The following is a 56,954-nucleotide window of genomic DNA, read 5'->3' on the forward strand; positions in this document are numbered from 1 at the left end:
CCTGGTTTCGGCCAGGGCAAATTCATCCTTGCGTTCCTTCAGCCTGGCGGCGACCTTCAGCAGGAAGTCTCCACGCTCCGGTGCGGGCACGCCGGCCCATTCCCCGCGGTCCCAGGCGGCCTTGGCGGCGGCGATGGCTTTTTCCGTGTCTTCCCGCGTTGCTTCGGAGACCGCGCCTACGAATTCTCCGTCCGCAGGATTGTGGATCTCACGGGTGCCTCCGTCGGATGCGGGCACCCACGCTCCGTCAATGAACAGTGTGGCGGTTGTCATGCTCGTCCCTCCTCGCTGAGAAAATCAGCTTCCCAGTTATCTTTTGGAACCTGGTCCTCCGCGATGGAGGTATTGCCCGGCACCTCACGGTTGAGGTGCAGGAATTCCAGGTGGGTTTCGTAGTGGTCCAGGACATCGGTGATGACCTGTTCCTTGGTGTAGCCCATGAGGTCGTAGCCGTGGCTGCCCTCAAGGGAAAAGACCTCCATACGGAAGTACTTGCTGTCCGCCGACGCGTTGCTGGCGTAGGACGGGGTGTCGTACTGCACGGGGTAGATCTGGTATTTGAAACCGCGCTCCTCCGCCATGCCCACCTGCAGGTCCAGGTGGTGGATGCCGTGCGGGGCCACCTCGCCCTCGCAGAGCACGACGTCGGCGCCGCGTTCCTGAAGTTCGTCATGGACTTCCTGCAGCGCCGGCCGCGCCACGGTCTGCAGGAACCGCTCCGCGGCACGGGGTCCGGGATAGGTCATGACGCGGGAGAGCCGCTGGCGCCAGCTGCGGCCGCTGCGGGTGTCCAGGCTGCGGCCGGCGATGATGCCCGGCAGCGAAGCGCGGTAACTGTCCGTCAGCGAGTTTTCCACGCGCAGGGCCTTGTAGACGCCGAGCATGATGAACAGCAGCAGGATGGACAGCGGCAGGCCCATGATGATGGTGGCGTTTTGCAGGGTGGTCACTCCGCCCACCATGAGCATCGCCAGGGTCAGCAGGCCGGTGACCACTGACCAGAAGACGCGCAGCCACTTGGGCCCGTCGGAGTCGGCGTCCTTGAGGTGCGAGGTGAAATTGGCCATGACCAGGGCGCCGGAGTCGGCGGAGGTCACGTAGAACAGCAGGCCGGTGAAGGTGGCGACGGCGGCCGTCACCGGAGCCCACGGGTACTGCTCGAGCAGCCCGTAGAAGGCACGTTCCGGCTGGTTCATGGCAACCTCGCCGAAGGCCGCATTGCCGCCGATGACCAGGTCCAGGGCTGAGTTCCCGAAGATGGAAATCCACAGCAGGATGAAGGCGAACGGAACGATCATGGTGCCGAGCACAAACTGGCGGATGGTGCGGCCCCGGGAAATGCGGGCGAGGAACAGGCCCACGAACGGTGCCCATGCAATCCACCAGGCCCAGAAGAACAAGGTCCAGGAACTCAGCCATTCATCCGGCCGGTCATAGGCCATGGTGTCCATGGTCATTGCCGGAAAACGGCTGAGGACGTCGCCGGTGTTCTGCACGATTCCGTCCAGCAGGAAATTGGTCTTGCCCGCAATCAGCACAAAGAGCATCAGTCCGACGGCGAGAATGACGTTGAGCTCCGAGAGCCGGCGGATGCCCTTTTCCACGCCGGAGACCACGGAGATGGTGGCCATGACGACGGACAGGGCAATCAGGGCTATCTGCACGGTGAGGTTTTCCGGCAGGCCGAACATGAAGCTCAGTCCGTAGTTTAACTGGACCACACCGATGCCGAGCGAGGTGGCAATGCCGAAGATGGTGCCGAGCAGGGCGGCAATGTCCACGCCGTGGCCGATGGGTCCCTCGATCTTCTTGCCGAAGATCGGGTAGAGGGCGGAGCGGATGCTCAGCGGCAGGTTGTGCCGGTAGGCGAAGTACCCCAGTGCCAGGCCCATCAGGGCATACAGCGCCCACCCGGTAATGCCGTAGTGGAACAGGGTCAGGACCAGGGCCTGCCGCGCGGCTTCCGCTGTGGCGCCGTCGCCGGTTGGGGGCGCAAGGTACTGGGTGACCGGCTCCGACACCGAAAAGAACATCAGGTCGATGCCGATGCCGGCTGCGAAGAGCATCGCGGCCCAGGTGAAGACGCCGAACTGCGGTTTGGAATGGTCCGGGCCGAGTTTCGTTTTGCCTACCCGGGACAGGGCGGTAACCAGGACAAAGACCACGACCAGGCTGACTACCAGGAAGTAGTACCAGCCCATGTTGGCCGACACCCAGCCCACCATCGAGCCAATGACGGACTCGGCGTTCTCGGTGGCCAGCATGGCCCAGAGGGCGATGGCAAGGATGCCTGCGGCAGACCCGACAAAGACCGTTCTGTTAACCCTGGTCCGTGGTTCGGCGACTTCCGCCGCGTCCGGTTCCGCAAGTTTGGCCACTTTGATCAATCCTTCGGGTTGCTGGAGGTGTTCCCGCTCCGGCCGCCGGCAGTTTCAAAGCAGCGCCGGCAACGCACAGTTCCAGTCTGACAAGGCACGAAGGAACTGCGGGGGGCTCCTGAAGGAGCGGGAACCGAGGCAATATGAACTTATCAAACACGATTTAATGGCTCCGATTTCAGTGACTCCCATCACGAACCTGCATCTCAGCGTACCTGTGCACCGCGGATTTTCCCTGCTACCGTTTTCGGAAAGAGGCTGCCTGCGGCCCTGACCACAACTCGCTTCCACTGATCCTGCTGACGGCCACTCGGCGTCGACGGCCGCTGGAGGACCCGGAACTGGTGGCCGGTTGTTCTACAGAGGAGTGGAAATGATGTCCGAAGAGAAGTCCGCGCTTACGCAAACCGAGCGAACCTTCGGCCGCCGCCAGATCCAGGCGGGCCACGCGCTCATGATGTTGATTTCGCGGGCCATACCCCACCCGATCGGTGAAGTGTGGGCGGCTGTCACTGATCCCGACCGGCTGGAACAGTACGTGGGCCGGCCCGAAGGCGACCTGAGGCGGGGCGGCACGTACGAGCTGCCCGACGGCACCCGCGGAGACATCCTCCGCTGCGATCCGCCCCGGATGCTGACCCTCTCGGTGCAGCGCCCCGGAGGGCACTCGGCGGAGCTGGAGCTGCATCTGACCGCCGAGGATTCCCGTACGCGCATCGATCTGAAGTACGCGTCCGTCCGCAAGGGGTTTGTGCTGATCGATGCCGCTTCCGGCGAGTGGGCGGCGGGTCCGGGATGGGAATTCTTCCTCGACAGCCTCTCTGACTTCCTGAACGGGGAGAATCCTGAAGAGCCGCTGGGCATCATCGGCTGGCGGACGTTCGAGGGAGAGCAGCTGGGCCTGTACCAGGCACGGAATGCCGAATGGGAAAAGGTAAAAGCCGACTGGGACCACGAGCACGAGGCCACTCCCGGCCCCTCCTGATGTTCTTCCCGGGGCCCTTCTTTTTAAGAGCCTTCACAGGCGCTGAAAGCCTGTGGATAACTTTACATCCTAAGTTGAGCGGATTAGACTCAAGTTTGTTGCGTCCGGACGGGTGATACCTGCGTGGAGCCGCGCTCCGGAAGCCGGGAAGCCACGTTGTTGAGGTTGGAAGGAGCCCGTAGTGGACACCAAATTCACGAACAAGAGCCAAGAGGCGCTGCAGGCGGCTGCAATGAACGCCACCACCGCGGGCAATCCCCAGATCGAGCCCGCCCACCTCCTGAAGGCACTGATGGACCAGCGCCAGGGGGTGGCCGTGGCACTGCTCAAGGCCGCCGGCGCCAATCCGGACACCGTCAGTGCTGCCGCCAGCAATGCGATCCATGCCCTGCCGTCGTCATCGGGCTCCTCTGTGGCGCAGCCGCAGTTTTCCCGCCCCATGCTTCAGGTGATCACTGCAGCCCAGCAGGAAGCCGAGCAGCTGGGAGATGCGTATGTCTCCACGGAGCACCTGCTGCTGGGACTGTCCCTGGACAGCGGTGCTGCGGGCAAGGCCCTGCGGGACAACGGTGCGGGCCACGACGCCCTGCGGACAGCCCTTCCATCCGTTAGAGGAGACCGAAAAGTGACTAACGCAGACCCCGAAAACACTTTCCAGGCATTGGAAAAGTTCAGCACCGACCTCACGGAGATGGCGCGCAGCGGCAAGCTGGACCCCGTCATCGGCAGGGACTCGGAAATCCGCCGGGTGATCCAGGTGCTGAGCCGGCGTACCAAGAACAACCCGGTCCTGATCGGCGAGCCGGGGGTGGGCAAGACCGCCGTCGTTGAGGGGCTGGCCCAGCGCATCGTCGCCGGAGACGTTCCGGAAAGCCTCAACGGCAAGACCCTGCTTTCCCTGGACCTGGGGTCCATGGTTGCCGGAGCGAAGTACCGCGGCGAGTTCGAAGAGCGGTTCAAGGCAGTCCTGGAGGAAATCAAGAACGCCGAGGGTCAGATTGTCACCTTCATCGATGAGCTGCACACCGTTGTCGGTGCCGGCGCAGCCGAGGGGTCAATGGACGCCGGAAACATGCTCAAGCCCATGCTTGCCCGCGGCGAGCTGCGGCTCATCGGTGCCACCACGCTGGATGAATACCGCGAGAACGTGGAAAAAGACGCCGCGCTGGAACGCCGCTTCCAGCAGGTCTACGTGGGCGAACCCAGCGTTCCGGACACCATCGGCATCCTGCGCGGGCTGAAGGAACGGTACGAGGCGCACCACAAGGTGGCAATCGCCGACTCGGCCCTGGTTGCCGCCGCCACGCTGTCCAACCGCTACATCACCGGCCGCCAGCTGCCGGACAAGGCCATTGACCTGGTGGATGAGGCGGCCTCCCGGCTGCGCATGGAAATCGACTCCGCGCCGGAAGAGATCGACGAGCTCCGCCGCGCCGTGGACCGGCTGACCATGGAAGAGCTGGCCCTGGCCAATGAAACCGACTCGGCCTCGGTGGAGCGGCTGGAAGTGCTGCGCGAAGACATGGCCAATAAAAAGGAACAGCTGGCGGCACTGAACGCCCGCTGGGAAGCGGAGAAGGCCGGGCTCAACCGGGTCGGCGACCTGAAGGCGCAGATTGACGAGCTGCGCTCCGAAGCGGAGAAATTCCAGCGCGACGGCGACCTGACCGAGGCCTCCCGGATCCTGTACGGAGAGATCCCGGCCCTGCAGAAGGAACTGGACGCCGCCCAGCAGGCGGAGGAAAGCAAGTTCGGCGAGGAAACCCGTGAACTCATGGTCTCCGAGGAGGTCACCGCTGACGACATAGCCGAGGTGGTGTCCGCGTGGACCGGAGTTCCGGCCGGACGGATGCTGCAGGGGGAGTCGCAGAAGCTGCTCACCATGGAAGAGAACATCGGCTCCCGCCTGATCGGTCAGACCAAAGCCGTCAATGCCGTCTCGGACGCGGTGCGCCGCTCCCGCGCCGGTGTCAGCGACCCGGACCGCCCCACCGGCTCCTTCCTCTTCCTGGGCCCCACCGGCGTCGGCAAGACCGAGCTGGCCAAGGCCCTGGCGGAGTTCCTCTTCGACGACGAGCGCGCGATGGTGCGCATCGACATGAGCGAATACTCGGAGAAGCACTCCGTGTCACGGCTCGTCGGTGCCCCTCCCGGCTACGTCGGCTATGAGGAAGGCGGCCAGCTGACCGAGGCGGTCCGCCGCCGGCCCTACTCCGTCATCCTGCTGGACGAGGTGGAGAAGGCGCACCCGGAGATTTTCGACATCCTGCTCCAGGTGCTCGACGACGGCCGCCTCACCGACGGCCAGGGACGCACGGTGGACTTCCGCAATGTCATCCTCATCCTGACCTCCAACCTGGGGTCACAGTTCCTCGTGGACCCGGGACTGGCCGAGGACCAGAAGCGGGAAGCGGTCATGGGCATGGTCAACGCGAACTTCAAGCCGGAGTTCCTGAACCGGCTCGACGACGTCATCCTGTTTGACCCGCTGAGCCTGGACGATCTGTCAAAGATCGTGGACATCCAGGTGCGGGCTCTGGCCGACCGCCTGCACGAGCGCCGGCTGGTGCTGGATGTCACCGATGCCGCACGCGAGTGGCTGGCCCTCACCGGCTACGACCCGGCCTACGGCGCCCGGCCGCTGCGCCGTCTCGTCCAGCGCGAGATCGGCGACAAGCTCGCCCGGGGAATCCTGGCAGGCAAGATCACCGACGGCGACACCGTGCTGGTGGACCGCCCGGAGGGCAACATGGCCGTGGACGGCGAGGAGCTGGTGGCCGAGCCGGTGGGGCTGTCGGTGGAAGCGGCCTAACGCGCTTCCTGCCGGGGCCCGGCCAGGGGCTGCGCCGACCTACTGCTCAAGCAGGGATTCGGTCAGCTCCTGGTCGGAGCCCGCGACCACAAAGCAGTCAATCCGCCGGTCCCCGTCCCGCCAGGATTCGGGGGTGGGGATTACCTTGTTTTCCTGCAGGTCCAGGTCGCCGCGCTCAGCCAATGCGTCCGAATACCGGACCTCGGAGCAGATCTCGGTGGCACGGGATGACAGCGCCTCGGTGCCGGGGAAGTCATCGGCGTCCGGGTAGGTGTCAGTGGCCACCAGCTGCGCGTTATGCGGCGTCTCGCAGGTCACCACGGTGGTGGGCTCGTTGATTCCGGTGAAGTCCTGCAGGCAGGCACCGGTTTCCAGCTCGATCGGCGCCACATCTTCATCCAGCACGCCCGGTTCCTTCTCGGAATTGCCCAGAATGACAGTGAAGAACAGCACCACCAGCACGGCCAGGACCCCGATGATTCCGATGATCATCAGCAGGCGCTTGTTCCGTCCGTTGCCGGCCGGCTCCGACGAAGGGGCAGGATCGGTCCGCCGCGAACGGCGCGACTCGGCGGGATCCGCTGCGGCGGCAGCTGCGGCGGCAGCTCCTGCTGCGGCGCCACCTGCGGCCGCACCGGCATGGTCGTCCGCCGTCGGCTTGGAGCCGTCCTCCGTGTCCGCGGTCGGGGCGGCATCGCCCTCCGCCTGCGTGCCGGTGTCCGTGCCTGCCGCCTGCGTGCCGGTTTCCGTGCCTGCCGACGGCTTGTCGTCACGAGCATCGGACGAGTCGCCGGGCGAGTCACCTGTCATGGGCGCAGCCGCTGCAATCCCGTCGGTACGGTTTACTGCCGCCGGATGGTTGGCTGCCGGATCGGTCAGCACAGCGGCGTCCGCTGCCTGGGCTTCCACTTCCTTGACTTCAGCCGTGGCGTCCCTGAGCGATGCGGCCTCGGCAGCAGCGGAACTGATGTCCGCCTCTCCGAGCGCCGGGGTTTCCAGCGTGACGTCATTCGGATTGGTCACCTCCGGTTCGGCAGCGGGCTCTTCGGCAGCGGGCTCTGCGTCGGCGGGTTCACCGGGCTCTGCCTCGAATGCTCCCTCCCAGACCTTGCCGTCATGCTCTCCGTTCCCGGAAAGCCAGGCGGGAGCCTCCGTGTGGGCCTCCAAGTCCGGCAGGCCGGCTGCCGGGGCTTCGGTGCCTGTCGGGGCTTCGGCGTCGGCAGGGGCAGCCGCGTCGGCCTCAGCCGGTACGGTGCCTGCAGCATCCGCTTCCGCGGGAACCGGGGCCTGCCCTTCGACGGTGTCCGGGGTCGCCTCGGACGCTCCCGAGGGGGCAGGAGTGCCCGCCCCCTTCGTGCTTTTTTTATCGCTCATGGTGAACGTCAGTCCTCACTGTAGGCGGCCCTCCGGGGGCCCCAAAACTGTCTCTACCCCTGACTTTACCCAGTCTCTGCGGGGTGGCGCAGGAAAGGGGGGTTTGGGGCGCGCGGTCAAAATGCGCCTCCCAGCGCCACAAAGGGCGAGGCGGGGCACAAGGCGGCCCGAAAACATGTAACCTGTACTTACGACAAATTGACCAAATATTCCGGGGCCTCGCTCACTTGCTCAGAGCGACCACCTCCGGATCGACGCAAAAAGGGGGTCACGCCATGGGGCGCGGCCGTCAAAAGGCAAAAGCAACCAAGCAGGCCCGGGAAATGAAGTACTTCACCCCGGCCACGGACTACTCGGCACTGCAGCGCGAGCTTGCGGGACCAACGAGCCGTCCATCGAGTCGATATCCCGAGGAACCGGCCGAGCCGGATTACTCGGCGTACGAAGATAAGTACGCGGATCAATTTGGCGACGATGACGACGATGAAGGTACTTCCCGCCGCACCGGCTAGAGCGGCACTTCAAAGCGTCGGCCAATTGCTATCCTTCAGCGGATCACCCCAGGGTGTATCCGCTGAAGGCCGTTAACGCCCATTCGCTGCCGGTTCACCCGGCCGTCGAACGGGAAAGGGTGCGCATCCCTGCGGATACGCACCCTCTTATCTCGCCGGCTCTGCGGTTCCCGCCAGCCCGCGGTTCCCGCTAGCCCGCGTAGTTTCCCACCAGGCGGACCGCGCCGCCGTCGACTCCCTTGGCGCCCTGGACATAGTCGGGTCCCGCCTGTGCTTCACCGGCGGCTCCCACCGTGCCCATCACCCAGGCCGGAACTCCGCGTTCGGCAAGCCGGTTCACAGCTGCATCGGCACCCGCGGCATCGACGATGGCCACCATGCCCACTCCCAGGTTCAGCGTGCGCTCCAAATCGGGCTGCGGCACGTTCCCCAGCTCGCCTACCAGCTTGAAGATGGGCGGGAGCTCCCACGTGGAGCGGTCCACGGTCGCTTCGAGGCCCTTGGGCAGTACACGCGCCAGGTTGGCCGCAAGGCCGCCTCCGGTGACGTGGCTGAAACCGTGGACGCCGGCGGCTTCCAGCCGTGCCAGGTCCAGGCAGTCGGCAGCGTAAACCCGGGTGGGTTCCAGCAGCTCCTCACCAAGCGTGCGCCCAAATTCGCTGACCTGGCGCTCCAGCTGCCAGCCGGCATGGTTGATCACGCGGCGGACCAGCGAGTATCCGTTGGAGTGCAGCCCCGAGGACGCCATACCGATCACCACGTCGCCGCTGCGGACCCGTTCCGGTCCCAGCAGGTTCCCGGCCTCGACGACGCCGGTAGCCGCGCCCGCGACGTCGTACTCATGCTCTCCCAGCAGGCCCGGGTGCTCGGCGGTCTCGCCGCCCACCAGTGCTGTTCCGGCAACCTCGCAGGCCGCGGCAATGCCGCGGACAATGTCGGCAATGCGTTCCGGAACCACCTTGCCGCAGGCGATGTAGTCCGTCATGAACAGCGGCTCGGCTCCGACCACCACGATGTCGTCCACCACCATGCCCACCAGGTCGAAGCCGATGGTGTCGTGGATGTCCATGGCCTGGGCAATGGCCACCTTGGTGCCCACGCCGTCGGTGGAGGTGGCAAGCAGCGGCTTCTTGTAGGTCAGCAGCCGGGAAACGTCGTAGAGTCCGGCAAATCCGCCCACTCCGCCCAGCACGGAGGAATTGTGCGTGGCCTTCACCGCGGCCTTCATCAGTTCCACGGCCCTGTCGCCGGCTTCAACGTCCACGCCCGCTGAGGCATAGGTAATGGCGGTCTTGGACGAGCTCATACGGCTTCCTTCTTGTCAGCTTTGGTCAGGAGATTCTCAAACTCGGCATCCGGGCCGGGATCGCAGCCGTTGGCCCCGTCCTCGTCGGCCGGATTGCCGGGCGCTGCGGGCTCGAGCAGGTTCTTGCCCAGCCGGTCCGCCGAGGGCAGCTCAATCGGATAGACACCGGTGAAGCAGGCGGTGCACAGCCGCTCGCGCGGCTGCTGGGTGGCGCCGATCATGCCCTCCTCGGAGATGTAGGCCAGGGTGTCGGCTCCCACGGAGGCGCAGATCTCCTCGACGGCGGCACCGTTGGCAATCAGCTCGGCACGGGAAGCAAAGTCAATGCCGTAGAAGCACGGCCACTGGACCGGCGGGGAGGAAATCTTGACGTGCACTTCCTTGGCGCCCACCTCGCGCAGCATCCGCACAATCGCCCGCTGCGTGTTTCCGCGGACAATGGAGTCGTCCACAACCACCACGCGCTTGCCGCGGATGACGGATTCGAGGGCATTGAGCTTGAGCTTTATGCCCAGCTGGCGCAGGGTCTGGCTGGGCTGGATGAAGGTGCGCCCCACGTACGAGTTCTTGACGAAGCCGTGGGCGAAGGGAATGCCCGACTCCTCGGCGTAGCCGACGGCCGCCGGGGTGCCGGACTCGGGCACCGGAATGACAATGTCCGCCTCGACCGGGTACTCGCGGGCCAGCTGGCGTCCCATCTCCACCCGGCTCTCGTAGACGGACCGGCCGTTGATGACGGCGTCGGGCCGGGCGAGGTAGACGTATTCGAAGACGCAGCCTGCCGGGGTGGCTTCGCCGAAGCTGGTGCTGCGGATGCCTGATTCATCGATGGCGATGAATTCGCCGGGCTTGATTTCGCGGATGAAGCTGGCGCCCACGGTGGCGAGTGCGGAGCCTTCGGAGGCCACCACCCAGCCGCTGGCCAGCCGGCCCAGCACCAGCGGACGGACGCCGTAGGTGTCGCGGGCCGCGTAGAGGGTGCCTTCATCCATGAAGACAAAGGAAAAGGCCCCGCGCAGCTTGGGCAGCAGCTCGAGGGCTGTGTCTTCCAGCGAACGCCCGTCGGAGCCGTTGAGCAGGGCAGTGACCAGCGCAGTGTCCGAGGTATTGCCCTGGGCGATTTCACCGAACCGGGGCCGGCCCTCGCGTTCAATGATCATGTCGTACAGCTCGGCGGAGTTGGTCAGGTTGCCGTTGTGCGCCAGGGCCACGGTTCCGCTCGCCGTTGCGCCCAGCGTGGGCTGCGCGTTGGCCCACTGCGAGGACCCGGTGGTGGAATACCGGCAGTGCCCCACCGCAATGTGGCCGGTCAGGGTATTGAGGGTGGTTTCGTCAAAGACCTGGGACACCAGGCCCATGTCCTTGTAGACACTGATTCTGTTGCCGTCACTCGTAGCAATGCCGGCGGACTCCTGTCCGCGGTGCTGCAGCGCGTACAACCCGTAATACGTGAGTTTTGCTACTTCTTCGCCGGGGGCCCAGACACCAAAAACTCCGCAGGCATCCTGCGGACCTTTCTCGCCGGGCATGAGATCGTGGGAAAGCTTTCCGTCACCGCGTGCCATGAGATTAGTGTCTCACGGCGGAGTCAAAGCCGGAGTTTGATGCGGAACCATTACGGAGCCGCCGGGAGTTACTCCTCGTCGCGCTCCACGACGGCGCGGCGTGCCTTGCGCACGCTGATCCAGTCCAGAAGCAGGGCGGCGACGGCGCCGAGGCAGACTCCGGGAATGGCAAACATGATGGTGAAGAAGCCCAGGGTTGCCGCCCGGGTGTAGGTGGGGTCGGCCGGCCCGGAGTAGGCGACTACCAGCGCGGCAATGAACCCGGCGATCACGCCCAGAGCCAGGAACGGGATAAAGCGGGGAGCGCGGCGGACGGTAATCTCGCGGCGTTCAGGGCTGTGCTGCTCGGAATTCATATCCAAATTCTACCGGCAGTAGAGATTATTGCCCTGCACGGAACAGCGGAAGCCACTCTGAGAGGTCCGCGCGCAGCCCGGATGCGGCCACCTGCCCGGCTCCGACGGCGTCGGCCCACGATTGCCTTCCGGCTATGAGCGCCAACCATGTGGCAGCATCGGTCTCGATCACGTTTGGCGGCGTTCCCCGGGTGTGGCGGGGGCCGGCCACGCACTGGGTGACGCCGAACGGCGGGACCCGGACCTCCACACTGTTGCCCGGCGCGCGCTCGGCCAGCTCCTCCAGGGAATAGCGGACCGCGGTTGCCGTGGTCTTGCGGTCGGCCGGGGATCCGGTCTCAGCCGCTGCCAGGGCAGCCCGCAGCGCCGCCTCACCCTCGGGCGCCGGGACGCGTCGTCGTGCCATGGGTAATCCGTCCGCTGCCGCTGGTCAGGAATCCAGCAGGGCCGTGACGGGTGCCCCGAGCCGGATGCTGCCGACGGGCTCGCCTCCGCCGAGTACCGGACGGACAATCTTGTCCAGTACCGCGCCGATCTTGCCGGCATCCACCGCCCCGCTGGCCGCCAGCAGGGTCAGTCCCACGAGGGAAGCGCCCCGGGTGTCGCCGTCCAGCATCTTCAGGGCGACTGACACGCCGGTGTCGGTGCCCAGCACGAGGACGCCTTCGGCGCCGTTTTTGGAAATGATGCCCAGGTCTTCCATCACCACGGTGTTTTCGCGGCCGTGGCCGTGGACGGCCCAGGGGTAGTCGAGCATCGCGGTGGCCACGGTGGCGGCCCGGGCGTCGCCGTGCTTGCTCGAGGGTGCCTTGGACAGGCGCCCGATGCCGCGGGCCAGGCCGGTGAGGGAAACGGCGGCCAGCGGCGCGCCGCAGCCGTCGGTGGCCCAGTGCCGGATGGTTTCGCCGGTGAATTCCTCGAAGACCTCGGCGATGCGCAGCTGCAGCGGATGCTGCGGGTCCAGATACGTGGCGTGGTCCCAGTTGTTTTCGGTGCAGGCCCAGAGGAACGCGGCGTGCTTGCCGGAGCAGTTGAAGGCGAGCTTGTTTTTGCCCTTGCCGCTGCGGATCAGCTCATGCCGGGCGGCTTCATCCTGCGGCCAGTCCTCGGGGCACTGCAGGTGCTCTTCGGTGACTCCGGCGGCAGCCAGCATGGTCTTGACGACGTCGGTGTGTTCCTTGGACCCGGTGTGGCTGGCTGCGGCCAGCGCCACCTGCGGGCCGCGCAGCGGGACGCCGGACTTCATGGCGGCCACCGCCTGGAACGGCTTGAGCGTGGAGCGCGGAAAGATGGGAGTCGTTATGTCGCCCAGGGCGGTGACGACGCTTCCGTCCGCCGCCATGACGACGGCGGAACCGATGTGGCGGGACTCGATGAAACCGTTGCGTTCCACAACGGCAAGTTCAACGGCATCGGACGCAGTAAAAGTGGCAGGCATGTTCTTATTCCACCATGAACTGCACCGACTGCCAGCCGGAGGCGCCGTCGGGCACCGTGTCGGCGCGGGCGTCGGTCTGCACACCGTCCCGCGGATCCGTGGCCCGTGCCCGCACCGTGTGGTTGCCCGCAGCCAGCGCCGGAGTACGGAAGGAGAACTGCCGCCAGGTGTCCACCGAGGCCTCCGCGGCCAGGACCGCCGGCTGCCACTCGCCGTCGTCGATCTGCACTTCCACTCCGGTGATGCCGCGCTGCTGTGACCAGGCTGTGCCGCCGACGTCCACGGGGCCGGCCGGTATCCGGGCGAACGATGCCGGGACCTCCACCCGCGCCATCGTCTTGACCGGCGCCTGCTCGGCCCACCCGCGGTCGGTCCAGTAGGCGGTCTGGGCGTCGAAGCGGGTCACCTCCATGTCGATGAGCCATTTGGTCGCGGATACAAAGCCGTAGAGGCCGGGCACCACCATCCGCACCGGATAGCCGTGCACCGGAGGCAGCGGCTCACCGTTCATGCCCACGGCCAGCAGGGCGTCGCGGTCATCCTGCAGCACCTCCAGGGGAGTGGAGGCGCTGAAGCCGTCGATGCTGGTGGAGAGAACCATGTCGGCCCCTGCGGTGGGGCGGGCCCGGGCCAGCAGCTCCCGCACCGGCAGTCCCAGCCACTTGGCAGTACCGGCCAGGTCTCCGCCGAGCGGATTGGAAACGCAGGTCAGGGTGAGGTGGCGTTCCACCAGGTCCGAGTCCAGCAGCTCGGCAAAGCTGATCCGGATCTCTTCCTCCACCATCCCGTGGATCCGCAGTTCCCAGGTTTCGGCGTCCACCTCCGGCACGCTCAGCGCGGTGTCGATCCGGTAGAAGTCTGCATTCGGCGTCAGCCACGGCGTTACGCCGGGCACCGGCGACTGCAGGCCGGCGGGAAGGGCGGGAGCGGGCTCGGCGGCGGCGGGCAGTTTCAGGGCCGCACGGAAGGTGGCCGTGGTGCTGCGGGCCGCGGCGACGGCCCGGCCGCCGGTTGCTGCCGCAGCCGCCAGCACCGCCGTGAGCCCGGCAGCAACGAAGAACCCGCGCCGGTTCGGAATGGGTCCGGGGTGCAGACCGGGGTGCAGGCCGGGGCCCGCGGGGGACGGGGCGCCGATGACGGCCCCGGCACCGCCGTCGTTCTGACCGTCCCCCGCCGAGACCGGCTGGACGGCGGGCGCCGCTGCGGGGATGCCTGCCGACCGGTGCTTACTATCCGCCTGCTGCCCGTGCACCGCAACAGAAGGAGCGGATTTCGCGGCAGGAATGCGCCGAAGAAGCCCGCGCAGCACGCCAATGCCGGCTGCGGTGCCCAGCAGGGTCGGCACCGCGTCGAGGGGAGCAGCCCCGGCGCGGGTCAGGACGCACGCGACGATCACCGCGCCCATGACGACGACGGCGACAACTCCGAGCGCCCAGCGGTACCGGGCCAGCACCCCTGCGAGGGCGGCCAGCACGGCGATGGTCACGGCCATGCCGGCAAAGAGGGCAGCTTTGTCATTGGTGCCAAAGGTTTCCACCGCGAAGTTCTTCAGCCACAGGGGAGTGAAGTCAATAAACGTGGAGCCCAGGGCAATGAGCGGGCGGGCCCGCGCAGTAAAGAACGCGCCGGCCAGCTCGGCCACGGCCAGCACCATTGCGGCGGCGAGGATCCCGGCCACTGCGGCGTAGATCAGTGCGGGCCGGGGCCGGAGCAGGGTCAGGATGCGGGTTCGGGCGGGCGGGGGTGCTGGGGAGGCCGTCATGGAAACTATTCGCAGCAGCCCGGTGCAGGTATGGGTGGCCGCGTCACACGGGAGCCGTGCTTTCGGCTGCCGGAGCCCAACCAGTACCCTGAACTACTGTGAAGGTTCTCGTTGTTGGCCCCGGCGGCCGCGAACATGCCCTTGTCCGATCCCTCCTCGCTGACCCCTATGTCCGAGAGGTCCACGCTGCCCCCGGCAACGCGGGCATCGCGCAGATGGTTCCGGTCCACGCGGTCAACGCCAGCGATCCGGCGGAGGTGACCGCGCTCGCCAAGACCCTGGGTTCAACCCTGGTGGTCATCGGCCCGGAAGCTCCGCTGGCCGCAGGCGTTGCGGACGCCCTGCGCGAGGCAGGCATTCCGGTGTTTGGTCCCTCGCAGGCGGCCGCCCAGCTGGAGGCCTCAAAGGCTTTTGCCAAGCAGGTCATGGCCGCGGCCAGCGTTCCCACTGCCATGGCCCGGGTGGCCTCGACTGCCGAGCAGGCCGCCGATGCGCTGGACACCTTTGGTGCACCCTATGTGGTCAAGGACGACGGCCTGGCCGCGGGCAAGGGCGTGGTGGTCACGTCCGACCGGGACGCTGCGCTGGCGCATGCGCAGGCCTGCTTTGACGCCGGCGGAACTGTGGTGATCGAGGAATTCCTGGACGGCCCCGAAGTGTCCCTCTTTGTCCTCTCCGACGGCCGCAATGTTGTTCCCCTGGCACCCGCCCAGGATTTCAAGCGCATTCACGACGGCGATGCCGGCCCCAACACCGGCGGCATGGGAGCCTATTCGCCGCTGAACTGGGTTCCGGCGGACCTCGTGGATGATGTCGTTCGGCGCGTCGCGCAGCCCACGGTCGATGAAATGGCCGCCCGCGGCACCCCGTTTGTCGGCGTCCTGTACTGCGGACTGGCCCTGACCTCGCGCGGCATGCGCGTCATCGAATTTAATGCCCGCTTCGGCGATCCGGAAACCCAGGCTGTCCTGGCCCGGTTGAAAACCCCGCTCGGCGGTCTGCTGCTGGCCGCGGCCAAGGGTGAGCTGGACGCCATGGAACAGCTTAAATGGGACCCGCGGACGGCAGTGGCGGTGGTGGTCGCTGCCGCCAATTATCCGGAGACCCCGCGCACCGGAGACCGGATCCGGGGCTTGAAGAAGGCGGAAAAGCTCGACGGCGTACACGTCCTGCACGCCGGTACCGCGCTCAATGGGGACGGCAAGGCAGTCTCCGCCGGCGGACGGGTGCTCGCCGTCGTCGGGCTCGGCTCTGACCTGGGGAACGCCCGGGACCTGGCCTATGCCGGGGTGGAGAAAATCCGGCTGGACGGGTCCCAGCACCGGAGCGACATTGCCCTGAAGGCGCTGCGCGGGGAAGTGGAGGTTCCCTCCGGCACCTGCACTGTACCGGACGCCGCTACGGAAAACACGCCTGCACGCAGCCTGGACGGAGACCCGGCATGAGCGCGCCCGAACTGGCCGGCTGGACCCACGTCTACTCCGGCAAGGTCCGCGATCTCTATGTGCCCGCGGACCTGTCCGCGCCCGGGGCGCAGGAGCGTGTCCTGGTGGTCGCGAGTGACCGGATCAGCGCCTTTGACCATGTACTGGCCTCCGAGATCCCGGACAAGGGCCGCATCCTGACCCAGCTGAGCCTGTGGTGGTTTGACCAGCTGGCCGTGCCCAACCATGTGATTTCCGCGGACGAGGGCGTGCCGACCGAAGTGGCCGGCCGGGCGATGATCTGCAAAAAGCTGGAGATGTACCCGGTGGAGTGCATCGCCCGCGGCTACCTCACCGGGACCGGACTGGCCGAATACCGGCAGTCGCAGACCGTGTGCGAGGTGCCGCTGCCCGCCGGACTGGTGGACGGCTCCCGGCTGGAGCCGGCGATCTTTACGCCTTCGGCCAAGGCTGAGGTGGGCGAGCATGACGAGAACATCAGCTTTGGTGCCGTGGTGGAATCCGTTGGCGCCGAAACGGCGGAAACGCTGCGCGCGCTCACGCTGGAGATCTACACGGCGGCCGAGGCGATCGCCCGGGACCGCGGGATTATCCTGGCGGACACCAAGGTGGAGTTCGGCAAGGATCCGGCCACCGGCGAGGTGACCCTGGGCGATGAGGTGCTGACCCCGGACTCCTCCCGCTTCTGGGACGCCGCGCTCTACGAGCCGGGCCGCGCGCAGCCGTCCTTCGACAAGCAGTACGTCCGCGACTGGCTCACGTCGCCGGAATCGGGCTGGGACAAGTCCTCGGACACCCCGCCGCCCGCCCTGCCGGCCGACGTCGTCGAACGCACCCGCGCGCGCTATGTGGAGGCCTACGAGCGGCTCACCGGGAAAAAGTTCGAGTAGGGGACTTTGTTCGGGAACTCCCCCTTCCTCCGGCACGGGGGAGTCCCCGAACCAGACGAACAGCAGGGAACTTAACGAAAAAGGTTCCCTTCCGGAAAAACCGGAAGGGAACCTTTTCTATGGTCGGGGTGACAGGATTTGAACCTGCGACCTCGTCGTCCCGAACGACGCGCGCTACCAAGCTGCGCCACACCCCGTAACCACTGCTATTCGGCGGGTTTCCCCGCCGCTGAAGCAACTTTACAAGTGTAGACGATGAGGTCCGGTTCCGCGAAACCGGGGCTGCACACCGGCGGTAACACGGACGACGGCGCCCGTTTGCGCCGTCGTCCCATGCCGCCGCCGTCGTCCTACACCAGTGACTCCTGCCAAGCGGCCTGCAGCTTGGCGAACCGGCCGGTGCCGGCGGTGAGCTCGGCCGGGGTGCCGTCCTCGACCACCTCGCCGGAGTGCATCACCAGCACCCGGTCGGCAATCTCCACGGTGGAGAGGCGGTGCGCAATGATCAAAGCCGTCCGGTTCCCGAGCAGGGTCTTCAGGCCGTGCTGCACGAGCCGTTCGCTGGGGATGTCCAGCGAGGACGTGGCCTCATCCAGGATCAGCACCGCCGGATCGGCCAGGAAGGCGCGGGCAAAGCTGATCAGCTGGCGCTGGCCGGCGGACACCCGGCCGCCGCGCTTGTTCACGTCAGTGTCATAACCCTCCGGCAGCGCTTCGATGAACTCGTGCGCGCCCACGGCCTTGGCCGAGGCGATGATTTCCGCGCGGCTGGCCTCGGGCTTGCCCAGCGCGATGTTGTCCGCCACCGAACCGCTGAACAGGAAGGCCTCCTGGGTCACCATGACGACGGCGCGGCGCAGGTCCCGCTGCGTGAGGTCGCGCAGGTCCACACCGTCCAGCAGCACGGCTCCTTGCGACGGGTCGTAGAAGCGGGCGATCAGCTTGGCCAGGGTCGACTTTCCGGCCCCGGTCTGGCCGACCAGGGCGACCGTCTGCCCGGCGGGAATGTGCAGGTCCATCTGCGGGAGGATCACCGGGCCGCTGCCGTACCGGAACTCCACGCCGTCAAACCGGATGTCGCCGGCGGCGTGCTTGAGTTCCACCGGATGCTGGGGCGGGCGGACGGTGGGAACTTCCTCCAGCAGCCCGGAGACCTTTTCCAGCGCCGCGGAGGCGGACTGGAAGGAGTTGTAGAACATGGCCATCTGGTCCACCGGCTGGAAGAAGCGCTTCGAGTACAGCAGCAGGGCCAGCAGGGCACCCACCTCGAGGCCGCCGTCGAGCACCCGGAACCCGCCCACCAGCAGCACCACGGCCACCGTGGCGTTGCCGATCAGCACCAGTCCGGGCTGGAAAACGCCGTTAAGGTTGATGGAGCGGACGGTCGCCACCCGGTAGTCATCGGCCAGCTCGTCGTACTTCCGGGCGTTGACCTGTTCGCGGCGGAATGCCTTCACAGCCCGGATTCCGGTCATTGTCTCCACGAAGTGCACAATCAGTTTCGCGGAGGTCACCCGGGACGCGCGGTAGGCCAGATGGGAACGCGTCTGGTACCAGCGCGTCAGCAGGAACATGGGAACAAACGCCACCAGCAGCAGCAGCCCGGTGCGCCAGTCCAGCAGGAAAATGCTGACGGCGGTGAACAGCATGTACATGGCGCCTGAGGCCAGGGAGCTGATGCCCGAGTCGAGCAGTTCGCGCAGGGCCTCCAGATCCGAGGTCTGCCGGGAGATGATGCGCCCGGAGGTGTATTTCTCGTGGAACTCCAGGCTCAGGCGCTGGGTGTGCCGGAAAACCCGCAGCCGCAGGTCCAGCAGCATGGCCTGGCTCAGCAGTGCGGTGGCGCGGACGTATCCGGCGGTCAGGGCGGCCGCCAGCAGCGCCGCCACGAGGTACGCAACGCCGGAGAGGATCAGCGGCAGGCTGTTGCCGGCCTGCAGGTCAGGGAGGGCATGGTCGATGCCGTAGGCGATGATGGCCGGTCCGGCCACCCGCGCGGCCTGGGAGAAGACGACCAACGCCACCGTGCCGATGAACCTGGCGCGGTTGGGCCGGATCAGGGACCCGAGCAGGGCCAGGGAACGGCGCCGGACCGCCCGGTTTTCTTCCGCTCCGAGGTGGACGGCGTCCTCGCCGGCGGTGCCGAGCCGGGCGGCGGCGTCGTAGTTCGGATCGGAGCCCTTGGCGGGGCCGCGGCGGACAGTAAAGCGGCTCATCGCACTATCTCCTCATCATCGAGGCGCTGGGCCGCCAGGCCGTCGCCGTCGTCGTTCTCCGGCACCGGGCCGTCGTCGAGCCCGCTGTCCAGATCCTTGGGGTCCGTGGGCAGGCTCGCGATCACGTACCGGTAGTGCTCATTGCCAGCGAGCAGCTCGGCGTGGGTTCCGACGGCGCTGATCCGGCCGTCCTGAAGCAGGGCGACGCGGTCGGCCAAGGATACCGTGGAGGGGCGGTGCGCGACCACCAGCGTGGTGGTGTCGGCCAGCACCTCCCGAAGCCGGCCCTCAACCAGTTCTTCGGTGCGGACGTCCAGGGCCGACAGCGGATCATCCATGATCAGGACCTTCGGCCGGGCGGCAATGGCGCGGGCCAGGGCCACACGCTGGCGCTGCCCGCCGGACAGGCTCAGGCCCTCCTCGCCGATCAGCGTGTCGGTGCCCTCGGGCAGCGAGTACACGAAGTCGGCCTGCGCCACGTCGAGCGCCTGGGCCAGCAGCTGGTCCGCTTCGGCGGAACTTGCCGGTTCGGCGCCGAGCAGCACGTTGTCCCGTACGGAGCTGGAGAACAGGGTGGTGTCCTCGAAAGCCACCGCCACGATGGTGCGGAGCTCTTCAAGGTCCAGGTCCCGCAGGTCGGTGCCGTCGATCCGGATCGAGCCGCCGGTGACGTCGAAGAGCCGGGGCACGAGCTGCAGCAGGGTTGTTTTCCCGCTTCCGGTGACCCCCACCAGCGCCATGGTTTCGCCGGGACGCAGGCAGAGGTCGACGCCGTCGATCAGGTTGCGTGTGCCGTCTTTGGTGTCCGGATAGGCGAAATGCACATCGTCGAACACCAGCTCCCCGCGCACGTCCTGCAGGTGCACCGGGTTGGCCGGGCTGGTGATGGAGCGCCGGGCGTCCATGACCTCGTAGTGGCGGTCAATTGCGGTTTTTGCGGTGAGCGTCATGGACAGCAGCGGCCCGATGGCCTCCACCGGGCCGGCGACGACGGCGGCGGTGGCGAAGAACGCGACCAGCGCGCCGATGCTGAGCGTGCCGTCGGCCACGGAAATGATGCCGACGACGAGGGCCGCGGCCAGGGCGGCCTCGGGCAGCAGTGTGACCACCAGCGAGAACTTGGCCAGTGAATTGGCCTTGGACACTTCCGTCAGACGCAGTTCCTGGGCCTGTTCCTCGAAGGAGTCCAGGGCTTCGCGGCTGCGGCCGAAGGCCTTCAGGACGCGGATGCCGTGGACGGATTCCTCCACGGTGGTGGCCAGGTCGCCGGTCTGGTCCTGGCTTTGGCGGGACACCTGCCGGTAGAACCGGTTGAAGCGGAATCCGTAAATGACGATGGGAACAGCAGCTGCCATGAAGATCAGGGCCAGCGGCCAGCTGGTGAACAGCATGACGGTAAACCCGATCACCACGGTCAGGGCGGTGACTACGAGCATGATGGCGCCGAACGCCATCCAGCGGCGGATCAGGTTCAGGTCGCTCATGGCGCGGGAGAGCAGCTGGCCGCTGCCCCAGCGGTCGTGGAATTCCACGGACAGGTCCTGCAGATGCCGGTAGAACGAGGTGCGCATCCGGGTTTCCACAGTGGTGGCGGGGGCGATCACGAACTGGCGGCGCAGCGCTACGAAGACGGCTTCCAGCACGCCCAGGCCCAGCACGACGCCGGCCGCGCCCCACACCGCAGCGGAGGATCCGCCGGGGTTGAGCGAGGTGTTGATCAGGACCCGGAAGACCTGCGGGATGGCCAGCGCCATGAGGCTGGCCCCCAGTGCGCAGAAGAGTCCAAGGATTAGGCGGAGAAGGATGGGCCGCAGATGGGGATACAGCCGTCCAAGGGATAGCCACAGTGTTGTTTGCGCGGGCATGAAACCTCTTTGTGCGGGTGGAGGGTTCTGCTGCGAGCAGTTGTCCCTGGTGGCCTCAATCCTAAGCCTGCCCGGCGACGGAATCGACGGGGGTCCGGAGTATGGTCCGGGCCGGAACGAAATGCCTGCTTCACGCCCGGTGCGGTCGCTGCCCGGGAGTCTGAGCCGGCGCCGCTCAGGCCGGTTTTATGCCCGCGGGGTCAGCGTCAGCAGGACCGCTTCGGGACGGCAGGCGAACCGGACCGGAGCGAAACGGGAGGTTCCGATCCCGGCGGACACGTTCATCGGTACGCTTCGGCCGTTGTGCTCCCACATCGACACGCCCTTGGCCCGTGAGGTGGGCAGGTCGCAGTTGCTGACCAGTGCGCCGTAAAACGGGATGCAGACCTGTCCGCCGTGGGTGTGGCCGGCCAGGATCAGCTCCGCGCCGCCGTCGGTAAAGTAATTCAGCACCCGCTGGTAGGGCGCATGGGCGACCCCGACCCGGAGAGCGGGGAGCGCAGCGGCGGCAGCGGCTGGTTCGGGGAACCCTGCATAGACGTCGCGGTCCAGATGCGGATCATCCACGCCGGAGAAATCCAGCCGGACGCCGTCGATGACCTTGGAATCCCGGCGATTGGTCAGTCCGGTCCAGCCGGCGTCGTCGAATGCGCCGAACAGCTCTCCAAACGGCAGTGCCGGCGGTTCCCTGGTGATTTTCGAAGGCCCGGTGAAGTAGGTGAAGGGGCTCTTCAGCATCGGACCGTAGTAGTCATTCGAGCCGGGAACGTAAACGCCGGGGAACCGCAGCAGCGGTTTGAGCGCCTCAAGCAGCGGCGGAACGGCATCGGGGTGGCTGAGGTTGTCACCGGTGTTGACCACCAGGTCCGGTTCCAGCTCGGCAAGCGAGGCCAGCCACCGTGTTTTGACGTTCTGGTTCGGAACAAAGTGGATATCCGAAAGGTGCAGCACCCGCAGGGGCGTGCTGCCCGGGGGCAGGACAGCCAGCGTCTCCGTGCGGACGCCGAAGAGGTTGCGTTCGATCAATGAGGCGTAGGCCAGGGCGGCAGCCCCGGCTCCGGCGGCGGCTCCGGCCGTCCATGCCGCCGAGCGCAGGGCAGTGCCCAGGGATGAGTCAGCCACAGTTAGTACGTCTCGCGTCCGGCAGCAAGCCGGTCTTCGAAGAAGCTCACCCCGGAAGCGTTGTTGTCGCCCTCGGACTCGCCGCCGCCGTCTCCGCCGTCGTTGCCGTCGCCGCCGCCGTTGCCCTCGTCATTGTCGGAGGCGGGGCTGGGGGACGGCGCGGGAGCGGGCTTCGGGGCCTGGGGCGCATTGCCCATGATGCTGGCGGGCGGGGGAGTGAAGGGGTTGGCCCCGTATTCGCCGGGGATGCGCTGGATGAAGTTCTTCCAGGACGGTCCGGCAATGAGTGAACCGTCGATTTCGGGGTAAACCTTGCCGCCGATGGGCTTGCCGATCATGGTTCCACGATCGTCACCCCAGACGTGGTTGCCCAGCCAGGTGGCGGTGACCATGCCGGTGGTGTAACCCATGAACCAGGTCTGGGACCGGAAGTCGTTGGTTCCGGTCTTGCCGGCGACCGGGAGGCCGATCTGCAGGTTGTAGCCCGATCCCTTGGTCATCACCTGCTGGGTGGCAGCGTTGACGCCCTGGGCAACTTCCTTTTTCATGACCTGCTGGCAGTCCGGAGCCGGAACCTCGAAGGTCCGTCCGTCGGATGCCGTCACCGAGGTCAGGGCGCGGGGTTCGCATTTGAGGCCCTCAGCCGCGAAGGTGGCAAAGCCGGTGGCCATGGACAGCGGCGAAGCGTCGCCGCCGCCGCCGAAGGACGATGGCGGGTCGATGCCGAGCCGTTCGTACTCTCCGCTGGAGCTCTTGCCGTTGTGGATGCCGGCGGCAAAGGCCATTTCCTGGAACTTGCACAGATCCAGCTGGTTGATTTCTGCCAGCGTGATGGTGTTCAGGGAGTTTGCCAGGCCGTCGATGACCGAGGTCGTTTTGTAGTTGGTGTCGCCGTAGTTGATGGGTGTCCAGGGTTCCGGAATGCCGTACCGGCCGCCGGGCAGGCAGCTGGCGTTCCAGCTGTGTCCTGCGGGGTAGGTGCGTTTGCGGCCGTCGAGCTGGGCGTTCAGCGTCTTGCCTGCGTCAAGCCAGGCAGCCACGGTAAACGGCTTGTAGGTTGAGCCCGGCTGGAAACCGCCCATGCCGCCCAGGGATTTCTCCGGGTTGCCGTCCTGGTACTGGTCCACGTTGAAGTTCAGCACGGAGTTGCCGGGGCCCTGCTCGGGCGTGTACCGGGTGTTCTGCGCCATGGACAGGATCTTGCCCGTGCCCGGCTCCATGGAGACCATGGAGTGGCCGATCTCGGGGTCGGTGGTGTCCGGGTTCGCCGTCTCGTTGATCGCGGTCTGCGCGGCGTTCTGAATTTCGGGGTCAAGGGTGGTGTTGATGCTCAGACCGCCCCGGTACAGCAGCTTCTCGCGGTCTTCCACCGTGGCGCCGAACCGCTCGTCGTTCGTGACCAGGTGAGTGACATAGTCGCAGAAGTACGGTGCCTGGACGGCGCCGACGCAGTTGCTGGGGACCGGCGTGAGGTTCAGGCCCAGATCGGTGGCGACGGCGGCGTCGTGCTCTTCCTGGGTGATGCGCCCGGTGCTGAGCATGGTGCCGATGACCAGGTTGCGCCGCTTCAGGGCCACTTCGGGGTTGCCGGTGGGGCTGTAGAGCGTGGGACCGTTGACCACGCCGGCCAGCAGCGCGGCCTGGGGGATGTTCAGTTCAGCCGCTGTCACGTTGAAGAAGTACTTGGCGGCTGCCTGGACGCCGAACGTCATCCCGCTGAACGGCACAATGTTGAAGTAGCCCTCAAGGATTTCTTCCTTGCTCAGCTGCTTCTCCACGGCGATGGCGAGCTTCATCTCCCGCAGCTTGTCGCCGTAGGTCTTCTGCACGCTGCCGCTGAAGACGACTTCCTCTTCGTTCTGGAGGTTGGAGTCGATGATGACGTTGTTCACATACTGCTGCGTGATCGTGGAGGCACCGCGGTTGGTGCCGGAGGAGATGTTGGAGGCCAAAGCCCCGATGATGCCCTGCATGTCCACGCCGCCGTGCTCGTAAAAGCGGTCGTCTTCAATGGCAAGCATCGCGTCGATCATGGTGGGAGAGACTTCGGCCAGCTTCACGGGCTGGCGGTTCTCCTCATACAGCGTGGCGATGAGGGAACCGTCATTGGCATAAATCCGAGAGGGCTCGGCCAGTGCTCCCGCCTCAAGTTCCGACGGAAGATCGTCGAAGAACTGCAGGGAACCGGATGCGGCCGTGCCGGCAGCCGCGGCGGCGGGAACGAGGAGTCCCGCGGCCAAAACACCGCAAAGTGCACTGACGCCAAAGAACGCGACGATCTTGCCCAAAGTGGTCGCCGTGTCAAAAAGAGGTGATTTGCGAGCTGCCATGCGCATCAGTCTACAAGCACGCGTTAGTCTTTGGATTATGAGCAAATGGGAATATTTCATCACGCCGCTTCCTCTTCACACACCGGGAGCTGTCCTTAACATGCACGGCGAAGAAGGTTGGGAGCTGGTTCAGATCACCCCCGCCCCCAACGGCACCGGAGCTGTTGCCTATATGAAGCGCGAGAAGTCGCAGTGACAGAGGTTAATGAAGCGGTTTCGGCCGTGGAGCGCCGGCTCGCGGAGCTAGGCCTGACCCTGCCCGCGGTGGCCGCCCCCGTGGCCGCGTACGTGCCGGCCGTTGTTACCGGCAACTACGTCTACACCTCCGGCCAGCTGCCGTTTGTCGACGGCGCGTTGCCGGCTGCGGGGAAGGTGGGCGCCGCGGTGTCCGCCGAGGACGCCGCCGGTTACGCCGCAACCTGCGCCGTCAACGCACTGGCTGCCATCAAGGCACAGATCGGTGACCTGGACCGCATCAGCCGCATTGTGAAAGTAGTGGGCTACGTTGCCTCCGAGCCGTCCTTCACCGGACAGCCGGCCGTCATCAACGGAGCCTCCGAACTGCTGGGGAAGGTCTTCGGCGAGGCGGGCTCCCACGCCCGGTCCGCCGTCGGCGTGGCGGTACTGCCGCTGGATGCCCCGGTCGAAGTAGAAGTGATCGCTGAATTTGCCTAGTTCCTCCCTACGGCTTTTCCCGGTTCCCCCGTATTTGCGGGGGGCCGCGGAAAGCTGGCTAGAACACGGTGACCGCACACCGCGCAAACCCCGCCTGGCATCTTCCGTGGTGCTGGTCCGGGACGCTCCCCGCGGGACTGAAACTTATCTGGCCTACCGGCGCGGCGAATCCCCGCTGGGCAAGGTCGCCTTCCCCGGCGGAAGCATCGAAGAGGGCGACGACGGTTCCGCCGCCGGCTGGTACGGACCCTCCGCCGCAGCCTGGGCCAAATCCCTGGGCATCGACGACCCCCGGCTGGCCCGCCGCCACGTGGTGGCTGCCATCCGCGAGCTTTTCGAAGAAACGGGGATCCTGCTGGCGGGCCCGGACGAGTCCACCCTGCTGGAGGCCAACCGGGGCCCGGAGTGGATGGCGGCACGGTCCGGAATTGCCTCCGGAGAGCTGTCCTTCCTGGACCTGCTCGGCCGCCGCGGCCTGGGCCTGCGCACGGACCTGCTGCGCCCGCTCTCCAACTGGCAGACGGCGGATTTTGCGCTGCGCCGCTTCGACACCCGCTACTTTGCCGCCGTGCAGCCCATCGGCCAGGAGGCCTCCCTGCTCGAGGGCAAGGGCGTCTGGGGCGGGTGGCGGTCCGCGGCCGCTGAAATCGGAGCGCGCGACACGACGTCGCTGGGTGACGAAATCGGGCTTCCGGACACCGCCGGACTGCGCCTGGGGGAACTGACAGTTCCGCAGGTGGAGCTGGTCCTGGAAAAGCTGGCGACTGCCCGCGGCTGCATCGCCTATTTGGCTTCCCGCCGCCCCGCAAAGGTTTACCAGCCCGAACTGGTCCAGAATGACGACGGCTACTGGCTGGCCGTACAGCTCAGCGGCGCCGGCGAAGGTTCGGCCCAGCGGGGGCGCTGACGCCCGCACCTGGATACCGCACCGGTTAAACGACGGCGGCGCCGCCCCGAAAAGGGGAGGCGCCGCCGTCGTCGTGCGGCAGAACCGCTAAGCCGAAGGCCTAGCGGGAGCGCTGACGCAGCCGCTGCACGTCCAGAATGACCACGGCGCGTGCCTCAAGGCGCAGCCAGCCGCGCTGGACGAACTCGGCCAGGGCCTTGTTCACCGTTTCGCGGGAAGCGCCGACCAGCTGGGCCAGCTCTTCCTGGGTCAGCTCGTGTGCCACCAGGATGCCGTCGGTGGCCGGACGGCCGAAGCGGTCCGCGAGATCCAGCAGCGCCTTGGCGACACGGCCGGGAACGTCAGAGAAGACGAGGTCCGCAAGGGACTCGTTGGTGCGGCGCAGGCGGCGGGCCAGTGCCTGCAGCAGCTGCACCGACACCTCCGGGCGCGTTTCCAGCAGCGCCTTCAGGTTGTCGTGCCGCAGTCCCGCAAGACGGGTTTCCGACACCGCGGTGGCGGTGGCGTTGCGCGGGCTCGGATCAAACAGTGCCATCTCGCCGAAGAGCTCGCCCGGGCCGAGGATGGCCAGCAGGTTTTCGCGGCCGTCGGGTGCAGAGCGGCCCAGCTTGATCTTTCCGGACACGATGAAATACAGCTGGTCGCCCTGGTCACCTTCGCGGAAAACTGATGCGCCGCGCGAAAGGTCGACCTCGGTCAACTCGTCGGTCAGAGCTGCGAAGACGTCGTCTCCCAATGAGGCGAACAGTGGCGCACGGCGCAGTACCTCGATATCCATGAAATCTCCTGTAAATAGTTGTCCCTTCTATTATCTTCCCGCACTGCGGCCCCATGTGACACCTGTAATAGCTTTGTTCGCCCTCGGATGATAAAAAGGACGCCCCGACGCACTGCCCGGCGGACTCCGGCGCGGACGGCACACCCAGCTTGGACCGCTAAACTCTGGAGGCAGGGACCGTCGCCGCATGGTCCCGCGTTAGCCCCCTACACCGTATTTGGAGCTGTTTGTGCTCGGTTTCTCCCTGCTTGACATCATTCTGCTGTTGGCGCTGCTGTTCTACCTCATCGCCGGTCTGCGGAACGGTCTGGTGGTGACTCTGGGCGGCATTGTCGGCTTCGTGGCCGGAGCTGTCGCTGCGTTTTTCGCCATTCCGCTGGTCGCGGCGTGGGTGCCCGACGACGGGTGGCGGCTGACCGCCGTTATTGCCACCGTGGCGGTCCTCGTTCTGGGTGGACATGCCGTGGGAGCCGCGCTGGGCGGCGGAATCCGGCGCTGGCTGAACTTCCCGCCGCTGCGGTTTCTGGACCGGCTGTTCGGCGGTGCGGTGAACCTGGCGGTATCCGCACTGGTGATGTCGATGCTCGCGTTCAGCGTCAATACGCTCGGTGTGCCCTTCCTCTCGCAGCAGATCACCTCGTCCAAGGTTTTGACCACCATCGACGAGGCCACTCCGGACCGGGTGCAGGCCTGGACGGCGCAGGTGCGGTCCTTCACGCTGGCCGAGGGCCTGCCGACCATCCTGGACAGCGCGGCACCGGAAACGGTGGTCGCCCCCGACCAGGCGCTCTCCTCCGCTGCGCTCCAAACCTCGTCGGAGTCCGTGGTGAAGATCACCGGCACCGCTTACCAGTGCGGGCAGAACCAGACCGGTTCCGGCTTCGTGGTGGCGGATGACCGCGTCATCACCAACGCCCACGTGGTGGCGGGGGTGTCCGAGCCGGTGGTGCAGATCCCCGGCGGCGGGGCACTTCCGGGCAAGGTGGTCTATTTTGACAGCACCCGTGACCTGGCCGTGCTGTCCGTGGACAACCTGGAGGCGGATCCCATTCCCCTCGGCGACGTGCTGCCGGACGGCACCACGGCGGCCTTTGCCGGGTATCCGGCCGGCGGCCCGTTCCGTCTGCAGGCGGCCAACGTGGAGCGGCTCTCCGACGTCTCCGTCCGTAACATCTACGGCTCATCGCCGGAGGTGCTGGAGGTCTATACCCTGGCGGCCAACGTGCAGCAGGGCAACTCCGGCGGGCCGCTCCTGGATATTGACGGGCAGGTGGCCGGGGTGATCTTCGCCAAGACGACCGGCGAGCAGCCCATCGGCTACGCCCTGTCCCTGAGCGAACTCGGTCCGGTGGCGCAGGCTGCCGCCGGCTACTCCGACCCGGTGTCTCCCGGGCAGTGCATTTCCGGCGAGTAGGACAGGCTGCAAGTAGCAGAGGCTCGGTTCCGCGGGCTCAGTCCCCGGCTTCGCCGTCGAGCCGGGCAGCGAGATAGTTGACCGCCATCCCGTAGCCGGCAATTCCGGCGCCGCAGATGACGACGTCGGCCACTGCCGACACGTAGGAGTGGTGGCGGAACTCCTCGCGCCGGTGGATGTTGCTCAGGTGCACTTCCACGACGGGCAGCCCCACTCCGGACAGCGCATCGGGAATGGCAACCGAGGTGTGGCTGTACGCGGCGGGGTTGATGATGATGGCGTCCGCCAGCCCCGGAGCGCCGTGGATCGCGTCAATCAGGTCCCCCTCGTGGTTGGACTGGATGCAGTCAACCGTCCAGCCCTGCGCCTCGGCCGCCTGGAGGGCGAGTGTCTCGACGTCATCAAGGGTGGCCGTGCCGTAGATCCCCGGCTCCCGGGTGCCCAGGAGGTTCAGGTTGGGGCCGTTGAGGACGAGCAGGTTGCGGGTGCGGGAGGCAGTCATGCCTTAACTATGCGCCAACCTGCACCCGCTCGTCGGCGTCTGCGCCGCGGCGCGTCATGCGGGCCGCAGCAAGCGCGCCGGCAATCGTCACCAGGGACATCAGGGCCAGTACGACGCCGGGATGCCACCACGCACCGCCGGTCGCCTCGCCGTAGGCGGACGTGACCGCCGGGGTAAAGCCGGCGAGGATTCCGGCAAAACTGTAGGCCAGCGAGAGCGCCGTGAAGCCGGTGCGGGCCGGGAACAGGTCAGCCATCAGCCCGCCCAAAGCCGCCCAGGCCGCCGTCGGGGCAATGCCGCCCAGCAGGATGGCCAGGATGTAGGTGGTCTGGTCCGCGGTGCTGATCACCCAGTAGAGCGGGAAGGAAATCAGCAGCGTGGCCGCGGCGCCGGCAGCCACCATCCGGGCCGAGCCGATTCGGGTGGCCAGCCAGCCGAAGGCCGGAATCGTGGCCAATTGCAGGACCGAGCCCACCAGGGCGGCGTTGAGCACGGTGGTGTCGGACAGCCCGAGCTGCTGGGTGCCGTAGGCCTGGGTGTAGGTGGTCATGAGGAAGTAGGAACCGATGCCCAGCAGCGAGGCGGCGGCGGCAACCAGAACGGGCAGCCGCTGAGTGGTGAGCACTTCCAGGACCGGAACGCGGGGAACGGCCTGGTGCTCGGCAACGTCCTTGAAGACCGGGGTTTCCTCGATGGCGAAGCGCAGGTACAGGGCAATGGCCATGAACGGGAAGGCCATCAGGAACGGCAGCCGCCACAGCCCGGCTTCCATGGTTTCCTGCGATGCCTGGGTCAGGAGCAGGAAGGTGGCGGTGACCATGATGGTGCCCACCGGGGAGCCGATCTGCGGGATCGCGGCGTAGAGGGCGCGCTTGCGCGGCTCGGCGTGTTCGGTGGCGATCAGGATGGCTCCGCCCCATTCCCCGCCCACGGCCAGGCCCTGCAGCAGCCGCAGGGTGACGAGCAGCGCCGGAGCCCAGAGGCCGATGGTGTTGTAGTCCGGGAGCAGGCCGATCACGCCGGTGGCCGTGCCCATGAGGACAATGGTCCAGATCAGCGACTTCTTGCGTCCGATCCGGTCTCCGATGTGGCCGAACAGGACCGCTCCGACGGGGCGGGCAATGAAGCCGATGCCCAGGGAGAGGAAGGACAGCAGGACGCCGATCAGCGGATCGACCTCCGGGAAGAAGATCCGGTTCAGGATCAGTGCGGCGGCCGTGCCGAAGACATAGAAGTCATAGGACTCCAGTGCCGTTCCGACAAAGGAGGCTCCGGCTACCCTGCGCGCCATCCGGCGTGACTGCGGGCGGTGCTGCGGATCGGTTTCGGCAGGTGTGGAAGCTGGGGAGGCAGTGCTGGAAGTGGACACGAGCATTGATTCTGCTACCCCGCGTGCCCCGGTGCCAACTTGTTGAGTCCAAGGTCACCCCTGGACTCCGGCGCCGGGTCCGGCGTCAGTGCAGAACGCTGCCGAGAATCGCCCGGCCGGCGCTGACCAGGGAAGCTGAAACCCCGGCCGGATCGGCTACATAACCGTGGACCATGGCCCCGTCCCGCAGCATCAGCAGCTGGTCGGCCAGCGCGGCCGGTTCTGCTGCTCCCAGCTGCGCGAGCCTGCCGCTGACTTCGGCGTGCAGCCATTCCCGGTGCTCCCGGACCACGGCGCGGACCGGGGACCCGGCGTCGGGATACTCCGCTGCCGCGTTGATGAACGGGCAGCCGCGGAATCCGGGTACGCAGGTTTCGGCGCCCATGGCTTCCGCCAGCTGCAGGAGTCCGGTGCAGGGATCGGCGCTTAGGTGCTCAGCTGCCGCTCGGGTCCGCGCGGACTGGGCCTGCAGATAGGCGACCACCAGGTCCTCCTTGGTGCGGAAATGCCGGTAGAAGGTCACCTTGGTGGTGCCCGCTTCCGCGATGATCCGGTCGGCACTCACGGCACGGATGCCCTCGGAATAGAAGAGGGAGGCGGCGGCGTCCAGGATGCGCTCGCGCACCGGCGACTGGCTGGCCATGGTTCCTCCTGGGTTGCGGATTAAGGCGAAGACGCGTTTACTTGCCTCAAGTAGACGTACTAGTCAGTCTACCTGAACGTCCCCCAATTGAAGGAGTCGCCATGAGCGCTTTGTATACCGCTTCAGCCACCGCATCCGGAGACGGCCGCAACGGAGAGGCCCGGACCAGCGACGGCCAGCTGAAACTCAATCTTGCCACTCCCACCGAGATGGGCGGCGCCGGCGACGGCACCAACCCGGAACAGCTCTTTGCCGCCGGCTACGCCGCGTGCTTCCTCTCCGCGCTGAAGATGATTGCCCGCGCCGAGAAGGCTCCGATTGCCGACGCCGCGATCACCGCGGACGTCAGCCTGCACAAGCAGGAAGTCGGCTTCAAGCTCGGTGTCGAGCTGCACGTCGAGATGTCCGGCGTGGACCAGGAGGCCGCCGAAAAGCTCGTCGAAGCCGCCCACCAGGTGTGCCCGTACTCCAACGCGACCCGCGGCAACATCGACGTCGTTCTCGACGTCACCGTCGCCTAACCTCCCCTCGCCGATATGGCAGAAGGTGCGCTTCCCAGCCTTGGGAAGCGCACCTTCTGCCATGTCGCGGGGTTGTTTTCCGCGGGAGTTACTTCCGCATGGACTCCGCAATCTGCTGCATTACGGTGTTGTCCGCGAGCGTGCTCGAATCACCGGCTTCGCGGCCTTCGGCCACGTCCTTGAGCAGCCGGCGCATGATCTTGCCGGAACGGGTCTTGGGCAGCTCCGGCACCACCAGGATGTGACGCGGCTTGGCGATGGGTCCGATTTCCTTGCCCACGTGGTTGCGCAGCGTGGTGACAATGTCGTCGTCGTCCTTGGCGCTGCCGCGCAGGATGACAAACGCCACCACTGCTTCGCCGGTGGTCTCGTCGCTGGCCCCGACGACGGCGGCCTCCGCCACCGACGGATGGCTGACCAGGGCGGATTCAATCTCCGTGGTTGAGAGCCGGTGCCCGGAAACGTTCATCACGTCATCCACCCGGCCGAGCAGCCAAATGTCGCCGTCTTCGTCCTTCTTGGCGCCGTCGCCGGCGAAGTACATGTTGTCGAACCGGGACCAGTAGGTCTGCTTGAAGCGCTCCGGATCACCCCAGATGCCGCGCAGCATGGCCGGCCAGGGCTCCTTGACCACCAGGAAGCCGCCGGAACCGTTGGGCACCGACTCGCCCATCTCATCCACCACGTCAATGGAGATGCCGGGCACTGCCACCTGCGCGGAGCCGGGCTTGGTGGCTGTGACTCCGGGCATCGGCGCGATCATGTGCGCGCCGGTTTCCGTCTGCCACCAGGTATCCACGATGGGCGCGGGGTTTTCCTTCTTGTTGCCGTTGGCGCCGATGACCGTGCGGTACCACATCCAGGCTTCGGGGTTGATGGGCTCACCCACGGAACCGAGGACCCGGATGGAGTCGAGGTTGAACTTCCCGGGAATGTCGCGGCCCCACTTCATGCAGGTGCGGATGGCGGTGGGGGCCGTGTACAGAATGGAGACCTTGTACTTCTCGACCAGCTCCCACCAGCGGCCCTGGTGCGGGGTGTCCGGGGTTCCCTCGTAGATGAGCTGGGTGGCTCCGTTGACCAGCGGCGCGTACGTGACGTAGGAGTGCCCGGTGACCCAGCCGATGTCCGCGGTGCACCAGTACACGTCGGTTTCGGGCTTCAGGTCGAAGGTGTTCAGGTGAGTGAAGGCCGTCTGCGCCAGGTAGCCGCCGGTGGTGTGCAGGATGCCCTTGGGCTTGCCGGTGGTGCCCGAGGTATAGAGGATGAACAGCGGATGCTCGGAGTCGTGCCCCACCGCGGTGTGCTCGGCGCTCGCGGTACCCACGACGTCGTCCCACCACAGGTCGCGTCCCTCGGTCCACTGGACCGGCTCGCCGTTGCGCTTCACGACAACAACGCTGCTGACCGTATGGCCTTCCTTGACCAGCGACTCGTCCACGGCCGGCTTGAGCGACGTCGGCTTGCCGCGCCGGTAGGAGCCGTCGGCGGTGACGACCAGCTTGGCCTCGGCGTCGTCGATCCGGCTGCGCAGTGCATCGGCCGAGAAGCCGCCGAAGACCACGGAATGCACCGCGCCGATGCGGGCGCAGGCCAGCATGGTGATGACTGCTTCGGGAATCATCGGCAGGTAGACGGCCACCCGGTCGCCCTTGGCGACGCCGAGGGATTCGAAGGCGTTGGCCGCCTTCTTGACCTCTTCGGTGAGCTGGGCATACGTGTAGGTGCGGGTGTCGCCGGGCTCGCCTTCGAAGAAGAGTGCCACCCGGTCGCCGCGGCCTGCCTCGACATGGCGGTCCAGGGCGTTGTACGCAGCGTTGATTTTGCCGCCGCCGAACCACTTCGCGAACGGAGCATCGGACCAGTCCAGCGTCTCGGTGAAATCCTTGTCCCAGGTCAGCAGGCTGCGGGCCTGCCGGGCCCAGAACTCCGGCCCTTCGGCTGCCGCTTCCTCATAGAGGGAAGGCTTGGCGACTGCGTTCTCCGCAAAATCCTGGCTGGGCGGGAAACTGCGGTGCTCGTGGAGCAGGTTCTCCAGTGCATCGCCATGCGCCTTGACGGGGGACTGTTCAGACATCGTGAACCCTTTCGCTAACTGTGTGCCCACGGTCCAGCCCGGATCGAGGGGCTGCCGTAGCGTTGGAACAACCCTAACTCCGATCAGACGGGCATGTGTCCACCGTCACATGCAGGCCCGGTAAAGGGGGTAATTCTGCGGTGAGCGGTAGATCACGGCGGATAGCCCTGCGGCAGTTCGGCTAGTCTGCGGTGCCGGCGTTGACTAGGCTGTGGGAGGAAGCAACCGCTTTTTGACCCGTGCATGCGGCCCGCCGATGCTGCGGACCGCAGCAAGTGCCGGCCCGTAAGCGGCGGTCGTGAATGGAGAACAGAATGAACCAGCCCCCCGTTGAAAAGGACGCCAGAACGGTGGCGGATACCCCGGCACCTGCCGAGAACCGTCCAGCCGGCGAGGACAAAGCCCGGACCGCCGTCTTTGGTCCGTTTGGCCTGCGCGACACCGTGGTGGGCGGTTCTGTCCTGTTGATGCTCATCGGTTCCCTGCTGCCGTGGAGCACCAGCTTTGATCTGGAACTCAACCTCTGGTCGCCGCTGACGCCCCTGTTCTTCCTGGGGATCGGCATCATCCTGCCGCTGCTGGTCGCCGGACTGTTCGCGGCCCGCCGGATGGCCCCGGAGCTCAAATACCGTATCGGTTCCCTGTCAGTGGACCAGTTCGGCTCCGTGGTGGCAGTCCTGGCCACCGCCTTCTTCTTCCTGCAGCTGGTCAACGAATTCACCATCGGCACCCTGCTGACGTTCATCGGTGCCCTCGGCCTGGTGGCTTCGACAACGCTGGCTCCGCATATTCCGCCGTTCTCCCGCGAGTTCGGCGAGCGTCCCGAGGAGCCCGCCCATGTCATGGCGCGCGACGCCGTGCGACTGCGCCGCCGGCCGGCCGCCCCGGCGGCTCCGGCACGGACCGTTGGTTCCGCTGCCTCCGGCCACTCCGACCACTCCGGCGATAACGCCGCAGCCGGCGACGCCAAGCCCGCAGGATCCCGGTTCGCCGGTATCGGCAAGCTTGCCCCGACCGGCCTGTTCGGCCGCAAGCCCGACGACGCCGGCACCACTCCCGCCCCGAACGGCATCCCGGAAACCGGCGCAGCAGCTGCAGGCGCCTCAGCGGCCCCCAACGGTGTTGATTCAGCCCATGACGATTCAGCCCGCAGCAATGCGGAACAGGACCCGGCCGGCACCGGTCCGGCCCGCGCCGAAACGGCTGCTGCGGAGAACACTCCGGAAACCAAGACCGAGGCTTCGGCTTCCTCCTCCGGCCGCGACGACATCGCGGCCACCACGGTAAACCCGGTCGTCCAGAGCCAGCAGTCCCACGCGGAACCTGCCACGCAGGCATCGCCCCTGGTCTCTGCGCCGTCGTCGGGCTCTGACTCGATCAGCGCCACCCGCGAGGAATCCGAGAACGTCGTGGAGGCGTTCTGGTTTGCCGTGGGCACCCCGCGCCAGATTGTCGACGAGCGCACGGGCCTGCCGCTGTTCATGTTCCACCCGGGCGACTGGGAGCTGGGGCTGGAAGACCGCGGCACCGAGTTCCTCGTACAGGACAAGCGCACCGGCCGCATCGGCGTGCTGCGGGACCTGAGCAACATCGAGCGTGTCGGCGAAGACTCCGGCGAGTAGCCGGATCCGCCCGCACCCGGCACCATCCAAACCGGAACGAAGGACACAAGGACGTGGTTAAGGCACCCGGGAGTGATCCCTCCCTGCTCGCCCTGAAGCGCAGGGCGCGGAAGATCAACCGGCTGCTGGGGGAGCTGTATCCCTATGCCGTGGCGGAGCTGGATTTCACCAACGCCTTTGAGCTGCTGGTCGCCACAGTCCTGTCCGCGCAGACCACCGACATCCGCGTCAACGCGGTCACGCCGGTGCTGTTTGCCCGCTATCCGGATGCCCGGGCCCTGGCGGAGGCCGACGAGGCGGACCTGCAGGAGCTGATCCGGCCCACCGGCTTCTTCCGGGCCAAGGCCGCCAGCATCAAGGCGCTGTCCACCCGCCTGGTCGATGAATACGACGGCCAGGTTCCCGACAAGCTGGAAGAGCTGGTCACTCTGCCCGGTGTCGGCCGCAAGACGGCGAACGTGGTGCTTGGCAATGCCTTCGGGATTCCCGGCATCACCGTGGACACGCACTTCGGCCGGCTTTCCCGCCGTTTCGGCTGGACCACTGCCAAGGACCCGGTCAAGGTGGAAGAGGACGTGGCCGAGCTGTTCGAGCCCAAGGACTGGACTCCGCTGTCCAACCGGGTGGTCTTTCACGGCCGGCGGGTCTGCCATGCCAAGAACCCGGCCTGCGGGGCCTGCGCCGTCGCGCAGCTTTGCCCCTCCTACGGCGAGGGTGAAACCGATCCGGACAAGGCGCGGAAGCTGCTGAAGTATGAGCTCGCCCCCGGCCGCGAGGAGCTGCACGCCCGGATGATGGCTGCCGAAACGCGCGCCCAGCTGCGGGCCGCCGGCTACGGCCTGGAAGCATGAGCGCCTACGCGGATCTGCAGGCGCTGGGGGCAGCAGCCGCCGCCCGCACCACCTATTTCGACGCGAACCTGGAGCTGCTGCGCCGCAGCGTCGACCCGTCCACGGCCCGCCGCGCCGCCGTGCTGATCCTCTTCGGCAACCTGGACAACAAGCCCTCGGACTTCCACTCCGCCGGGGTGCCTGATGAGCTCGACGTCCTGCTGGTTGAACGGGCCGCCACGCTCAATGACCACCCCGGACAGGTGGCCTTCCCCGGCGGATCGCTTGACGCCGGGGACGCCGGCCCGGAGGCCGCCGCCCTGCGTGAAGCCCGGGAAGAAACGGGGCTGGACCCCGACGGCGTCGTCGTGCTGGGCACGCTGCCGGAGGTGGGGCTGCCCGTCAGCAACTTCCTGGTGACGCCCGTGCTGGGCTGGTGGGACCGGCCCACACCGGTGGATGTGGTGGATTACGGCGAGTCCGCCTCCGTGTTCCGGGTGCCGGTGGCGGACCTGCTCGATCCGGAAAACCGGCGCACCGCCGTGATGAGACACGGGGCCAGCGCACACCGCTCGCCCGCGTTCCTCGTGAACGGGGTGCTGGTGTGGGGGTTTACCGGCATCATCCTTAACGCCGTGCTGGAGGAACTGGGCTGGACCCTGCCCTGGGACGACAGCCGGGAAATCGTGCCGGTCCTGTAGCCGCATTCGTGAAAGAGCCGGACTGTCCGGGCTACTTGGCGTCGGCGTAGGAATCGACGGTCACGGCGACCACCGGAAATTCCAGCGGGATCTGCCCGAACAGCAGCCGTGTTGCGGCCGCAGCGGCATCCGTCACCAGCGCCGTGACCTCCGCGGCCCTGGATTCAGGCACGTGCAGCATGACTTCATCGTGCAGGAAGAACACCAGTTCCCCGGCCGGTGAGGACACCGACGCGGCCTGCAGCCGGCGTCGTATTTCCGCCAGCCAGCACAGAGCCCATTCGGCGGCGGTGGACTGGACCACAAAGTTACGGGTGAAACGGCCCTGGGACCGGGCGAGCGAGTCGGCGCGGCGCTGCTCTTCGGCAGAGGCCGTCTGCTGCGCGCGCAGCCAGCGCCCGGAGACCGGAGGGGAGCTGCGGCCCAGGTGGCTGCTGACCGTCTTGCCTGCTTCCCCGGCCCGGGCGCCGCGCTCGACGACGTCGATCGCCTGCGGATAGGACCGGGTCAGGGCGGGCATCAGCCGTCCGGCTTCTCCCGAGGTTGCTCCGTACATGGCACCGAGCATCGCCATTTTGGCCTGCGCACGGTCCCCGTTGAAGTTCTGGTCCGCGATACCCTGGTACAGGTCCTTGCCGCGGGCCGCGGCGGCCAGGGCGTTGTCCCGGCCCAGAGCAGCGAGGACCCGGGGTTCGAGCTGCGCGGCGTCGGCGACAATCAGTTTGTATCCCGGGTCCGGGCGGACGGCGTCGCGCACGAAACGGGGAATCTGCAGGGCGCCGCCGCCGCGCGAGGCCCAGCGTCCGGACACCACGCCGCCCACCACGTACTCCGGGCGGAACCGGCCGTCCGCCACCCAGGCGTCGAGCCAGGTCCAGCCGTTGGCGCTGAGCAGCCGGGAGAGCCGCTTGTACTCCAGCAACGGGGGGATGGCGGGATGTTCGTGCTGCTCCAGTTCCCAGGACCGCGTGGTCTTCACCTCGATCCCGGCGCGGTGCAGTGCCCGCAGCAGTTCCTGCGGGGAATCCGGGTTGAAGCCGGGGTTGCCAAGTTTTTCCCGCAGCTCGGCAGCCAGCTGTTCCAACCGGACCGGACGCTGCCCCTCGGGCGGCCGCGGGCCGAGCTCCTGTTCCAGCATCGCCTCGTGGATGTCCCGCCGCCAGGGCAGTCCCGTGTGCTCCATCTCCACGGCGATCAGTCCGCCGGCGGATTCGGCGGCGAGCAGCAGCGCCAGTCCCTGCCGTGCCGGGGAAGCCTCGACCGCGGCGAGCTGGGCCTGCAGCTCGGCCAGCTGGTCTTCAAGCGACGGGCCGCGTCTGGCCGCGGGGTCCTCAAAGCCCTCCAGCTCCTCGAAAAGCGAGCTCTGGTTCGGTGCGGGCCGGACCGGCAGCAGCTGCCGGGGCAGCAGATCCGGGTCCGCTGCGGGCACTTTGGCGCGCAGCGCGTCAATATAAGGGCAAGGCGCTGCGGCCTCGGAAAAGCGCAGAATCCCGCGCACCAGCGCCAAATCGTGGCTGCGGCCGATCCGCACGTCCGCGTCCAGCAGCCGCGGATACAGCTCGCGGGTGCTGCCGAACACCCAGCGGACGTTCCGGCCGCTGTCCTCGTAGTCGCCGACGACGGCGGCGAGCAGGGAGGGCGCGACGACGGCGGGCGCCGCGGTGGGCCGGCCGGCGTCGTCCGTCTCCTGCAGCTGCAGGGAACCGGCGGCGGGGCCGGGACCGGCCGGGGCGAGGACAACGTACATGCTTCCATTGTCCCTGCTGGCAGGTGCGGGGCTTGAACCATTTACCGGGTGAACGTGTTCCAGGGTGAATATGGCCGCGTCGGGCTTGTCCTCCACAGCCGCGGGACGGCGGCAGCTTGTCCCCAGCCTGCTCCGTTCCCGGGTGCACCCTGCCGCTGGCAGGGAAGGGTGGGGCGCATGAGAGATGAACAGCTGTGGGTACCGGCGGCCAGGGCGCCGGATGCTGGGGTGCCGGGGCCGGTTGTCGCCACCCGGCGGAACCGTGGTGCCGCGGGGTTGACCGAGCGTCTTGCCGGGTCCGGTGGCGGGCCCGGGGTCGGGGTCGGGGTTGCCCCTGAGGGTAAAGACGCTGGCGGGGAGAGCTCTTCAGGGGAGGACCCTTCCGAGCCGGCGGCTGCCACCCGGCCGGGCCGGGCAGCGGTGCCGCCGCCGGGCCCGGTGTTGCCCGGCCGCGGGGCGGGAACGGTGCGGAAGCCGGGCCGCCGGGCCGGTTCCGGGGGAGTCCACCGGGTTTCCTCCGGCGGGCGCCGCCCGGGTTCGCGGCCGGGTTCGCGTTTTGCGGCACCCGGCGCGAATACCGAAGCGCAGGTGGTCCTGGCCAGCCGGTCCCAGCATCTGCAGGATGAGGTGGCCAGGGTTGCGGCTGCAGCCGGGCTGGAGCTGGAAGCCCTGCCGGATGTCCAGACAGCCCTGGCGCGGAACCCCGAGGTGCTGCTGCTGGGCATAGACCTGGCCACGGACGGGCGCGCCGGATCCTGGCGGCATGCCCGGCCGGGGGCGAACGGAACCGAGACCATCGTGGTGGGCACCGGACAGGATCCCGGGTTGTGGGAAGCCGCGGCGCGGCTGGACGCCGTACGGGTAGCCGTCCTGCCTGCAGCCTCCGGTTGGCTGGCTGAGTACCTGAGCCGCCGGCGTGCGCCGGCGGCCGGGTACGTCCTGGGTGTAATGGGCGGCTGCGGCGGCGCGGGAGCCTCCAGCTTGGCGTGCTGGCTGGCCCACGAAGCAGCGGAACAGGGAATCTCGACCCTGCTGGTGGACGGAGATCCATACGGCGGCGGGTTGGACGCCAGTCTCGCCAGCGGGAATATTCCAGGAGTTCGCTGGCCCGATCTGGCCGATGTCAGGGGTTCCCTCAACCCGGTGCAGCTGTTGTCGGCGCTTCCACAGGTGTCCGGGTTCGCCCTGCTTTCCGGTACCGCGGGCCCGGGCACCGCGGGGTCCGGTGCCGATGAATCCGGGGTGCTGCCGGCAGCGGACAGCGAAGCGGAAGCCGGTGCGGAACCTGCCGAAGAAAGCGTCAGGGCGGTGATGGACGCGGCGCGGGCTGCCTTCACCCTGACCGTGGTGGACTGCGCTCGAAACCGGTCTGCTCAGCTGCTGGTCTCCTGTGATGCCCTGCTGCTGGTGGTTCCGGGCCGTCTCCGCCCGGTGCTGGCAGCCCGTTCCCTGCACCTCAGCCTGGGCCCGGTGCCGCAGGCTGTGGTGGTCCGCGGGCCGTTGGGAGACGGGCTGGATGATGCCCGTGCGGCCGAAGCCGTTGGGCTTCCCCTCGCGGGGTACCTGCCCGACGTACGCAACTTGGAACATGCCGAAGCGCGCGGCCTGCTGCTGGAACGGGGCCGCCGCACCCGGATCCGGAGCGTGACGGGGCAGCTGGTCCGGCAGGTCGCATCCGGGCTCCCGGCCGCATCTGCGGCTTCGGGTGCACGCGCATGAGTCCCCAGGGCCGGAGGGCCGCGCGCTCCCAGCCGGCGGACCAGCAGCAGTCCCGGCCCGGTGACGCTCCCATGGTGCGGCAGGTTCGCCGGCAAATGCTCGACGACGGCGAACCCGTCACGCCCGCACGGCTGGCCGCGGCCATTCAGTCCAGCGGCCGGCTGCTCGGGGCAGAGGGGGCACTGCGTGCGGTGGACCGTGTGCAGGCCGAGCTGCAGGGACTGGGGCCGCTGCAGGAACTGGCACTGCTGCCGGGGATCAGCGACATATTGGTCAACGGTCCGGACCGTGTCTGGGTGGACAGCGGAAACGGCCTTGAACTGACCGAGCTGCGGTTTGGCTCCGATGCGGAAGTCCAGGCGCTCGCTGCCCGCCTGATCGCGGCCGGAGGCCGCCGCCTGGATGACTCCAACCCCTGCGTTGATGTCCAGCTGCGCGGTTACCGGGTACATGCCGTGCTCCGGCCGATCTCCACCGGCTCCACGCTGCTGTCCATCCGGATCCGGCGGACCCTGACGTTCACGCTGGAGGAGTTGCAGGCCGGGGGAACCGTTGACCCCGAAAGCGCGGGGGTGCTGCGGCGCCTGGTGGCCTCCCGGCTGAACTTCCTGATCAGCGGAGCCACGGGGACCGGAAAGACCACGCTTCTCTCCACCCTGCTGTCACTGAGTGATCCCGGGGAACGGCTGGTGCTGGTCGAAGACGCCGCAGAACTGGATCCGCGCCATCCCCATACGGTGGGTCTGCAGAGCCGCCACGGCAACGTGGAGGGCACCGGCCAGGTGGACTTGGCCGAGCTGGTGAGGCAGGCCCTTCGAATGCGTCCGGACAGACTGGTTGTCGGCGAGTGCCGGGGTGCGGAGGTTCGCGAGCTGTTGGCGGCCATGAACACCGGGCACGACGGCGCCGGAGCAACCATCCATGCGAACTCCGCGGCCAGCGTGCCGGCAAGGCTGGCCGCGCTCGGTGCCCTGGCCGGGATGAGCAGCACGGCCGTAAACCTGCAGGCAGCCAGTGCCCTGGACGCGGTGGTGCACCTTGCCCGCCAGCCCTCCGGCCGCCGGGTGGCCGAAATCGCTGTGCTCACAGTTTCGCCCGACGGCCGGCTGCTAACACTGCCGGCGCTGCTGCCGTTGATCCGCCCCGATTCCGCAGCCCGCTACGGTCCCGGCTGGCCGATACTGCAGGAACGGATGGCCGGCCGCTCCAATCTGCCGGCGGAGATTCTGAACGAAGAACCGATTCGAGAAGAAACACGCGTCGAGTGACTGGCTTGTGGATTTCGGTGCTGCTCGGAATCTCCGCCGGGCTGCTCCTGCCCCGTTCCGCTTCACCTGCCGTCGGGCGCTCCTCGGGCTGGCCGGGGCCGCACAGGCCAAAGACCGGTCGGCTGCGGTCCCGGTTGGTAAGGGCCAATATCGTCCCCGCCCGTTCCGATCCTGCTTTGCAGGACGTCCCGCTGCTCATCCACCAGCTCACCGGGTTGCTGGCCGCCGGGCGGTCTCCTCACCAGTTGTGGGCAGATGCCGCAGCCCTGCAGCTTGGCGTCCGCGGCACAGGACCAAATGCACTGCTGGCCGCGCGGCTGCTGCCGGTCCTGGAAGCAGCCGCCCAAGCTGCCTCGCTCGGCCTGAGCCCGGTGCCCGTCTTCCGGGCTGCCGCGGGAGCCGGAGGGGAAACTGGTGGCTCCCGGCGGACTCGAGCGGTCCGAGGGGGCGCACCCCGGACCGCTATCGGCGGGGCCGGGCACGCCCACCTGTCACTGGAGGGCGTGTGGAGCGAACTGGCGGCCTGCGTAAGCGTCTCGGAACGCAGCGGTGCACCGTTGGTCGGAGTGCTCAGCCGCTACGCCGCGCAGCTGGAGGGCGGCCTGGACCAGCAGGCGGCCCGGGAAACGGCGCTGGCAGGACCGCAGGCAACCGTGCGGCTGCTGACCTGGCTGCCGGCGGGCGGGCTGGGGCTGGGCTACCTGCTGGGCGCCGATCCGGTGGCGGTCCTCGCCGGAAGCCCGTTGGGCTGGCTGGCCGCGGCCGCCGGCATAGCCCTGTTCCTGATCGCCGGGTTTTGGTCCAGGGCGCTGGTGCGCCGGGCAGCCGGCCCCTGATGGCAGGAACCCTGGTGGCCGTGTTCCTGGCTGCAGCTGCCTGGCTGCTGCTGCGCCCGGGAAGATACCCGGCCCGGGGCAGGGAAACCGCGGCCGGTCGCGCCGGGCTGGAAACGCCCGGAGCCAACAGTCATGGAAGCACCGGAATAGCAGATCCCGCGCTGATGCTGGACCTGGTGGCTGCCATGCTGGACGCCGGCCAATCGCTGCTGCCGGCGCTGGGTGTCCTGGCGGACGTTGTGGAGCCGGAGACGGCCCTGTGCCTGCGGCGGGTGCAGGCTGCGTTGGAACTGGGTGCTCCGTGGGCCGTGGCGTGGGAACTAGCCGATGTCTGGCGTCCCGGCGGCCGATCCCGTCCTCCCGGATCAGGGCCGAAAGATCACCGCCGACGCAGTCCCCGGCGGTCAGGACTTCAGCAGCTCGGTTCGCCACAGCGGGCTCCTCAACAACGTGCTCCTCGAGAGGCTGCCTCTCAACGGCCGGAGGCACCGGCCGCCCAGCTCCGCGAGGCACTGACCTTTGTCGCGACCACCGGGGCGCCCTCAGCCGCAGTGCTGCTGGCAGCAGCCGCCCAGGTCCGCCGCCGACGCTCCCGTGAGGCCGAACGCCGGGCGGCGGCACTGGGAGTCAAGCTGGTGGTCCCGCTGGGACTCTGCGCGCTGCCGGCCTTTGTCATCCTGACCGTGGTGCCGCTGCTGCTGTCACTGCTGCCGTCGTTTCCCTAACCGCTGCACCGGTACGTCCCTCCACAGCCAACTTGGCCGCGGCCGTTATCCGCAGCGGCGGAAGGACCTCTGGCCCGCTGCGGCTGCCGGCTGCAGGATCGGAACACCGCTTTCGAAGCGGTGCAAGTGATGCCAGCCAACACCAGGAGGAAACCATGTCTGTCTTGAGCAGATCCGTAACTGCCGCCCAGCGCGGCCGCAGCTTTGCCGGTGTCCCGGCCTTCGGCACCGGCGAGACGTCAGGACCCGAAGGCAGTACCTGCCGGTGCAGTTCTGCCGGCCAGGCACCGGGATTCGGAGGAAAACCGCGGGAAACTCCGGGCTACGGCACCGTGACGGTGTTGTACCCGGCGCAACCCTCTGCCGCCCGGGACAGTTCAACTCCAGGACGGGCACGGAGGGCTGAACGGCTCCGGGGTAGTGTTCCCGGCCGCGAGGCAGGGATGGCAACCGCGGAATATGCCATTGCCACTCTCGCTGCCGTGGCGTTTGCCGCGCTGCTGGTGGCCGTGCTTGGCAGTGGAGAGGTGCGCTCGTTGCTGATGGGACTTATCCGCAGCGCGCTCACGCTGGGATAGCAGATGGGCCGGAAGAATCCGAGGGATCCACCCGCTCGGGGTGCAGTCACCGCCGAACTTGCGGTGGGATTGCCCGCTGTGGCGCTGCTTCTGGCCGCGGTGCTCACGGGCGTCGCGGCCGGAGTGACCCAGCTTCGCATCGAGGAAGCGGCCCGGGCGGCGGCCCGGGAAATCATGCGCGGAGACAGCGGTGCGGCGGAGTCGGCGGCCCTGCGGATTGCTGGCGCTGAAGCGCAGGTGACGCTCTCGCCGGACGGGCCTTGGCTCCGGGTGCAGGTCGACTCAGCCGTGGCCGCCCCGCTGCTGGACCGGCTGCCCCTGGTGCTTACTGCTTCTGCGTCGGCCCTTCCGGAGTCACTGCCGTGAACACTGCCCGGAACGGATCCGGAGAGGAAGCCCGGCCTGAGACCGGGGAAGAGACCGGGCTTGAAGCCGGGGTGGGGACCGGGTTGCCGAGGAAAGGACCGGAGGAAGGGCCGGGGGAAGGACCGAGGGAAGGACAGAGGAAAGGACAGAGGAAAGCAGGGAAGGAGGAACGCGGGTCCGGGACCGTGCTGGTGCTGGGAACCGGGGTGCTGCTGCTGGTGCTGTTCGGTGCCGTTCTGCTGCTGCTGCAGAGCGCGGTCGCCGCGAACCGGGCCGCCACTGCAGCGGACCTGTCTGCGCTGGCCGCTGCGGACACCGTCCGCGGCCTGCGGCAGGGCGATGCCTGCGCGGTGGCGGGTGAGGTTGCGGCCCGCAACGGTGCCGCGCTGACCGGTTGTGCGGTCAATCCCGGGGATCACACCGTGCAGGTAAACACCCAGGTGGCGGCCGGGCTGGTGCCGTGGCCCGCTACCGGCCGCGCCCGGGCTGGACCGCCGCCGTGACAGCTACCGGCCGCGCCCGTGCCGGACCGCCGCCGTGACTATGGTCCAGTTGCCGTGACCGCTGATTCGGCCGCCGCCGGATCAGCATCCCGGCCGCGGGCGGAGTCCAGCAGCACCTGCAGCAGCGTCACTGCTCCCGCCTTGGACAGCGGGTTGTTCTTGTTGCCGCACTTGGGGGACTGGACGCAGGACGGGCAGCCGCGTTCGCACTCGCAGGCGCGGATGGCATCCCTGGTGGCGGTGAGCCACAGCTCGGCGGCTTCATAGGCCCGCTCGGCGAAACCGGCACCGCCGGGGTGGCCGTCGTACACAAAAATGGTGGGCTTCTCGGTGTCCGCATGCAGCGCCGTGGACACCCCGCCGATGTCCCAGCGGTCGGAGGTGGCGATCAGCGGCAGCATCCCGATGGACGCGTGCTCGGCGGCATGGAGGGCGCCGGGGAAATCGGCCGGGATGAGCCCGGCACCGGTCAGCAGATGCTCGTCGATGACAAACCAGACTGCCTTGGTGAACAGCTCCTTGGCTTCCAGCTCCAGCGGCTCCTCGCCCAGGATCTCATTCGAGATCAGTGCTTTGCGCTGGAAAGAGACCACCTGGGTAGTGACCTTCACGGTGCCGAAACAGACCTGGATTTCACCCCAGTGTGAGGTCCGCTCCGTCTCCATGACCTCGATCTGGGTGATATCGCGGGCCTGGGTGTAGAACTCCGGGTTGCCGCGGGTGACCATGGCGCAGTGGTCCGCTTCGTTCAGTTCGTCCACCATGAAGGTCTGGCCCTGATGGACGTACACCGCGCCGGTGTGCGCCTGGTACTGGCTTTGCGGAGCGTCCATGGTGCCCAGCAGCATTCCGGTGTCGGACTCCACGATGTTGATCGGTCCGCCGCCGTCGGCCCGCAGGTTCACCATGGCGGCGGCGCTTTCGGAGTGGGTCCAGAACCAGCCCGAGGGCCGGCGGCGGAGGTAACCCTGTTCCACCAGCTGGTCCAGCAATCCGGCGGCGGTGGGGCCGAACAGCTCGCGCTCATCCGGGGTCAGCGGTATTTCCGCCGCGGCGGCACAGAGGTGCGGGCCCAGGACATAGGGGTTGGACGGATCGAAGACGGTGGCTTCCACCGAGATGTCGAAAATGGCCTCCGGGTGGTGCACCAGATAGGTGTCCAGGGGGTCGTCGCTGGCGACGAACGCGGCCAGCGCGTCCTGTCCGGAGCGCCCGGCCCGGCCGATCTGCTGGAACAGGGAGGCGCGGGTGCCCGGCCAGCCGGCCACCAGCACCGCGTCAAGCCCGGAAATGTCGATCCCCAGCTCCAGCGCGGAGGTACTGGAGATCCCCAGCAGTTCACCGCTGCGCAGCCGGCGTTCCAGTTCCCGGCGTTCCTCCGGCAGGTACCCGGAGCGGTACGCCGCCACCCGGTCCGGCAAAGAAGGGTGCACTTCGTCGAGCAGCCGGCGGGTGATGGTGGCAATCGTTTCCGCGCCGCGCCGGGACTTGATGAAGGCAATGGTGCGCACCTGGGCGGCCACCAGGTTCGCCAGCAGATCGGAGGTCTCGGCAATGACGGTCCGGCGCGACCGGGCACCGTTTTCACCCTTGAGCTCGGTCAGCTGCGGTTCCCAGAGCGCCACCGTGGTGGCCCCGTGCGGTGAGGCATCCCGGGTCACCGCGGTCACTTCGCCGCCGATCAGCCGGCCGAAGGACTGGGCCGGGTCAGCGGAGGTGGCCGAAGCGCCGATGAACACAGGATCGGCGCCGTAGTAGCGGCAGATCCTGCGCAGCCGGCGCATCAGGTTGGCAACGTTGGAACCGAACACCCCGCGGTAGCTGTGGGCCTCGTCGATGATGACGTACTTGAGCCGGCGGAAGAAGCGGGCCCACCAGGCATGGTTGGGCAGCACGCCGAAGTGCAGCATGTCGGGGTTGGCCAGCACGAGGTTGGCGTGGTCCCGGATCCAGCGCCGCGCGCCGGGGTCCGTGTCGCCGTCGTACGTTTCCGCCCGCACAGTGGGCAGCTTCAACGCGTTCACCGCGGAGAGCTGGTCCGCGGCGAGCGCCTTGGTGGGCGCCAGATAGAGGGCAACCGAGCCGGTCGGCTCCAGCGTGACCCGGTCATCCAGTGCCGTGCGGTGAATTTCGTCAAGGACCGGCAGCAGGTAGGCCAGCGACTTCCCGGAGGCGGTGCCGGTGGAAATGATCGTGTGGTTCCCGGCGTGGGCGGACTCTGCCGCTTCGATCTGGTGCCGCCACGGTTCGTGGACGCCCACCCGCGAGTAGGCGGCGACGACGTCGGGATGCGCCCAGTCCGGCCAGGGCACCGGAACGGCAGTGCGGGCCGGGATTTCGTGCACATGGACCAGCTGTTCCGGGTCGGCGCCGGAGCCGAGCAGGGGGATCAGGGAATCATGTAGGGCCACGCTGCCATTCTCCCACCGGAGGCTGGAGGAGCCGCAGCTAAACACGGCTGCTCAGCCGCAGGCTGAACCCGCAGGCAGTTACAGCCTCGGCTCGAACATCACCACGCTGGCCAGGTTCTCCCAGCCCAGGTATCTGTACAGTTCCAGTCCGTCGGCCGTGGCCACGAGCAGCCCGGCCTCGGCGTCGTGTTCCAGCGCCACCGCTGTCAGGGCACGCATGACATAGGTTCCCAGCCCGCGGCGGCGGAACCGCGGTTCAGTGATGATGCGGTCGTAGACCGCCAGATCATTCACCACGGAGACACTGCCGCGGGCCGCCGGTTCACCGTCGGAAGTCACCATGACGATGCCCGTCTTGGCCCCGCGCACGGTTTCGGTTTCAAAGCCGTCGAGCGGAACCGGGTCTTCAATGTCCTGTCCGGCCATCTCCAGGGACATGAACACCTCATCCGCGGAGCGCACGCTCAGCCCGTGGACCAGGGCGGCGCCGTGGATCTCGTTGGTGCGGCTGGTAACAATGGTGAACAGGCGCTCCGGGCTCTTCCGGGCGGAGGACGCGAGTGCGGCGAACTCGTCATGGGAGGGCTCCAGCGCGAAATACTCCCAGTCATTGGTCCTGTCATGCAGGAACGCGGAGGGAAAGCGGCCCTCCCGCCGCGTCTGGTACCCGCGGGACTGCGCCCAGCCGGTGACCCAGGTCTCGAGCAAATCGTCGTTCAGCACTCTCATGAATGAACACTAACGGCGCAGGCAGGGGAAAGGTACGGGTGCTGATGAAATCCGGGGTCCTGCTGCGGTCTACCCTTGATGAGTGGCTTTGAATCGAATTGCTCTGTATTACGCCTTTACTCCCCTTCCGGATCCGGAGGCGGTGCGCCTGTGGCAGCGCGCCCTCTGTGAGAAACTCGGGCTCCGCGGGCGGATCCTGATCTCCCCCGACGGCATTAACGGAACCGTGGGCGGCCCCCTTGACGCCGTCAAGGCCTATGCCAAGGCCACCCGCGAATATCCGGCGTTCAAGAAGATGGACATCAAATACTCAGAGGGCGGAGCCGAGGACTTCCCCCGCCTGAGCATCAAGGTCCGCGAAGAAATTGTGAGTTTCGGCGCTCCCGGCGAGCTCAAAGTGGACCGGAACGGGGTGGTCGGCGGCGGCACCCACCTGCGCCCCGAGCAGCTGCATGAACTGGTCGAGGAGAAAAAAGCCGGCGGCGAGGACGTGGTCTTCTTCGACGGGCGCAACGCCTTTGAGGCGCAGATCGGCCGGTTCAAGGGCGCGGTGGTGCCGGATGTGGCCACCACCCATGACTTCATTGCGGAACTGGACTCCGGCAAGTACGACGACCTCAAGGACAAGCCCGTGGTGACCTACTGCACCGGCGGCATCCGCTGCGAAGTGCTCTCCTCGCTGATGGTCAACCGCGGTTTCAAGGAGGTTTACCAGATGCAGGGCGGCATTGTCCGCTACGGCGAGACCTACGGCGACAAGGGCCTGTGGGAGGGATCCCTGTACGTGTTCGACAAGCGGATGCACACGGAGTTCACCGACGACGCCGTGACGATCGGCACCTGTGTCCGCTGCGAGGCGCCCACCAGCAAGTTCGAGAACTGCTCTAATCTCTCCTGCCGCAAGCTCACCCTGTACTGTGCCGAGTGCTCGGCGGATCCCGAAACGCTGCGCTGCCCGGACGGCTGCACCGAATAATCACGGTGTGCCGCCCGGCAGCGAACGGTCGCTAAACCGCGGCGGTTGCGGATGCGCGGGTTTCCCCGGAGGGTGCCGCGCCCCGGAGCGTGTAGACACCGCGGTCCAGGACCACGGTGTCTCCCACGCGGGTCTGGAAGACTGCGCCCGTGCCGGTCTTCCAGATACTCGTGGTCAGTTCGTCGCCCGGAATAACCGGGGCGGCGAAGCGGACGCTGAGCGAGCCGAAGGTATCGGCGTCGGATCCGGAAATGCCCTCCAGCAGGGCGCGGCCGGCGAATCCCATGGTGCACAGCCCGTGGAGGATCGGCTTCTCGAATCCGACCAGGGCCGCCATGGCCGGATCGGAGTGGAGCGGGTTGCGGTCCCCGTTCAGGCGGTACAGCAGCGCCTGGTCCGGCGTGGTTTTCTGTGTCTCCACCAGATCAGCGGACCGGTCCGGGACCTCCCACCCGTCCGCCGGCGCCGGCTCCGATCCGAAGCCTCCCTCGCCGCGGATGATCATGCTGGTAACGGAGGTTGCCGCCGTTTCGCCGGTCTCGGCATCGAGCAGTTCCGTGGTCAGCTCGATAACGGCGTTTTTGCCTTTGTCGTAGACCGCGCTCATGAAACTGCGCGGAATCACCGTCCCGGCGGGCGCCAGCGTCCGGTTCAGGGTGACGGACTGGCCGCCGTGCAGAATCTGGGAGAGCTTGAAGTCGCCGAGCGAGTCCATCGACCCGCCGGAACCGCCCAGCAGCACGGCAAAGGTGGGCAGCACGCTCTGGCTGATGCCGCGGGAGTTTTCCGTCGTGAAGGCCAGGTTCCCGGTCTGGTCCCGGGCTCCTGCACCCACACTTAGTGCGTACAGGAGTGCATCCTTGGAATTCCAGGAAACAGGAGCCCCTTCGGAGACCTTTCCAATGTTCTGCGTGTGGATCGCCATGACGTTCCCTCTCATGAGACTTTCGGGAACAGGTCCCGGTGGATGATTCCCGCCGCAACTGTGGCCTGGATCACTTGCGGCAATGCTATAACAGGGTTCTAGTTTCAGCCTGCGGCCGGGAGCACGTCCGCGGGGCGTGCGGCGGCGCCGCGGCGTAAGTCCCGCTGCCCGGACGTCTCCGGGACCCACCGGGCGGGGGAACGGCGCAGCATCAGCGCCGCAGCCACGGACAGGGCCGCGAAGACGAACACGAAGAGGAAGGCTGCGCTGATTCCTTCCTGGGCCACGGCAGCAGTGGCAGGATCCGTGTGCCCGGCAAGGATATACGCGCCGATTGCGACGGCGGCGGACTGCCCGATGTTGCGGATCAGGGTGTTGGTCCCGGCGATTTCCGATGTGTGGCTTTCCGGGACCACCTCAATGAGCAGGTTCGGCAGCGCACCGTAGGCCAGTGAGATGCCGATGCCGTTGAAGATCATCGCGACCGCGAACAGCACAGCGCTTCCGTAGGTCAGCAGGATGATCGGCACCACCAGGGCCACCAGCGCTAGGCCGGCAATGAAGACAGTGCGGGCGCCATACCGGAAGGCGAGCTTCCCGCCCAGGGGCGAGAAGATGTATCCCACCAGCAGGGTGCTGCTGATCAGGACCCCGGCCGCCGTCGGCGAGAAACCGAGTCCGTACCCCAGCGATGCCGGGGCCTGCATGATCATTTGCGCCGGAACGTTCCCTCCGCCCAGGGGGCCGACGGCGGCGAGCACCGTGGCCGTCATGGCCAGGGCGATCTGCCGGTTCTTGAACATCCGCAGGTTCACGATCGGTGACTCGACCCGCAGCTCCCACCAGGCCCACACTGCTGTGGCGGCAAGGCCTGCAGTGATTAGCCCGATGAACTGTGCCGAGGCGAAACCGGTCTTGGAGGCGCCGGAGAACGCCAGCAGAAGCGCGGACACCGCAACGGGCAGCAGGACAGCCCCGAGATAGTCGGGTTTTTCACGGTTGGGCAGCACGGTGTCGCGGGGGATCACCAGCTGGACGCAAACCGCGGCAAGAACCGACACGACCGCCGCGAAAATGAAGATTCCGTGCCAGGAGAAGGCATCAATCATGAAGCCGGCGATCAGCGCGCCGCCCGCGCCGGCGATCAGGGCGGAGGCGCCGACCATGGAAATGCCGACGGGCACCCGCTTCTCGTCAAGATGTTCGCGGGCCAGTCCGAAGGCCAGGCCCAGGACGGCGCCCGTCACGCCCTGAATGGCCCGGCCGAGGATGATCATCCCCAGGGAACCGCCGAGAAGGGACACGACCGAGCCGACGGCGGCAATGGCCAGGGCAATGACCATGACCCTGCGCCGTCCGTACAGGTCGCCGAACCGTCCGCCGAGGACGCCGGCGGAGGCCGACACCAGCAGGAAGGCGGTGACGACCCAGGCAACGGTGTTGGCATCCACCTGGAAATCCCGGATGAGGGTAGGCAGCGTCACGTACATCATGGACAGTTCAAAGGCCGACACAATCTCGGCCAGCACCAGAACCAGGACGATCGGAGCAAAACCCGGACGCTTAAGCTGCCGTGCTGAGGAGGACATCGGTGTCCCGCCTTTCGGTTTGGGGAGAAGAATAGGCCGGCATGCACCGCGCACGGTGACGCGGTGCATGCCGGCGGCGGGGACTGAGCCGGGTGCGGCCTAGGCCGTAGCGGAGACCACGTCTTCCGGATTCGGGCCGGTAACCGTTCCCCGGCGAATGTCGCGCTCGCCAACCGTCTCAGGAACCCAGGGCTTGGGACGGCGGCTCAGCATCAGTCCCATGATCACGGAGAGCACTGCGAAGGCCAGGACCAGGAGCAGCGCGGCGCTGATGCCCTGCTGCGAGATGGCCTGGGTTGCCGGGTCAGTGTTCTTGGCGAGGATGAACGCGCCGATGGCGATCGCCGCGGACTGGCCGACGTTGCGGATCATGGTGTTGGTTCCGGCTGTTTCCGAGGTGTGGGTTTCCGGGACCACCTCAACGAGCAGGTTCGGCAGCGCACCGTAGGTGAGGGAAATCCCAACACCGTTCAGAGTCATCGCCACTACGTACATTGCCACGTTCCCGTAGGTGAGCAGGATGAGGGGAAGGACCAGGGCCATCAGCACGAGCCCTCCGATGAACACAATCCGCGCCCCGTAGCGGAAGGCAAGCTTTCCGCCCACCGGTGACAGAGCAAAGCCAACAAGAGCGGTCAGGCAGATGATGACGCCCGATTCAGTGGGCGTAAAGCCCAGCCCGTACCCCAGCGACTCGGGGGACTGCATGATCATCTGCGAGGGAACCGACACCCCGCCCAGGGGGCCGACGGCGGCGAACACCGTGGCGGTCATGGCCAGGGCAATCTGCCGGTTCTTGAACATCCGCAGGTTCACGATCGGTGATTCAACCCGCAGTTCCCACCACGCCCATACAGCGGCGGCAGCGAGGCCCAGGCCGGTCAGTCCCAGGAACTCCATCGACAGGAAGCCGGTCTTCGAGCTGTTGGAGAGCCCCAGCAGAAGGGCGCTGACCGCGATGGGCAGCAGAATGGCACCCAGGTAGTCGGGCTTGTCGGTGGTGGCCGCGTTGGTGTCCTTCGGAATAACCAGCTGGATGGCCACGGCGGCAATGACCGCCAGGACGGCAGCGAAGACGAAGATCCCGTGCCAGGAGAAGAGATCGATCATGAACCCGGCGATCATGGATCCGCCGGCACCGGCGATCAGGGCAGAGGCACCGACCATGGAGATGCCAACCGGCACCCGCTTTTCATCCAGGTGTTCGCGGGCCAGTCCGAAGGCCAGGCCCAGGACGGCGCCGGCAACACCCTGAATGGCGCGGCCGAAGATAATCATGCCCAGGGAGCCCCCGAGCAGCGAGATGAGCGAACCGACGGCTGCGATGGCCAGGACAATGACCATGACCTTTCGCCGGCCGTACATGTCGCCGAAGCGTCCGCCCAGCACGGCGGCTGAGGCGGAGACCAGCAGATAGGCGGTGACGACCCAGGCGACCGTGTTGGCGTCCACCTGGAAATCCGCGATCAGGGTCGGCAGCATGACGTACATCATGGACAGTTCGAAGGCCGAGATGATTTCGGCCAGAACCAGGACTATGACTACTGAGGCAAAGCCTGGGCGCTTGAGCGCCCGAGTGGTGGAGGACATCGGTGTCCTGCCTTTCCTATGAGGTCAACAGAATGCAGCGGCGCCGGCCGACAGGTATCGGGCGGCGGTGGAGCAGACGATCTTTAGAGAAAGGTGGTGCGTGGTGCGGGTGGAAGCGGTACTCGTCGGAGCCGGTAAAGGTGGTGGGTGGTGCGCAGCGGGGTTTGTGGTTAGCCGTTGCCGTAGGCGACGGACTTGGTCCAGAAGAACTCTTCGAGCCCTTCCAGTCCGCCTTCATTGCCGTTGCCGGAATGGCCGATGCCGCCGAAGGGGCGTTCGGCCACTGCGTTCATGGCACCGTTGACGGTGACCTCCCCGGTTTCCAGGGCCTCGGTGACGCGGATGGCGCGGCGAACATCGGCCGTCCAGATGTAGCCCGAGAGTCCGTAGTCGGTGCTGTTCGCCAGGGAGATTGCCTCGGCCTCGTCGCTGAAGCGGGTGATGGCCAGCACGGGGCCGAAAACTTCCTTCTGCGCCAGTTCGCTGGAGGGATCGACGTCGGCCAGGACGGTCGGGGGGTAGAAGAACCCGTCGGCCAGGTCGCCGGCAAGCCGCTGCCCGCCGGTCACCAGGCGCGCGCCCTCTTCCTGGGCCCGGGAAACCATCGACTGGATGCGGTCTATGGCCGCTTCGTTGATGACGGGCCCGCAGACGGTGCCGATGTCCTGCGGATTGCCGACGGGGAAGGACGCGGCGATCGCCCCGATGGTTTCGACAAACGCATCGTAGATCGAGTCCTGCACCAGCAGCCGGGTGGGAAGGGCGCAGGCCTGGCCGCTCATGATGCCGAAGGCCATGAACGTGGAGTTCATGGCTGCGGCTTCGAGGTCCGCGTCGTCGAAGATCAGATTGGCGGATTTGCCTCCCAGCTCCAGCAGTACCGGCTTGAAGGTCTGGGCGCAGGCAGCGGTGATCTTGCGGGCGGTGTCCGGTCCGCCGGTAAAGGTCACTTTCTTGACCAGCTTGTGCTCGACCAGAGCCGCGCCGGCCTCGGGGCCGCCGGGAATGACGTTGAACACGCCGTCGGGAATGCCGGCCTCGGTGACGAGGTCGGCAAACAGCATGGCGCTGAAGGGCGTCAGTTCGCTGGGCTTGACCACCACTGTGTTGCCTGCGGCCAGAGCCGCGGGAACCTTCATGGCCAGGGACATCAGCGGCGCGTTCCACGTGATGATCGCGCCGATGACTCCGTAGGGCTGGCGCAGCGTGTGCCCGAAGGACCCTCCCGCGCCAACCACCGAGGTGATCCGGCCCAGGGGGAGCTTGTCGGCCCAGCCGGCGTAGTAGCGGATCCATTCCGTGGCCGCGGTGACCGTGGGGTAGGCATTGGAACGGGCGATGCCGTTGTCTGCGATCGCCAGCTCCACGAAGTCCTCGGTGTGCTCCTCCACCAGCTGCGCCAGCTTGAGAAGGGCCTTGGAACGCACACCGGCAGGGGTGGCACGCCACACGGCGAAGGCCTGATGGGCAGCGTTGACGGCGTCGTCAACGTCCTGCACCCCGGCCAGCGGAACCTGGGCGCCGGGCTGTCCGGTGGCCGGGTTAACGTGCGTGTGGGCGCCTGCGCCGGCGGTGCGGGATTCCCCGCCGATGCGCAGGGTGACGGGCGGAAGAACAAAATCGGTGGTGGTTGTCATATTCACATCTCCGGTTCATAGCGCAGCATGGTTATTCCTGATTCGGGGTAATCGCAGAACACGGGCTTGACCCGCATGCCCACCTGAATCTCGTCGTGGGCAACGTTGACCAGTTCGGTGGAGAACTTGGGACCCTCGTCCCACTGCACGACGGCGAGCACCAGAGTGCCTTCGTTCGCAAAGTGCGGGGCCACGGGCCGGGTGGAGACGGTGTAGGTATACAGGGTTCCGGCGCCGGAAATCTCGCGCCATTCCAGGTCGTCGGCGAGGGTTCCCGGGGCCAGCGGCCGCGGATAGAAGATGTACTCGCCCAGCGACGGCGAGAACTGGATGCGGATCCGGTGCTCGGCCAGTGCGTCCCAGAACGGCTTGGTCAGCGGGGTGGGGACCGGCATCGGCCGTTCCAGGACCGGAGGGGTGTAATCGGTGCTCATGGTGGTACTCCTATTCGCCTTCGAGAATCAGTGCCGTTTGTTCGCTCATGATGCCGCCGTTGCCCGTGACGAAAGCCCGGTTGCAGTCCGCGACCTGGGCCTCGCCGGCACGGCCCATAATCTGGCGCACGCCGTCGATGACGTGGTGCATGCCGCCGGCGATTCCGGCCTGGCCGAAGGAAAGCTGCCCTCCGGCCGTGTTCATGGGGAAGTCTCCGCGGAAGGTCAGGTCGTGCTCGCTGACGAACTGCATGCCCTTGCCCTTTTCGGTGAACCCGGCGTCTTCCAGGCTCATGAGCACCGTGATGGAGTAGCAGTCATAGATTGAGACCATGTCCACCTCGCTGCGGTCGATGCCGGCCATGGTGAAGGCCTGGTCCGCGGCGTGGATCATCGGGGAATGCATCAGGTCCTTTGCATAGGTCGGGGTCTTGTAGGGGACCCTTTCGCCGAAGCCCTTGATCCAGACGGGGCGGTTTTTGGACTTGGCCGCCAGCTCAGCGTTGCCGATGACAATGGCCGCCCCGCCCTGGCACGGCATCACAATTTCGAGCATGTGCAGCGGGTCGGCGACCATGGGGGAGGCAAGGACGTCCTCGATGGTGATCGGCTTGCCGTGGAAGATGGCATCCGGGGTGGCGCAGGCGTTGGTGCGCTGGTCCACGGCAATCTTGGCCATGGCCCGCTCGTCGTACCCGAATTCGTAGCCGTAGCGCTTGGCGATCTGGCCGTACGGTCCGTTTTGCCCCAGGTTGCCGTAGGGAATCTCGAATTCCGCCTGGGGGGAGCCGTACGCGTTGGATGAGGCGCCGAAGTACATCTTGTCGTCCATCACGAAGGGGCGGCGGGCGTCCGTCGGCACGTCGTGGGTGCCGGGGAAGGTGACCAGCACGGCGTCGCACAGCCCGAGTTCCACGGCCGCGGCTGCCCGCCAGACGGCTGCGGCGGAACCTGCGCCGCCGAGGTCGACGATTTCCGCAAAGTTCGCGTTGATGCCCAGGTATTCGGTAATGGTGGAGGGCACGAACATGTCCGCTTCTCCGATCAGCGGGGTCACGATGCCGTTGACATCGGTAGCGTCCAGTCCGGCGTCGTCCAGCGCCGCCTTCGAAAGCCGGGCCCACTGCTCCAGGTTGAACGTCTTTTCACGGGCGAGCTTGCGCTCGGGCGGCAGTTCAAAGTAGCCGAGAATTGCGGCTTCTCCACGAAGTCCCATAGGTTTCTTCTCCTCATTGATGGTGCCGGGGCGGTGCGGATGCGTTGTGCAGGCCCGGCGGTTTTGCGGATGCTCAGGTGGTGGTTTGGTGGACGGGGTGCCGGACGGATCCGGGCGGATCCGGAAGGCGCAGGGACGAGATCCGGATGCCCAGCTCCGGAACAAACGGCCCCGCAACAAGTGCTTCCAGCAGTCCGGGGTGCTCGGGTCCCAGCGCGGGTTCGCTGGCAGCCGCATACCCCAGGGCCCGGAGGCCGGAAACGCCGGGCGAATCAGCGCTCTCCTGCAGGATCAGGTCCGCGCCCTGCGGCCATCGAAAACCTGCGGCCGCCGGCTCGCCGCGGGGGAGGGCGGGCAGTGGAAATCCGGTGGCTCCCAGGACGCTGCGCAGCACCCGGCCCGCACGTTCCAGATCCCTAACCAGCCCGAAGACCACCGGCAGCCGGGCCCGGGGGACTTCGGTTTCCGGCCAGGGGCAGGGAATGGTGAACTCGTCGTTGTCCGCGGTGATCTGTTCCAGGGACTGCGGGGTGTGGACCATCTGCACCAGGAAACCGAGTCCGGTGTCCCGCGGATGCAGGAAGGCTTCCTGCCACAGCGGATGTTCGGTGTTCACGAGGATCGGGTTGACGCCCGCTGCCCGGGCGGCGGCCATGGCGGCGGAAATATCATGCACCTTGAAGGTGATGTGGTGCGGCGCCGCATTGCCGCCGTTGTCAGCGAGGAAACGCCTGATGAAGGACGCGGGGGAGCTGCCCGGTTCCAGCAGTTCGAGCCGCATGTCCTCCGCCAGGGCAACCTGGCAGGGGCTGAAGGCCGACAGGCTGAAACCGCTGGCGAAGCGTGCGCCGAGCTCCCTGTGCAGCAGCTCCCCGGCGGAACTCCAGGCGGGAACGGCAAACGCGACGTGGTCCAGCTCGTGGGCGCTCATGGGGCCGCCCGCAGGAAAACGGGGGCTAGTGCTCCCGGGCTTGCGTTTGGTCGAGCCGGAGTCCGATCATTGCCACAAACCGGTCCAGCACCCTCGTTGCTTCGGGCAGCGTCTTGTTGCCTGACAGCAGACGGCCGACCAGGTCCATCAGGACGGCCCACACCATGGCAGTGACATCCGCGGCTTCGTCCGGCGGCAGCGCCGAGAAATCGGAGCGAAACGGCTCCTCGAGCACCAGCACCAGCTGCTGCATGAGTTCGCGGACATCCGGATCCGAGGACGTCCGCAGGATCAGGATGGTCTGGTAGAAGTGCGGCTTTTTTTCGAAGGCTGCCAGGGCATTGCGCAGGCGCCGGGCAACCCGCTCGGTGGTTTCCAG

At 67.1% G+C, this 56,954-nt stretch carries 50 protein-coding genes and 1 tRNA gene (2 of these 51 cut by a window edge); 21 read left to right on the top strand and 30 right to left on the bottom strand.

Annotated features, from left to right (window positions below):
- Both WKB88_RS14160 and betT read right to left on the bottom strand, forming a co-directional pair.
- On the bottom strand, positions 1 to 273 hold the 5' end (the start) of the coding sequence (locus WKB88_RS14160; protein WP_341395192.1) for an aldehyde dehydrogenase family protein. 1,212 nt of this gene lie to the left of the window's left edge; the window shows 273 of its 1,485 coding nt (coding positions 1-273); its start codon is at positions 271 to 273; its stop codon lies beyond the left edge, outside the window.
- Entirely contained in the window at positions 270 to 2,384 is a 2,115-nt protein-coding gene (gene betT, locus WKB88_RS14165; RefSeq protein ID WP_341395308.1) for a choline BCCT transporter BetT, read from the bottom strand. The genes WKB88_RS14160 and betT overlap by 4 nt, the downstream gene beginning before the upstream one ends.
- Before the next feature lie 367 nt (positions 2,385 to 2,751).
- Between betT and WKB88_RS14170 the strand changes: the two genes are divergently transcribed.
- Entirely contained in the window at positions 2,752 to 3,363 is a 612-nt protein-coding gene (locus WKB88_RS14170) for an SRPBCC domain-containing protein (RefSeq protein ID WP_341395309.1), read from the top strand.
- Positions 3,364 to 3,544: 181 nt separating this feature from the next.
- Positions 3,545 to 6,175 (top strand): ATP-dependent chaperone ClpB, encoded by a 2,631-nt coding sequence (gene clpB / locus WKB88_RS14175; protein WP_341395193.1) that lies wholly within the window; start codon positions 3,545 to 3,547, stop codon positions 6,173 to 6,175.
- 39 nt (positions 6,176 to 6,214) lie between these two features.
- Here clpB and WKB88_RS14180 read toward each other — a convergent pair whose 3' ends face one another.
- Positions 6,215 to 7,549, bottom strand: a complete 1,335-nt coding sequence (locus tag WKB88_RS14180) for a septum formation family protein (RefSeq protein ID WP_341395194.1) — start codon at positions 7,547 to 7,549, stop codon at positions 6,215 to 6,217.
- Between the two features lie 275 nt (positions 7,550 to 7,824).
- Between WKB88_RS14180 and WKB88_RS14185 the strand changes: the two genes are divergently transcribed.
- On the top strand, positions 7,825 to 8,061 hold the full coding sequence (locus WKB88_RS14185; protein ID WP_104102792.1) for a DUF3073 domain-containing protein: 237 nt from the start codon (positions 7,825 to 7,827) through the stop codon (positions 8,059 to 8,061).
- A 190-nt stretch (positions 8,062 to 8,251) separates the two neighbouring features.
- Here WKB88_RS14185 and purM read toward each other — a convergent pair whose 3' ends face one another.
- The 6 genes from purM to WKB88_RS14215 all read right to left on the bottom strand — a co-directional run bounded on the left by purM (position 8,252) and on the right by WKB88_RS14215 (position 14,488).
- Positions 8,252 to 9,367: a phosphoribosylformylglycinamidine cyclo-ligase gene (gene purM / locus WKB88_RS14190; RefSeq protein WP_341395195.1), complete on the bottom strand. Its 1,116-nt coding sequence runs from the start codon at positions 9,365 to 9,367 to the stop codon at positions 8,252 to 8,254.
- Positions 9,364 to 10,932, bottom strand: a complete 1,569-nt coding sequence (gene purF / locus WKB88_RS14195) for an amidophosphoribosyltransferase (RefSeq protein ID WP_341395196.1) — start codon at positions 10,930 to 10,932, stop codon at positions 9,364 to 9,366. The genes purM and purF overlap by 4 nt, the downstream gene beginning before the upstream one ends.
- 68 nt (positions 10,933 to 11,000) lie before the next feature.
- Positions 11,001 to 11,288 carry a hypothetical protein gene (locus WKB88_RS14200; RefSeq protein ID WP_341395197.1) on the bottom strand — a complete coding sequence of 96 codons (288 nt, stop codon included), beginning with the start codon at positions 11,286 to 11,288 and terminating at the stop codon, positions 11,001 to 11,003.
- 25 nt (positions 11,289 to 11,313) lie between these two features.
- Complete coding sequence (locus WKB88_RS14205; protein WP_341395198.1) at positions 11,314 to 11,694, bottom strand: sterol carrier family protein; 381 nt, start codon at positions 11,692 to 11,694, stop codon at positions 11,314 to 11,316.
- Between the two features lie 24 nt (positions 11,695 to 11,718).
- Positions 11,719 to 12,726 carry an asparaginase gene (locus WKB88_RS14210; RefSeq protein WP_341395199.1) on the bottom strand — a complete coding sequence of 336 codons (1,008 nt, stop codon included), beginning with the start codon at positions 12,724 to 12,726 and terminating at the stop codon, positions 11,719 to 11,721.
- Positions 12,727 to 12,730: 4 nt separating this feature from the next.
- A complete protein-coding gene (locus WKB88_RS14215; RefSeq protein ID WP_445818929.1) occupies positions 12,731 to 14,488 on the bottom strand; it encodes a molybdopterin-dependent oxidoreductase in 1,758 nt (585 codons plus the stop codon).
- 98 nt (positions 14,489 to 14,586) lie between these two features.
- Here WKB88_RS14215 and purD point away from each other — a divergent pair, with 98 nt between their 5' ends.
- Both purD and WKB88_RS14225 read left to right on the top strand, forming a co-directional pair.
- Entirely contained in the window at positions 14,587 to 15,933 is a 1,347-nt protein-coding gene (gene purD / locus WKB88_RS14220) for a phosphoribosylamine--glycine ligase (protein ID WP_341395200.1), read from the top strand.
- A complete protein-coding gene (locus WKB88_RS14225; RefSeq protein ID WP_341395201.1) occupies positions 15,930 to 16,823 on the top strand; it encodes a phosphoribosylaminoimidazolesuccinocarboxamide synthase in 894 nt (297 codons plus the stop codon). The genes purD and WKB88_RS14225 overlap by 4 nt, the downstream gene beginning before the upstream one ends.
- Before the next feature lie 120 nt (positions 16,824 to 16,943).
- On the opposite strand, the gene WKB88_RS14230 is transcribed toward WKB88_RS14225, so the two are convergent.
- The 5 genes from WKB88_RS14230 to WKB88_RS14250 all read right to left on the bottom strand — a co-directional run bounded on the left by WKB88_RS14230 (position 16,944) and on the right by WKB88_RS14250 (position 24,356).
- Positions 16,944 to 17,020: transfer RNA gene (locus WKB88_RS14230), tRNA-Pro, on the bottom strand.
- A 153-nt stretch (positions 17,021 to 17,173) separates the two neighbouring features.
- Positions 17,174 to 19,039: an ABC transporter ATP-binding protein gene (locus WKB88_RS14235; RefSeq protein ID WP_341395202.1), complete on the bottom strand. Its 1,866-nt coding sequence runs from the start codon at positions 19,037 to 19,039 to the stop codon at positions 17,174 to 17,176.
- Complete coding sequence (locus tag WKB88_RS14240; RefSeq protein ID WP_341395203.1) at positions 19,036 to 20,904, bottom strand: ABC transporter ATP-binding protein; 1,869 nt, start codon at positions 20,902 to 20,904, stop codon at positions 19,036 to 19,038. The genes WKB88_RS14235 and WKB88_RS14240 overlap by 4 nt, the downstream gene beginning before the upstream one ends.
- Before the next feature lie 186 nt (positions 20,905 to 21,090).
- Positions 21,091 to 22,026: a metallophosphoesterase gene (locus tag WKB88_RS14245; protein WP_341395204.1), complete on the bottom strand. Its 936-nt coding sequence runs from the start codon at positions 22,024 to 22,026 to the stop codon at positions 21,091 to 21,093.
- Positions 22,027 to 22,028: 2 nt separating this feature from the next.
- Positions 22,029 to 24,356, bottom strand: coding sequence for a transglycosylase domain-containing protein (locus WKB88_RS14250; RefSeq protein WP_341395205.1), 2,328 nt, complete (start codon positions 24,354 to 24,356; stop codon positions 22,029 to 22,031).
- 37 nt (positions 24,357 to 24,393) lie between these two features.
- On the opposite strand from WKB88_RS14250, the gene WKB88_RS14255 reads away from it, so the two are divergent.
- From WKB88_RS14255 to WKB88_RS14265, 3 genes are read left to right on the top strand one after another with little or no spacing between them, the layout of a single operon-like run.
- Positions 24,394 to 24,552, top strand: a complete 159-nt coding sequence (locus WKB88_RS14255) for a DUF4177 domain-containing protein (RefSeq protein ID WP_146067190.1) — start codon at positions 24,394 to 24,396, stop codon at positions 24,550 to 24,552.
- Positions 24,549 to 25,031, top strand: coding sequence for a RidA family protein (locus WKB88_RS14260; RefSeq protein WP_341395206.1), 483 nt, complete (start codon positions 24,549 to 24,551; stop codon positions 25,029 to 25,031). The genes WKB88_RS14255 and WKB88_RS14260 overlap by 4 nt, the downstream gene beginning before the upstream one ends.
- On the top strand, positions 25,024 to 25,938 hold the full coding sequence (locus WKB88_RS14265) for an NUDIX hydrolase (protein ID WP_445818930.1): 915 nt from the start codon (positions 25,024 to 25,026) through the stop codon (positions 25,936 to 25,938). The genes WKB88_RS14260 and WKB88_RS14265 overlap by 8 nt, the downstream gene beginning before the upstream one ends.
- A gap of 100 nt (positions 25,939 to 26,038) precedes the next feature.
- Here WKB88_RS14265 and WKB88_RS14270 read toward each other — a convergent pair whose 3' ends face one another.
- Positions 26,039 to 26,716: a Crp/Fnr family transcriptional regulator gene (locus tag WKB88_RS14270; protein ID WP_104053107.1), complete on the bottom strand. Its 678-nt coding sequence runs from the start codon at positions 26,714 to 26,716 to the stop codon at positions 26,039 to 26,041.
- 229 nt (positions 26,717 to 26,945) lie between these two features.
- Between WKB88_RS14270 and WKB88_RS14275 the strand changes: the two genes are divergently transcribed.
- The gene (locus WKB88_RS14275; protein WP_341395208.1) at positions 26,946 to 28,130 is read left to right on the top strand and encodes a MarP family serine protease; all 1,185 of its coding nucleotides are present in this window, start codon (positions 26,946 to 26,948) and stop codon (positions 28,128 to 28,130) included.
- Positions 28,131 to 28,167: 37 nt separating this feature from the next.
- On the opposite strand, the gene aroQ is transcribed toward WKB88_RS14275, so the two are convergent.
- The 3 genes from aroQ to WKB88_RS14290 all read right to left on the bottom strand — a co-directional run bounded on the left by aroQ (position 28,168) and on the right by WKB88_RS14290 (position 30,644).
- Positions 28,168 to 28,632, bottom strand: coding sequence for a type II 3-dehydroquinate dehydratase (gene aroQ, locus WKB88_RS14280; protein WP_341395209.1), 465 nt, complete (start codon positions 28,630 to 28,632; stop codon positions 28,168 to 28,170).
- 7 nt (positions 28,633 to 28,639) lie between these two features.
- The gene (locus WKB88_RS14285) at positions 28,640 to 30,001 is read right to left on the bottom strand and encodes an MFS transporter (protein WP_341395210.1); all 1,362 of its coding nucleotides are present in this window, start codon (positions 29,999 to 30,001) and stop codon (positions 28,640 to 28,642) included.
- Positions 30,002 to 30,086: 85 nt separating this feature from the next.
- The gene (locus WKB88_RS14290) at positions 30,087 to 30,644 is read right to left on the bottom strand and encodes a TetR/AcrR family transcriptional regulator (RefSeq protein WP_341395211.1); all 558 of its coding nucleotides are present in this window, start codon (positions 30,642 to 30,644) and stop codon (positions 30,087 to 30,089) included.
- A 101-nt stretch (positions 30,645 to 30,745) separates the two neighbouring features.
- Here WKB88_RS14290 and WKB88_RS14295 point away from each other — a divergent pair, with 101 nt between their 5' ends.
- Positions 30,746 to 31,165 (top strand): organic hydroperoxide resistance protein, encoded by a 420-nt coding sequence (locus tag WKB88_RS14295; RefSeq protein WP_341395212.1) that lies wholly within the window; start codon positions 30,746 to 30,748, stop codon positions 31,163 to 31,165.
- An 88-nt stretch (positions 31,166 to 31,253) separates the two neighbouring features.
- On the opposite strand, the gene acs is transcribed toward WKB88_RS14295, so the two are convergent.
- The gene (acs, locus tag WKB88_RS14300) at positions 31,254 to 33,242 is read right to left on the bottom strand and encodes an acetate--CoA ligase (protein WP_341395213.1); all 1,989 of its coding nucleotides are present in this window, start codon (positions 33,240 to 33,242) and stop codon (positions 31,254 to 31,256) included.
- Between the two features lie 314 nt (positions 33,243 to 33,556).
- Between acs and WKB88_RS14305 the strand changes: the two genes are divergently transcribed.
- Genes WKB88_RS14305 through WKB88_RS14315 form a run of 3 tightly spaced genes read left to right on the top strand, consistent with a single transcriptional unit; the run spans position 33,557 to position 36,395 of the window.
- Positions 33,557 to 34,864: a hypothetical protein gene (locus tag WKB88_RS14305; protein ID WP_341395214.1), complete on the top strand. Its 1,308-nt coding sequence runs from the start codon at positions 33,557 to 33,559 to the stop codon at positions 34,862 to 34,864.
- Between the two features lie 53 nt (positions 34,865 to 34,917).
- The gene (gene nth / locus WKB88_RS14310) at positions 34,918 to 35,715 is read left to right on the top strand and encodes an endonuclease III (RefSeq protein WP_341395215.1); all 798 of its coding nucleotides are present in this window, start codon (positions 34,918 to 34,920) and stop codon (positions 35,713 to 35,715) included.
- A complete protein-coding gene (locus tag WKB88_RS14315) occupies positions 35,712 to 36,395 on the top strand; it encodes an NUDIX hydrolase (protein WP_341395216.1) in 684 nt (227 codons plus the stop codon). Before nth ends, WKB88_RS14315 begins: the two co-directional genes overlap by 4 nt.
- Positions 36,396 to 36,426: 31 nt before the next feature.
- On the opposite strand, the gene WKB88_RS14320 is transcribed toward WKB88_RS14315, so the two are convergent.
- On the bottom strand, positions 36,427 to 38,142 hold the full coding sequence (locus tag WKB88_RS14320) for a bifunctional 3'-5' exonuclease/DNA polymerase (RefSeq protein ID WP_341395217.1): 1,716 nt from the start codon (positions 38,140 to 38,142) through the stop codon (positions 36,427 to 36,429).
- A 177-nt stretch (positions 38,143 to 38,319) separates the two neighbouring features.
- On the opposite strand from WKB88_RS14320, the gene ssd reads away from it, so the two are divergent.
- The 7 genes from ssd to WKB88_RS14355 all read left to right on the top strand — a co-directional run bounded on the left by ssd (position 38,320) and on the right by WKB88_RS14355 (position 44,137).
- Positions 38,320 to 39,861, top strand: coding sequence for a septum site-determining protein Ssd (ssd, locus tag WKB88_RS14325; RefSeq protein WP_341395218.1), 1,542 nt, complete (start codon positions 38,320 to 38,322; stop codon positions 39,859 to 39,861).
- Entirely contained in the window at positions 39,858 to 41,129 is a 1,272-nt protein-coding gene (locus WKB88_RS14330) for a TadA family conjugal transfer-associated ATPase (RefSeq protein ID WP_341395219.1), read from the top strand. The genes ssd and WKB88_RS14330 overlap by 4 nt, the downstream gene beginning before the upstream one ends.
- Positions 41,126 to 41,965, top strand: coding sequence for a hypothetical protein (locus WKB88_RS14335; protein ID WP_341395220.1), 840 nt, complete (start codon positions 41,126 to 41,128; stop codon positions 41,963 to 41,965). Before WKB88_RS14330 ends, WKB88_RS14335 begins: the two co-directional genes overlap by 4 nt.
- Entirely contained in the window at positions 41,965 to 42,690 is a 726-nt protein-coding gene (locus tag WKB88_RS14340; protein ID WP_341395221.1) for a type II secretion system F family protein, read from the top strand. Before WKB88_RS14335 ends, WKB88_RS14340 begins: the two co-directional genes overlap by 1 nt.
- 155 nt (positions 42,691 to 42,845) lie before the next feature.
- Complete coding sequence (locus tag WKB88_RS14345; protein WP_341395222.1) at positions 42,846 to 43,268, top strand: DUF4244 domain-containing protein; 423 nt, start codon at positions 42,846 to 42,848, stop codon at positions 43,266 to 43,268.
- Between the two features lie 63 nt (positions 43,269 to 43,331).
- On the top strand, positions 43,332 to 43,634 hold the full coding sequence (locus WKB88_RS14350; protein ID WP_341395223.1) for a TadE family type IV pilus minor pilin: 303 nt from the start codon (positions 43,332 to 43,334) through the stop codon (positions 43,632 to 43,634).
- Between the two features lie 71 nt (positions 43,635 to 43,705).
- Positions 43,706 to 44,137, top strand: a complete 432-nt coding sequence (locus tag WKB88_RS14355) for an Rv3654c family TadE-like protein (protein ID WP_445818936.1) — start codon at positions 43,706 to 43,708, stop codon at positions 44,135 to 44,137.
- 38 nt (positions 44,138 to 44,175) lie between these two features.
- Here the strand turns inward: WKB88_RS14355 and WKB88_RS14360 are convergent, their stop codons facing one another.
- Positions 44,176 to 46,548 (bottom strand): DEAD/DEAH box helicase, encoded by a 2,373-nt coding sequence (locus tag WKB88_RS14360; protein ID WP_341395225.1) that lies wholly within the window; start codon positions 46,546 to 46,548, stop codon positions 44,176 to 44,178.
- 78 nt (positions 46,549 to 46,626) lie between these two features.
- Entirely contained in the window at positions 46,627 to 47,277 is a 651-nt protein-coding gene (locus tag WKB88_RS14365) for a GNAT family N-acetyltransferase (protein WP_341395226.1), read from the bottom strand.
- An 82-nt stretch (positions 47,278 to 47,359) separates the two neighbouring features.
- Between WKB88_RS14365 and trhO the strand changes: the two genes are divergently transcribed.
- Positions 47,360 to 48,253: an oxygen-dependent tRNA uridine(34) hydroxylase TrhO gene (trhO, locus tag WKB88_RS14370; protein WP_341395227.1), complete on the top strand. Its 894-nt coding sequence runs from the start codon at positions 47,360 to 47,362 to the stop codon at positions 48,251 to 48,253.
- Positions 48,254 to 48,284: 31 nt separating this feature from the next.
- Here trhO and WKB88_RS14375 read toward each other — a convergent pair whose 3' ends face one another.
- The 8 genes from WKB88_RS14375 to WKB88_RS14410 all read right to left on the bottom strand — a co-directional run.
- The gene (locus tag WKB88_RS14375) at positions 48,285 to 49,178 is read right to left on the bottom strand and encodes a MaoC/PaaZ C-terminal domain-containing protein (protein WP_341395228.1); all 894 of its coding nucleotides are present in this window, start codon (positions 49,176 to 49,178) and stop codon (positions 48,285 to 48,287) included.
- A 104-nt stretch (positions 49,179 to 49,282) separates the two neighbouring features.
- Positions 49,283 to 50,767 carry an MFS transporter gene (locus WKB88_RS14380; RefSeq protein ID WP_341395229.1) on the bottom strand — a complete coding sequence of 495 codons (1,485 nt, stop codon included), beginning with the start codon at positions 50,765 to 50,767 and terminating at the stop codon, positions 49,283 to 49,285.
- A gap of 99 nt (positions 50,768 to 50,866) precedes the next feature.
- A complete protein-coding gene (locus WKB88_RS14385; RefSeq protein ID WP_341395230.1) occupies positions 50,867 to 52,357 on the bottom strand; it encodes an MFS transporter in 1,491 nt (496 codons plus the stop codon).
- 170 nt (positions 52,358 to 52,527) lie between these two features.
- Entirely contained in the window at positions 52,528 to 53,994 is a 1,467-nt protein-coding gene (locus WKB88_RS14390; protein ID WP_341395231.1) for an aldehyde dehydrogenase family protein, read from the bottom strand.
- Between the two features lie 2 nt (positions 53,995 to 53,996).
- Positions 53,997 to 54,428: a Zn-ribbon domain-containing OB-fold protein gene (locus tag WKB88_RS14395; protein WP_341395232.1), complete on the bottom strand. Its 432-nt coding sequence runs from the start codon at positions 54,426 to 54,428 to the stop codon at positions 53,997 to 53,999.
- Between the two features lie 10 nt (positions 54,429 to 54,438).
- Positions 54,439 to 55,644: a thiolase family protein gene (locus WKB88_RS14400; RefSeq protein WP_341395233.1), complete on the bottom strand. Its 1,206-nt coding sequence runs from the start codon at positions 55,642 to 55,644 to the stop codon at positions 54,439 to 54,441.
- A gap of 73 nt (positions 55,645 to 55,717) precedes the next feature.
- On the bottom strand, positions 55,718 to 56,575 hold the full coding sequence (locus tag WKB88_RS14405) for a VOC family protein (protein WP_341395234.1): 858 nt from the start codon (positions 56,573 to 56,575) through the stop codon (positions 55,718 to 55,720).
- Positions 56,576 to 56,600: 25 nt separating this feature from the next.
- A protein-coding gene (locus WKB88_RS14410) for a TetR/AcrR family transcriptional regulator (RefSeq protein WP_341395235.1) crosses the window boundary here: on the bottom strand, positions 56,601 to 56,954 show its 3' portion. It continues 261 nt past the right edge of the window; the window shows 354 of its 615 coding nt (coding positions 262-615); the start codon falls outside the window, past its right edge — the gene reads right to left on this strand; it ends in the stop codon at positions 56,601 to 56,603.

Origin of the sequence: Arthrobacter sp. G119Y2 (assembly GCF_038069765.1) — a bacterium.
Taxonomy (GTDB): domain Bacteria; phylum Actinomycetota; class Actinomycetes; order Actinomycetales; family Micrococcaceae; genus Arthrobacter_B.

Bases quoted from the DNA above. Each gene is read 5' to 3' on its own strand.
- WKB88_RS14170 (WP_341395309.1), top strand. From the start codon at position 2,752: ATGATGTCCGAAGAGAAGTCCGCGCTTACGCAAACCGAGCGAACCTTC.
- WKB88_RS14180 (WP_341395194.1), bottom strand. From the start codon at position 7,549: ATGAGCGATAAAAAAAGCACGAAGGGGGCGGGCACTCCTGCCCCCTCG.
- WKB88_RS14185 (WP_104102792.1), top strand. From the start codon at position 7,825: ATGGGGCGCGGCCGTCAAAAGGCAAAAGCAACCAAGCAGGCCCGGGAA.
- purM (WP_341395195.1), bottom strand. From the start codon at position 9,367: ATGAGCTCGTCCAAGACCGCCATTACCTATGCCTCAGCGGGCGTGGAC.
- purF (WP_341395196.1), bottom strand. From the start codon at position 10,932: ATGGCACGCGGTGACGGAAAGCTTTCCCACGATCTCATGCCCGGCGAG.
- WKB88_RS14200 (WP_341395197.1), bottom strand. From the start codon at position 11,288: ATGAATTCCGAGCAGCACAGCCCTGAACGCCGCGAGATTACCGTCCGC.
- WKB88_RS14205 (WP_341395198.1), bottom strand. From the start codon at position 11,694: ATGGCACGACGACGCGTCCCGGCGCCCGAGGGTGAGGCGGCGCTGCGG.
- WKB88_RS14210 (WP_341395199.1), bottom strand. From the start codon at position 12,726: ATGCCTGCCACTTTTACTGCGTCCGATGCCGTTGAACTTGCCGTTGTG.
- WKB88_RS14215 (WP_445818929.1), bottom strand. From the start codon at position 14,488: ATGACGGCCTCCCCAGCACCCCCGCCCGCCCGAACCCGCATCCTGACC.
- WKB88_RS14225 (WP_341395201.1), top strand. From the start codon at position 15,930: ATGAGCGCGCCCGAACTGGCCGGCTGGACCCACGTCTACTCCGGCAAG.
- WKB88_RS14235 (WP_341395202.1), bottom strand. From the start codon at position 19,039: ATGAGCCGCTTTACTGTCCGCCGCGGCCCCGCCAAGGGCTCCGATCCG.
- WKB88_RS14240 (WP_341395203.1), bottom strand. From the start codon at position 20,904: ATGCCCGCGCAAACAACACTGTGGCTATCCCTTGGACGGCTGTATCCC.
- WKB88_RS14250 (WP_341395205.1), bottom strand. From the start codon at position 24,356: ATGGCAGCTCGCAAATCACCTCTTTTTGACACGGCGACCACTTTGGGC.
- WKB88_RS14255 (WP_146067190.1), top strand. From the start codon at position 24,394: ATGAGCAAATGGGAATATTTCATCACGCCGCTTCCTCTTCACACACCG.
- WKB88_RS14270 (WP_104053107.1), bottom strand. From the start codon at position 26,716: ATGGATATCGAGGTACTGCGCCGTGCGCCACTGTTCGCCTCATTGGGA.
- aroQ (WP_341395209.1), bottom strand. From the start codon at position 28,632: ATGACTGCCTCCCGCACCCGCAACCTGCTCGTCCTCAACGGCCCCAAC.
- WKB88_RS14290 (WP_341395211.1), bottom strand. From the start codon at position 30,644: ATGGCCAGCCAGTCGCCGGTGCGCGAGCGCATCCTGGACGCCGCCGCC.
- WKB88_RS14295 (WP_341395212.1), top strand. From the start codon at position 30,746: ATGAGCGCTTTGTATACCGCTTCAGCCACCGCATCCGGAGACGGCCGC.
- acs (WP_341395213.1), bottom strand. From the start codon at position 33,242: ATGTCTGAACAGTCCCCCGTCAAGGCGCATGGCGATGCACTGGAGAAC.
- WKB88_RS14305 (WP_341395214.1), top strand. From the start codon at position 33,557: ATGAACCAGCCCCCCGTTGAAAAGGACGCCAGAACGGTGGCGGATACC.
- WKB88_RS14315 (WP_341395216.1), top strand. From the start codon at position 35,712: ATGAGCGCCTACGCGGATCTGCAGGCGCTGGGGGCAGCAGCCGCCGCC.
- WKB88_RS14320 (WP_341395217.1), bottom strand. From the start codon at position 38,142: ATGTACGTTGTCCTCGCCCCGGCCGGTCCCGGCCCCGCCGCCGGTTCC.
- ssd (WP_341395218.1), top strand. From the start codon at position 38,320: ATGAGAGATGAACAGCTGTGGGTACCGGCGGCCAGGGCGCCGGATGCT.
- WKB88_RS14330 (WP_341395219.1), top strand. From the start codon at position 39,858: ATGAGTCCCCAGGGCCGGAGGGCCGCGCGCTCCCAGCCGGCGGACCAG.
- WKB88_RS14340 (WP_341395221.1), top strand. From the start codon at position 41,965: ATGGCAGGAACCCTGGTGGCCGTGTTCCTGGCTGCAGCTGCCTGGCTG.
- WKB88_RS14345 (WP_341395222.1), top strand. From the start codon at position 42,846: ATGTCTGTCTTGAGCAGATCCGTAACTGCCGCCCAGCGCGGCCGCAGC.
- WKB88_RS14365 (WP_341395226.1), bottom strand. From the start codon at position 47,277: ATGAGAGTGCTGAACGACGATTTGCTCGAGACCTGGGTCACCGGCTGG.
- WKB88_RS14375 (WP_341395228.1), bottom strand. From the start codon at position 49,178: ATGGCGATCCACACGCAGAACATTGGAAAGGTCTCCGAAGGGGCTCCT.
- WKB88_RS14380 (WP_341395229.1), bottom strand. From the start codon at position 50,767: ATGTCCTCCTCAGCACGGCAGCTTAAGCGTCCGGGTTTTGCTCCGATC.
- WKB88_RS14385 (WP_341395230.1), bottom strand. From the start codon at position 52,357: ATGTCCTCCACCACTCGGGCGCTCAAGCGCCCAGGCTTTGCCTCAGTA.
- WKB88_RS14390 (WP_341395231.1), bottom strand. From the start codon at position 53,994: ATGACAACCACCACCGATTTTGTTCTTCCGCCCGTCACCCTGCGCATC.
- WKB88_RS14395 (WP_341395232.1), bottom strand. From the start codon at position 54,428: ATGAGCACCGATTACACCCCTCCGGTCCTGGAACGGCCGATGCCGGTC.
- WKB88_RS14400 (WP_341395233.1), bottom strand. From the start codon at position 55,644: ATGGGACTTCGTGGAGAAGCCGCAATTCTCGGCTACTTTGAACTGCCG.
- WKB88_RS14405 (WP_341395234.1), bottom strand. From the start codon at position 56,575: ATGAGCGCCCACGAGCTGGACCACGTCGCGTTTGCCGTTCCCGCCTGG.